At 40.4% G+C, this 55,166-nt stretch carries 72 protein-coding genes and 1 pseudogene (2 of these 73 cut by a window edge); 8 read left to right on the forward strand and 65 right to left on the reverse strand.

What is annotated here, in order from left to right; genetic code table 11:
- From FC36_RS09605 to FC36_RS09615, 3 genes are all read right to left on the reverse strand, one after another.
- Positions 1-780: the 5' portion of an SAM-dependent methyltransferase gene (locus FC36_RS09605; protein ID WP_025020290.1), read on the reverse strand. 396 nt of this gene lie to the left of the window's left edge; 780 of the gene's 1,176 nt are visible here — the first part of the coding sequence; its start codon is at positions 778-780; its stop codon lies beyond the left edge, outside the window.
- Between the two features lie 82 nt (positions 781-862).
- Entirely contained in the window at positions 863-2,110 is a 1,248-nt protein-coding gene (locus FC36_RS09610; protein WP_023859601.1) for a TIGR00341 family protein, read from the reverse strand.
- 18 nt (positions 2,111-2,128) lie between these two features.
- Entirely contained in the window at positions 2,129-4,306 is a 2,178-nt protein-coding gene (locus tag FC36_RS09615; RefSeq protein WP_025020291.1) for an AAA family ATPase, read from the reverse strand.
- A 111-nt stretch (positions 4,307-4,417) separates the two neighbouring features.
- Here FC36_RS09615 and FC36_RS09620 point away from each other — a divergent pair, with 111 nt between their 5' ends.
- Entirely contained in the window at positions 4,418-4,741 is a 324-nt protein-coding gene (locus FC36_RS09620) for a DUF454 family protein (RefSeq protein ID WP_025020292.1), read from the forward strand.
- A gap of 34 nt (positions 4,742-4,775) precedes the next feature.
- On the opposite strand, the gene FC36_RS09625 is transcribed toward FC36_RS09620, so the two are convergent.
- Positions 4,776-6,854 carry a DNA topoisomerase III gene (locus tag FC36_RS09625; RefSeq protein ID WP_025020293.1) on the reverse strand — a complete coding sequence of 693 codons (2,079 nt, stop codon included), beginning with the start codon at positions 6,852-6,854 and terminating at the stop codon, positions 4,776-4,778.
- 48 nt (positions 6,855-6,902) lie between these two features.
- Here FC36_RS09625 and FC36_RS09630 point away from each other — a divergent pair, with 48 nt between their 5' ends.
- The 3 genes from FC36_RS09630 to FC36_RS09640 all read left to right on the forward strand — a co-directional run bounded on the left by FC36_RS09630 (position 6,903) and on the right by FC36_RS09640 (position 8,933).
- On the forward strand, positions 6,903-7,466 hold the full coding sequence (locus FC36_RS09630; RefSeq protein WP_023859598.1) for a sugar O-acetyltransferase: 564 nt from the start codon (positions 6,903-6,905) through the stop codon (positions 7,464-7,466).
- 75 nt (positions 7,467-7,541) lie between these two features.
- A complete protein-coding gene (locus tag FC36_RS09635; protein ID WP_056986880.1) occupies positions 7,542-8,222 on the forward strand; it encodes a VIT1/CCC1 transporter family protein in 681 nt (226 codons plus the stop codon).
- Positions 8,223-8,225: 3 nt separating this feature from the next.
- On the forward strand, positions 8,226-8,933 hold the full coding sequence (locus FC36_RS09640) for a VIT1/CCC1 transporter family protein (RefSeq protein ID WP_056986882.1): 708 nt from the start codon (positions 8,226-8,228) through the stop codon (positions 8,931-8,933).
- A 70-nt stretch (positions 8,934-9,003) separates the two neighbouring features.
- Here FC36_RS09640 and truA read toward each other — a convergent pair whose 3' ends face one another.
- From truA to infA, 10 genes are all read right to left on the reverse strand, one after another.
- Positions 9,004-9,762: a tRNA pseudouridine(38-40) synthase TruA gene (gene truA / locus FC36_RS09645; RefSeq protein WP_023859595.1), complete on the reverse strand. Its 759-nt coding sequence runs from the start codon at positions 9,760-9,762 to the stop codon at positions 9,004-9,006.
- 5 nt (positions 9,763-9,767) lie between these two features.
- Positions 9,768-10,565, reverse strand: coding sequence for an energy-coupling factor transporter transmembrane component T family protein (locus FC36_RS09650; RefSeq protein WP_025020294.1), 798 nt, complete (start codon positions 10,563-10,565; stop codon positions 9,768-9,770).
- Positions 10,558-11,430, reverse strand: a complete 873-nt coding sequence (locus tag FC36_RS09655) for an energy-coupling factor ABC transporter ATP-binding protein (RefSeq protein WP_056986884.1) — start codon at positions 11,428-11,430, stop codon at positions 10,558-10,560. The genes FC36_RS09650 and FC36_RS09655 overlap by 8 nt, the downstream gene beginning before the upstream one ends.
- The gene (locus FC36_RS09660) at positions 11,406-12,245 is read right to left on the reverse strand and encodes an energy-coupling factor ABC transporter ATP-binding protein (RefSeq protein ID WP_025020295.1); all 840 of its coding nucleotides are present in this window, start codon (positions 12,243-12,245) and stop codon (positions 11,406-11,408) included. Before FC36_RS09660 ends, FC36_RS09655 begins: the two co-directional genes overlap by 25 nt.
- A 268-nt stretch (positions 12,246-12,513) precedes the next feature.
- The gene (rplQ, locus tag FC36_RS09665) at positions 12,514-12,894 is read right to left on the reverse strand and encodes a 50S ribosomal protein L17 (protein WP_023859591.1); all 381 of its coding nucleotides are present in this window, start codon (positions 12,892-12,894) and stop codon (positions 12,514-12,516) included.
- A 23-nt stretch (positions 12,895-12,917) separates the two neighbouring features.
- Positions 12,918-13,862: a DNA-directed RNA polymerase subunit alpha gene (locus FC36_RS09670; RefSeq protein WP_023859590.1), complete on the reverse strand. Its 945-nt coding sequence runs from the start codon at positions 13,860-13,862 to the stop codon at positions 12,918-12,920.
- An 83-nt stretch (positions 13,863-13,945) separates the two neighbouring features.
- The gene (gene rpsK / locus FC36_RS09675; RefSeq protein ID WP_023859589.1) at positions 13,946-14,332 is read right to left on the reverse strand and encodes a 30S ribosomal protein S11; all 387 of its coding nucleotides are present in this window, start codon (positions 14,330-14,332) and stop codon (positions 13,946-13,948) included.
- A 30-nt stretch (positions 14,333-14,362) separates the two neighbouring features.
- Complete coding sequence (gene rpsM / locus FC36_RS09680; protein WP_023859588.1) at positions 14,363-14,728, reverse strand: 30S ribosomal protein S13; 366 nt, start codon at positions 14,726-14,728, stop codon at positions 14,363-14,365.
- Between the two features lie 25 nt (positions 14,729-14,753).
- Positions 14,754-14,867, reverse strand: coding sequence for a 50S ribosomal protein L36 (rpmJ, locus tag FC36_RS09685; RefSeq protein ID WP_025020296.1), 114 nt, complete (start codon positions 14,865-14,867; stop codon positions 14,754-14,756).
- 35 nt (positions 14,868-14,902) lie between these two features.
- Positions 14,903-15,121, reverse strand: a complete 219-nt coding sequence (infA, locus tag FC36_RS09690) for a translation initiation factor IF-1 (RefSeq protein WP_003689399.1) — start codon at positions 15,119-15,121, stop codon at positions 14,903-14,905.
- Positions 15,122-15,472: 351 nt separating this feature from the next.
- On the opposite strand from infA, the gene FC36_RS09695 reads away from it, so the two are divergent.
- Positions 15,473-16,357: a LysR family transcriptional regulator gene (locus FC36_RS09695; RefSeq protein WP_023859586.1), complete on the forward strand. Its 885-nt coding sequence runs from the start codon at positions 15,473-15,475 to the stop codon at positions 16,355-16,357.
- Positions 16,358-16,430: 73 nt separating this feature from the next.
- Here the strand turns inward: FC36_RS09695 and FC36_RS09700 are convergent, their stop codons facing one another.
- The 28 genes and pseudogenes from FC36_RS09700 to FC36_RS09840 all read right to left on the reverse strand — a co-directional run bounded on the left by FC36_RS09700 (position 16,431) and on the right by FC36_RS09840 (position 33,929).
- On the reverse strand, positions 16,431-17,702 hold the full coding sequence (locus tag FC36_RS09700; protein WP_023859585.1) for a 2-hydroxycarboxylate transporter family protein: 1,272 nt from the start codon (positions 17,700-17,702) through the stop codon (positions 16,431-16,433).
- A gap of 27 nt (positions 17,703-17,729) precedes the next feature.
- Positions 17,730-19,355 (reverse strand): malolactic enzyme, encoded by a 1,626-nt coding sequence (locus FC36_RS09705; protein WP_023859584.1) that lies wholly within the window; start codon positions 19,353-19,355, stop codon positions 17,730-17,732.
- Between the two features lie 165 nt (positions 19,356-19,520).
- Positions 19,521-20,177: an adenylate kinase gene (locus tag FC36_RS09710; protein ID WP_023859583.1), complete on the reverse strand. Its 657-nt coding sequence runs from the start codon at positions 20,175-20,177 to the stop codon at positions 19,521-19,523.
- A gap of 84 nt (positions 20,178-20,261) precedes the next feature.
- Entirely contained in the window at positions 20,262-21,590 is a 1,329-nt protein-coding gene (gene secY, locus FC36_RS09715) for a preprotein translocase subunit SecY (protein ID WP_023859582.1), read from the reverse strand.
- Positions 21,590-22,024, reverse strand: a complete 435-nt coding sequence (rplO, locus tag FC36_RS09720) for a 50S ribosomal protein L15 (RefSeq protein WP_023859581.1) — start codon at positions 22,022-22,024, stop codon at positions 21,590-21,592. The genes secY and rplO overlap by 1 nt, the downstream gene beginning before the upstream one ends.
- A 35-nt stretch (positions 22,025-22,059) precedes the next feature.
- Entirely contained in the window at positions 22,060-22,242 is a 183-nt protein-coding gene (gene rpmD / locus FC36_RS09725) for a 50S ribosomal protein L30 (RefSeq protein WP_023859580.1), read from the reverse strand.
- A 13-nt stretch (positions 22,243-22,255) separates the two neighbouring features.
- Positions 22,256-22,756, reverse strand: a complete 501-nt coding sequence (gene rpsE / locus FC36_RS09730) for a 30S ribosomal protein S5 (protein ID WP_023859579.1) — start codon at positions 22,754-22,756, stop codon at positions 22,256-22,258.
- Positions 22,757-22,777: 21 nt separating this feature from the next.
- Positions 22,778-23,143 (reverse strand): 50S ribosomal protein L18, encoded by a 366-nt coding sequence (gene rplR, locus FC36_RS09735; RefSeq protein ID WP_023859578.1) that lies wholly within the window; start codon positions 23,141-23,143, stop codon positions 22,778-22,780.
- A 33-nt stretch (positions 23,144-23,176) separates the two neighbouring features.
- Positions 23,177-23,713, reverse strand: a complete 537-nt coding sequence (gene rplF, locus FC36_RS09740; protein ID WP_025020298.1) for a 50S ribosomal protein L6 — start codon at positions 23,711-23,713, stop codon at positions 23,177-23,179.
- 31 nt (positions 23,714-23,744) lie between these two features.
- Complete coding sequence (gene rpsH, locus FC36_RS09745; protein ID WP_025020299.1) at positions 23,745-24,143, reverse strand: 30S ribosomal protein S8; 399 nt, start codon at positions 24,141-24,143, stop codon at positions 23,745-23,747.
- Positions 24,144-24,178: 35 nt separating this feature from the next.
- Positions 24,179-24,364 (reverse strand): type Z 30S ribosomal protein S14, encoded by a 186-nt coding sequence (locus FC36_RS09750; RefSeq protein ID WP_035190578.1) that lies wholly within the window; start codon positions 24,362-24,364, stop codon positions 24,179-24,181.
- A 14-nt stretch (positions 24,365-24,378) separates the two neighbouring features.
- The gene (rplE, locus tag FC36_RS09755; protein WP_023859575.1) at positions 24,379-24,921 is read right to left on the reverse strand and encodes a 50S ribosomal protein L5; all 543 of its coding nucleotides are present in this window, start codon (positions 24,919-24,921) and stop codon (positions 24,379-24,381) included.
- 29 nt (positions 24,922-24,950) lie between these two features.
- Positions 24,951-25,256, reverse strand: coding sequence for a 50S ribosomal protein L24 (gene rplX / locus FC36_RS09760; protein ID WP_023859574.1), 306 nt, complete (start codon positions 25,254-25,256; stop codon positions 24,951-24,953).
- A gap of 36 nt (positions 25,257-25,292) precedes the next feature.
- The gene (gene rplN / locus FC36_RS09765) at positions 25,293-25,661 is read right to left on the reverse strand and encodes a 50S ribosomal protein L14 (protein ID WP_023859573.1); all 369 of its coding nucleotides are present in this window, start codon (positions 25,659-25,661) and stop codon (positions 25,293-25,295) included.
- A 72-nt stretch (positions 25,662-25,733) separates the two neighbouring features.
- On the reverse strand, positions 25,734-26,000 hold the full coding sequence (gene rpsQ / locus FC36_RS09770) for a 30S ribosomal protein S17 (protein ID WP_023859572.1): 267 nt from the start codon (positions 25,998-26,000) through the stop codon (positions 25,734-25,736).
- 26 nt (positions 26,001-26,026) lie between these two features.
- Positions 26,027-26,221: a 50S ribosomal protein L29 gene (gene rpmC / locus FC36_RS09775; RefSeq protein WP_023859571.1), complete on the reverse strand. Its 195-nt coding sequence runs from the start codon at positions 26,219-26,221 to the stop codon at positions 26,027-26,029.
- Complete coding sequence (gene rplP / locus FC36_RS09780; RefSeq protein ID WP_023859570.1) at positions 26,211-26,645, reverse strand: 50S ribosomal protein L16; 435 nt, start codon at positions 26,643-26,645, stop codon at positions 26,211-26,213. Before rplP ends, rpmC begins: the two co-directional genes overlap by 11 nt.
- Positions 26,611-27,308: pseudogene (gene rpsC, locus FC36_RS09785) on the reverse strand (30S ribosomal protein S3). The gene rplP and the pseudogene rpsC overlap by 35 nt, the downstream one beginning before the upstream one ends.
- A 13-nt stretch (positions 27,309-27,321) precedes the next feature.
- Positions 27,322-27,669: a 50S ribosomal protein L22 gene (gene rplV, locus FC36_RS09790; RefSeq protein WP_023859568.1), complete on the reverse strand. Its 348-nt coding sequence runs from the start codon at positions 27,667-27,669 to the stop codon at positions 27,322-27,324.
- A gap of 18 nt (positions 27,670-27,687) precedes the next feature.
- A complete protein-coding gene (gene rpsS / locus FC36_RS09795; protein ID WP_025020301.1) occupies positions 27,688-27,972 on the reverse strand; it encodes a 30S ribosomal protein S19 in 285 nt (94 codons plus the stop codon).
- 51 nt (positions 27,973-28,023) lie between these two features.
- On the reverse strand, positions 28,024-28,857 hold the full coding sequence (rplB, locus tag FC36_RS09800; RefSeq protein ID WP_025020302.1) for a 50S ribosomal protein L2: 834 nt from the start codon (positions 28,855-28,857) through the stop codon (positions 28,024-28,026).
- 27 nt (positions 28,858-28,884) lie between these two features.
- A complete protein-coding gene (gene rplW, locus FC36_RS09805; protein WP_023859565.1) occupies positions 28,885-29,169 on the reverse strand; it encodes a 50S ribosomal protein L23 in 285 nt (94 codons plus the stop codon).
- Positions 29,169-29,792, reverse strand: a complete 624-nt coding sequence (gene rplD, locus FC36_RS09810) for a 50S ribosomal protein L4 (protein ID WP_023859564.1) — start codon at positions 29,790-29,792, stop codon at positions 29,169-29,171. Before rplD ends, rplW begins: the two co-directional genes overlap by 1 nt.
- A 25-nt stretch (positions 29,793-29,817) precedes the next feature.
- The gene (gene rplC, locus FC36_RS09815) at positions 29,818-30,441 is read right to left on the reverse strand and encodes a 50S ribosomal protein L3 (RefSeq protein ID WP_023859563.1); all 624 of its coding nucleotides are present in this window, start codon (positions 30,439-30,441) and stop codon (positions 29,818-29,820) included.
- 58 nt (positions 30,442-30,499) lie between these two features.
- Entirely contained in the window at positions 30,500-30,808 is a 309-nt protein-coding gene (rpsJ, locus tag FC36_RS09820) for a 30S ribosomal protein S10 (RefSeq protein ID WP_023859562.1), read from the reverse strand.
- Positions 30,809-31,374: 566 nt separating this feature from the next.
- Positions 31,375-32,028 (reverse strand): aggregation-promoting factor, encoded by a 654-nt coding sequence (gene apf, locus FC36_RS09830; RefSeq protein ID WP_023859561.1) that lies wholly within the window; start codon positions 32,026-32,028, stop codon positions 31,375-31,377.
- A gap of 477 nt (positions 32,029-32,505) precedes the next feature.
- Positions 32,506-33,186: a TVP38/TMEM64 family protein gene (locus FC36_RS09835; RefSeq protein WP_025020304.1), complete on the reverse strand. Its 681-nt coding sequence runs from the start codon at positions 33,184-33,186 to the stop codon at positions 32,506-32,508.
- 5 nt (positions 33,187-33,191) lie between these two features.
- Positions 33,192-33,929, reverse strand: coding sequence for a hypothetical protein (locus FC36_RS09840; RefSeq protein ID WP_025020305.1), 738 nt, complete (start codon positions 33,927-33,929; stop codon positions 33,192-33,194).
- A gap of 100 nt (positions 33,930-34,029) precedes the next feature.
- On the opposite strand from FC36_RS09840, the gene FC36_RS09845 reads away from it, so the two are divergent.
- Positions 34,030-35,118 (forward strand): DHHA1 domain-containing protein, encoded by a 1,089-nt coding sequence (locus tag FC36_RS09845; protein WP_025020306.1) that lies wholly within the window; start codon positions 34,030-34,032, stop codon positions 35,116-35,118.
- A gap of 107 nt (positions 35,119-35,225) precedes the next feature.
- Here FC36_RS09845 and FC36_RS09850 read toward each other — a convergent pair whose 3' ends face one another.
- Together FC36_RS09850 and FC36_RS09855 are read right to left on the reverse strand one after the other, a co-directional pair.
- On the reverse strand, positions 35,226-35,960 hold the full coding sequence (locus FC36_RS09850) for an amino acid ABC transporter ATP-binding protein (protein ID WP_025020307.1): 735 nt from the start codon (positions 35,958-35,960) through the stop codon (positions 35,226-35,228).
- Complete coding sequence (locus tag FC36_RS09855) at positions 35,953-37,458, reverse strand: ABC transporter substrate-binding protein/permease (protein WP_025020308.1); 1,506 nt, start codon at positions 37,456-37,458, stop codon at positions 35,953-35,955. Before FC36_RS09855 ends, FC36_RS09850 begins: the two co-directional genes overlap by 8 nt.
- A gap of 227 nt (positions 37,459-37,685) precedes the next feature.
- Here FC36_RS09855 and FC36_RS12270 point away from each other — a divergent pair, with 227 nt between their 5' ends.
- Positions 37,686-37,826 carry an SPJ_0845 family protein gene (locus tag FC36_RS12270; protein ID WP_164478245.1) on the forward strand — a complete coding sequence of 47 codons (141 nt, stop codon included), beginning with the start codon at positions 37,686-37,688 and terminating at the stop codon, positions 37,824-37,826.
- Between the two features lie 29 nt (positions 37,827-37,855).
- Here FC36_RS12270 and FC36_RS09860 read toward each other — a convergent pair whose 3' ends face one another.
- The 21 genes from FC36_RS09860 to hrcA form a co-directional block, all read right to left on the reverse strand.
- Positions 37,856-38,155: a nucleoside triphosphate pyrophosphohydrolase family protein gene (locus tag FC36_RS09860; RefSeq protein WP_023859555.1), complete on the reverse strand. Its 300-nt coding sequence runs from the start codon at positions 38,153-38,155 to the stop codon at positions 37,856-37,858.
- Between the two features lie 5 nt (positions 38,156-38,160).
- Positions 38,161-38,760 (reverse strand): ribosome biogenesis GTP-binding protein YihA/YsxC, encoded by a 600-nt coding sequence (yihA, locus tag FC36_RS09865; protein WP_025020310.1) that lies wholly within the window; start codon positions 38,758-38,760, stop codon positions 38,161-38,163.
- A 167-nt stretch (positions 38,761-38,927) separates the two neighbouring features.
- Positions 38,928-39,104 (reverse strand): 50S ribosomal protein L32, encoded by a 177-nt coding sequence (gene rpmF / locus FC36_RS11705; protein WP_081708776.1) that lies wholly within the window; start codon positions 39,102-39,104, stop codon positions 38,928-38,930.
- 79 nt (positions 39,105-39,183) lie between these two features.
- Positions 39,184-39,729: a YceD family protein gene (locus FC36_RS09870; RefSeq protein WP_025020311.1), complete on the reverse strand. Its 546-nt coding sequence runs from the start codon at positions 39,727-39,729 to the stop codon at positions 39,184-39,186.
- Between the two features lie 76 nt (positions 39,730-39,805).
- The gene (locus tag FC36_RS09875) at positions 39,806-40,966 is read right to left on the reverse strand and encodes a nucleotidyltransferase (protein WP_056986885.1); all 1,161 of its coding nucleotides are present in this window, start codon (positions 40,964-40,966) and stop codon (positions 39,806-39,808) included.
- The gene (locus FC36_RS09880; RefSeq protein WP_023859551.1) at positions 40,954-41,688 is read right to left on the reverse strand and encodes a class I SAM-dependent DNA methyltransferase; all 735 of its coding nucleotides are present in this window, start codon (positions 41,686-41,688) and stop codon (positions 40,954-40,956) included. Before FC36_RS09880 ends, FC36_RS09875 begins: the two co-directional genes overlap by 13 nt.
- A 5-nt stretch (positions 41,689-41,693) precedes the next feature.
- Entirely contained in the window at positions 41,694-42,050 is a 357-nt protein-coding gene (rsfS, locus tag FC36_RS09885; RefSeq protein ID WP_025020312.1) for a ribosome silencing factor, read from the reverse strand.
- An 11-nt stretch (positions 42,051-42,061) separates the two neighbouring features.
- The gene (gene yqeK, locus FC36_RS09890) at positions 42,062-42,655 is read right to left on the reverse strand and encodes a bis(5'-nucleosyl)-tetraphosphatase (symmetrical) YqeK (protein ID WP_023859549.1); all 594 of its coding nucleotides are present in this window, start codon (positions 42,653-42,655) and stop codon (positions 42,062-42,064) included.
- Positions 42,636-43,286, reverse strand: a complete 651-nt coding sequence (locus FC36_RS09895; RefSeq protein WP_025020313.1) for a nicotinate-nucleotide adenylyltransferase — start codon at positions 43,284-43,286, stop codon at positions 42,636-42,638. The genes yqeK and FC36_RS09895 overlap by 20 nt, the downstream gene beginning before the upstream one ends.
- Before the next feature lie 9 nt (positions 43,287-43,295).
- Positions 43,296-43,616: a ribosome assembly RNA-binding protein YhbY gene (gene yhbY, locus FC36_RS09900; protein ID WP_025020314.1), complete on the reverse strand. Its 321-nt coding sequence runs from the start codon at positions 43,614-43,616 to the stop codon at positions 43,296-43,298.
- 10 nt (positions 43,617-43,626) lie between these two features.
- A complete protein-coding gene (yqeH, locus tag FC36_RS09905; RefSeq protein ID WP_023859546.1) occupies positions 43,627-44,745 on the reverse strand; it encodes a ribosome biogenesis GTPase YqeH in 1,119 nt (372 codons plus the stop codon).
- Positions 44,732-45,271 (reverse strand): YqeG family HAD IIIA-type phosphatase, encoded by a 540-nt coding sequence (locus FC36_RS09910; protein WP_023859545.1) that lies wholly within the window; start codon positions 45,269-45,271, stop codon positions 44,732-44,734. Before FC36_RS09910 ends, yqeH begins: the two co-directional genes overlap by 14 nt.
- 142 nt (positions 45,272-45,413) lie before the next feature.
- A complete protein-coding gene (gene rplT / locus FC36_RS09915) occupies positions 45,414-45,770 on the reverse strand; it encodes a 50S ribosomal protein L20 (protein WP_023859544.1) in 357 nt (118 codons plus the stop codon).
- 108 nt (positions 45,771-45,878) lie between these two features.
- The gene (gene rpmI / locus FC36_RS09920; RefSeq protein ID WP_025020315.1) at positions 45,879-46,079 is read right to left on the reverse strand and encodes a 50S ribosomal protein L35; all 201 of its coding nucleotides are present in this window, start codon (positions 46,077-46,079) and stop codon (positions 45,879-45,881) included.
- A gap of 35 nt (positions 46,080-46,114) precedes the next feature.
- Complete coding sequence (gene infC, locus FC36_RS09925) at positions 46,115-46,615, reverse strand: translation initiation factor IF-3 (protein WP_025020316.1); 501 nt, start codon at positions 46,613-46,615, stop codon at positions 46,115-46,117.
- Between the two features lie 225 nt (positions 46,616-46,840).
- A complete protein-coding gene (locus FC36_RS09930) occupies positions 46,841-47,962 on the reverse strand; it encodes a YdeJ family lipoprotein (protein WP_025020317.1) in 1,122 nt (373 codons plus the stop codon).
- A 264-nt stretch (positions 47,963-48,226) separates the two neighbouring features.
- Positions 48,227-50,065 (reverse strand): translation elongation factor 4, encoded by a 1,839-nt coding sequence (lepA, locus tag FC36_RS09935; RefSeq protein WP_023859917.1) that lies wholly within the window; start codon positions 50,063-50,065, stop codon positions 48,227-48,229.
- Between the two features lie 109 nt (positions 50,066-50,174).
- Positions 50,175-51,335, reverse strand: coding sequence for a molecular chaperone DnaJ (gene dnaJ, locus FC36_RS09940; protein WP_025020318.1), 1,161 nt, complete (start codon positions 51,333-51,335; stop codon positions 50,175-50,177).
- Between the two features lie 105 nt (positions 51,336-51,440).
- On the reverse strand, positions 51,441-53,285 hold the full coding sequence (gene dnaK, locus FC36_RS09945; protein ID WP_023859915.1) for a molecular chaperone DnaK: 1,845 nt from the start codon (positions 53,283-53,285) through the stop codon (positions 51,441-51,443).
- A gap of 25 nt (positions 53,286-53,310) precedes the next feature.
- Positions 53,311-53,901 carry a nucleotide exchange factor GrpE gene (gene grpE, locus FC36_RS09950; protein WP_025020319.1) on the reverse strand — a complete coding sequence of 197 codons (591 nt, stop codon included), beginning with the start codon at positions 53,899-53,901 and terminating at the stop codon, positions 53,311-53,313.
- A gap of 16 nt (positions 53,902-53,917) precedes the next feature.
- On the reverse strand, positions 53,918-54,952 hold the full coding sequence (gene hrcA, locus FC36_RS09955) for a heat-inducible transcriptional repressor HrcA (RefSeq protein WP_023859913.1): 1,035 nt from the start codon (positions 54,950-54,952) through the stop codon (positions 53,918-53,920).
- Between the two features lie 205 nt (positions 54,953-55,157).
- On the opposite strand from hrcA, the gene FC36_RS09960 reads away from it, so the two are divergent.
- A protein-coding gene (locus FC36_RS09960; protein ID WP_025020320.1) for a histidine phosphatase family protein crosses the window boundary here: on the forward strand, positions 55,158-55,166 show its 5' end (the start). The gene runs 663 nt beyond the window's last position; only the first 9 of its 672 coding nucleotides appear in the window; its start codon is at positions 55,158-55,160; its stop codon lies off the right edge, out of view.

Here is a 55,166-nt window from a genome sequence, read left to right on the forward strand (position 1 = left end):
CAAGTATTTGTAGACTGTTTGAAAGTATTCGGCCAAATTTTCTGGACCGACGTGTTCAAACATCCCCACACTGGTAATATAGTCGAAGGGTTCGTGCTCCAATTGCCGGTAATCTTCCAAAATCACTTGGGCGCGATTCTCTAAACCTTCAGCTTTAATACGGGCTTTGACTTCCTTAGCTTGTTCTTCACTTAAAGTAATACCAACAACTTTTAAGTCATATTCCTTAGCCGCTGTCAACATCAAAGTGCCCCAACCACAACCAATGTCTAGCAGTGTTTGTCCTGGCTTAGGATCTAGTTTCTTTAAGATATGGTGTACCTTAGCTAATTGTGCTTCTTCCAACGTAACTTGAGGATTTTCGAAGTAAGCACAAGAATAGGTCATACTTGGATCCAACCACAAAGCATAGAAGTCATTTCCCAAGTCATAGTGACTTTGCACATCTTCTTTAGACTTAGCCTGGGTATGCTTTTGCTTAGGTAGGAAACGACGAAATTTACTACTTCGTAAAAAGGAATCGGCTGATTGATAAGCAGATAAGATTACTTTTTGAATCGAACCGTCAATTTCAATCTTACCATCCATGTAAGCTTCACCTAAAGTTATCGAGGCATTACTGGTTAAATCCTTAACTGCGATGTTTTCATTCAATTTGATTTTAACCTCAGGTTGCCCCTTTCCTCCGTACTGTTCAGTCTTACCATCTGGATACGTTACAGCCACTGGAATATTAAAAGAATTCTTTAAAACTTTTTTTAAAACCAAGTTATCTAACATCATAATATAATACACTTCCACTAGAAAAATTATTTGTAATTCTAGTGTAACACTTTGAAAAAAATTGGATAAGGATTTTTACTTACTTTACGGTAAATTTAATTTGATCAACTTGCTTTAGAGTTTTCTTAATCTTCTTTATTACTTTTCCTTTTTGACTATCACTAAGCTTATCTTTAACAATAATTTCTACATCATAACTTTGGACTATCTGCTCAGCAGAAACATCATAGTTAGTTTGTAAAGTGACTTTAGTGAACTTTTTCCCCAGCTCAGCTTGAGCAACTTGTCGCACCTTGTCTAGTTTTTTAGTAAAACTCACCTCTTGTTTGGCTTGGTAGTCCTTACGATTATTATTAATTAAATTATTGATATACTTGCTGTATTCACTACTTGTTAGTTGATTTAAGTCTGCCACTTGAATAATTTGTAAGTCATAATCTTGTAAATTGTACTTACTTTTTGCGTGATTGATTTTCTGAATTTCCTGACGATTGAGATTAGCTTGTGCAATAGAGAGTCTAATCTTCTTGCTTTTAACATCGATACTTTGGGAAATGATTGTTCCTTGCTTAAATTCCTCAGCAATCATCGTTTGGATGTTACTTTGGGCAATTGTTTCTTGAACTACATTTTTAGTCGTTACTAAACTTGGAATCCCTCCCAAAGCAATCATTACAATGGTGATGAAACGCATCAATGGGCGACGTTCTACAACTTGATTCTTTTGGCGATAGATAAATTTAATTCCTAACCAAGCTGTTAACATGATAAAAAAGGAATTAATCAAAAAGAGATATAAAGCACCTCCAAAGTAAGTTAGGTTTCCCTGAGCTAAACCATAACCAGCAGTACATAGCGGTGGCATCAAGGCCGTAGCGATTGCCACCCCAGGAACAATGTTATTTGCTTGCTTTTTAGTCGCCCCAATTACCCCTGCGGTGCCCCCAAAAACAGCAATTAAAACATCCCATAAGGTAGGTGCGGTCCGATTTAAGATTTCACTTCCACCTACCGTAATAGGGGTAAGTTTAAAGTATAGTGTCGAGGCCAAAAGACTAATAGTTACTTCAATAATTAAAGCTAAAGCAGCTTTAAAAAATAATTGACGATGTGAAGCTGCTAACCCCACCCCCAGGCCTAAAATCGGTCCCATCAAAGGTGAAATTAACATAGCTCCAATAATCGTGGCCACCGAATTCATATTCAAACCCACACTAGCAATCCCAATCGCGCAAGTTAAAATCACAAAGTCAGAAATCTGAAGCTGACTATCATTTTCAATTTTAGTAATAAATTCGCCGTAACGATATTGTTTTTCTCCTTGCATTCCCAGTCCCCCATTATTTTAATAGATATTTACTTTTTCATGTGGTTGGTAGTTAACCGCCGCTAACAAAGCTTGACGGTCACACCCACAAAAGTATAGTTGATTCTTACTTCGTGAAACGGCTGTATAAGCCAATTTAAAATCGGATAATTCTGTAATATAGACTTGCTCAGCACCACTTCCTTGGGCTTTATGCACAGTTAAACCATAGGCCAAGAGCAAATCTTCTTCCGCGCGTTTGAGTGGTAACTTATACGTTCTTTGAGAAGTTTCAACCTCCACAAAAATCTGATATTTTTCTTGGCTTAACTTTGTAACCTGCCCAAATTCGCTATTAGTATAACCATATTCTTGGCTAGCATCATCATTTTGGTAAAAAACAACCTGTGCCCCCACAAAAAATCCACCTCTTCCATAAGAGCCCCGTATAAAAAAGGGCGTTTTTTCCTGATTGGGAGCAGGTAACTTTTCCCAAAAAATCCGATTAATTTCGGCTACCATCCGGTTAGTATGAGCCAGAATAAGACACGCTTCGTTACTAAGCTTTTGACTTTTAGCGTTAATCATGGCTTGAAAACTTACTTCTTTAAAAGCAGTGTTGTGAGCTAAAGCTTGGATATCTTTTTGCCTTACCTGCTTAATTAAATCCTTTGTAGCGGGATTTTGGCAACGTAAATTAGCTTGAAAATAAAAAGTCGCCGACTTTTGCTTGAGGAAATACATGAGATTGCCACAAACTGTTAGCGCATCTTCGTCTTGACTTACTGGGGGTAATTGTTGATCATCGCCGACTAAAAGATAGCGATAATCCGTCCCTAAAAAATCAACTAGCTTGGCCAACATTTCCGTAGTTACCATAGAGACTTCATCAATCACAATCACTTGGTAAGGTTGCTTAGGCTCAAACTCTTGCTTGTTTTCAGCTTGGTAGAGGAGACTTTGAATCGTTTGATTATGCTTAAAACCATGAGCAGACAAATTAAGACGGGCTTTATGGGTAGGTGCTAAAGCCAAAACCTTGTCACTATCCAGAATCTTTCCCAAAGTAAAAGTCTTACCACTGCCTCCAACCCCCAAAAGCGAAACCACCCTATTTTTCTGAGCATAGAGCCATTTCATGAATGCTAATTGTTCTCGGGTGGGACGGAGGCCTTTTTCTGGGTGCTTAAAGGGTAAAGCCATTTTAGACTGAGCTTTTAGCAAGGCCAATATTTTCCTTTCGTAGTGACATTTATCTGCAAGATGAATAGTATTTTGACAATTTTGAGCACAGATAAAGCCAAAATCTCGCAGTAAATCCAAATCCTCAATTTGGTCAGCTTGACTTAAAGGTAAGCTTTCACCACTTTGCTTAAGTTTGACCAAATCCAAACAAGCTGCTAAGTGATGTTCCTCCATTTCACTAAGTAAATCGGCTTGAAGAAGGTTTTGGTGAATTTCCGTCTGACTAAAGATTCGTGTTAATAGTAAGGCAAAAACTTTAGAACGTGCCCACTTATCGTGAAAGTATTTATCTTCTTCTAAGTAGTCATTGAACCTGGTAATTTGATACCAAGACTTTAACTGAGGTAAATACTTACGATAATAGTCGCGATCATCGAGTACCTGACAGGTCAAATAATTTTTTACCTGACCTTCCTGAGGTTCGTTAAGGTATAACTCTAACCATTGTTTGGAAGCAAGCTGCTCTTTTTGAGCATTGGTCAAATGGGTTAAGATAAGATACTTACCCCTAAAAAACGGTTCTTGGCTACGACAGATCGGTGCTTGACTGCTACTATAACGCTCTAATTTTATCTTTACATAGCGAGGATACTCACCTCTAGCCGGTTGTTTTTTGCGTGGTGGAAGCTTCGCATGTAACTTAGCAATTCTTTGTAGTTGCTTACCATAATTTCGTGCCTGCGCAAGGTCTTGACGAGCTAGTTCATAATGCTTTTGCTTGAAACGAATTTGCGCCCGGAGGAGGAAGGCTGAACCTCGATTAGTTTCTTTGCGACTAGCTAGAAATTCATCTAACAACTGTAGAGCCTGAGTTTTATGTTTTAATAAAAATAAGGTTTTCGCATAAAAGTAACGGACTGATTTATAATCCGGCATGCGCTGGTAAAGCTCGGCATACAGGGCTTGCGCTTGAGAATAATCCTTAGTCTTAAGGAATTTTCGAGCAACTTGATATTGATTTTTAAAATCCATACAGGTCCTTTCTTTTTCTTTAAGATTTAGCTCCCTCTTTTGTAAACGTTTTATTGATGTTATAATTATCTTAGAATTAATTACACATGATTTGGTAAGTGAGGTGTTGCCATGAAGTATTTTAAACGTTCATTATGGCTAGTCTTGGCCATCGTCTTTTTCGTCTTGACGGGAGTAGGCTTGATGTTACCTGTCCTACCACAGATTCCCTTCTTTTTAGCCGGAATCTTCTGTTTAGCACAGTTTTCGGAAAAATTTCATCGCTGGCTACAAAGACAGCGACTTTATCAAAAGTTACACCACAGCTATGCTCCCAAGTTCGATGCCTTTTTTCAGAAAGAAAAAATGAAATTTGAAAAGCGTCGTTTTCAAACTTGGTACCATATTATGTGGTTCAATTTACTTTTATTGGTTTATACGACAATTTTCAAGTAAAAATGCTGAGGTGGATATCCTCAGCATTTTTGCTTTACTTACCCATAGCTGCTTTGAGCGCTTGAGCTAAGGCACTTTCTTGTGGTTCGTTATCTTGATTAATCTTTTGCATTAGGCGACGTTCTTCCCGCTTGGTCATCTTCTTTTTACCTTTCTTGCCACCTTTTTCCATTTTTTCTGTGGTACCATCATACTTACACTTGAAGTAGTCTCCATTCTTACCTGTTACAATTAGCATCTTTTTATGACATTGCGGACAACGGTGATTAGAAACCTTAGCTTCCGCCCGACGCCGGTAAGAACATTCCGTATTGGTACAGATTAAAATCTTACCGTCCCTGGTATTCTTTTCCCGCAATTGAGCGCCGCAGTCTGGACACTTCTTTTGAGTTAAGGAGAAATCTTGGTAGTTAGCTTGACTGGACTTGACTTCATTCACTAATAACTTAGTTTCTGAAGTAATTTCCTTAATAAAGGCCTGGCGACTAAACTTGCCATGAGCAATATCTTCTAATTGTTTTTCCCACTTAGCAGTTAATTCTGGTGTTACTAAACTCGGATTAACTAATTTCAATAACTGCTTACCCTTAGGTGTAACCTTGAGCATATTTCCACTGCGTTCCATCAATTCAGACTTAATCAGTTTTTCAATGATTTCCGCCCGCGTCGCCGGAGTACCAAGACCATGTTTTTCCATCTGTGCTAAAAGTGCACCTTCACTTAAAGCAGCAGGTGGTGTCGTAAGTTTTTCTTCAATCCGGAAATTAGGTGTAATTGTCTGCCCTTTCTTAAAAGGCGTTACCTTAGCACTTGGAGTCTCTTCTTCCTTCCAACCAGCTTCTAAGACACGACTTTGGCTGAAAATAAATTTCTCCTCCCCAAAGCTCACCGTCGTTTTTTCTTGCTTAATCCTGTGAGCCTTAGCGAAGATTCCTAAGAAACGCTTGACAATCAAAGTATAAATTTTGTGTTCATCCCCGGATAGTTTGGCATAATTAGGCGTTTGTTCTGTTGGAATCAAGGCGTAGTGGTCTGTCACCTTGGCATTGTTGAAAATCTTCGCTTGGCGAATTTGCGCACCCTCTTTAAGATAGCTTTCGGCTTCAGGAGCTAAGTTTTTCACTGCCCGTAAGCGATCCTTTAATGTCGCCTTAATATCATTAGAAAGGTACTTACTGTCAGTTCGAGGATAAGACACGACTTTGTGAATTTCATAAAGACTTTGAACCAAAGATAAGGTCTTTTTAGCTGAGTAACCATAACGCCGGTTAGCTTCTTGTTGTAATTCCGTTAAATCGTATAAGAGTGGTGCACCTTGTGACTTTTCTTTCCCCTCAACTTTACTTACTTGACCTTGACCTTGTTTGAGTTGGTTAACTACATCTTGGGCTTCTTGCCGGGTTTTGAAGGCAAATTGATTCTTCATTTGCATCTTCGCTGTTTGTCCTTGGGCTAAAAGCGATATTTGGTAGTACTTTTGTGGTTTAAAACTTTCAATCTTTTCTTCTTGCTTGCGTACCATGGCCAAGGTTGGGGTTTGGACCCGACCAGCTGATAAGTTATCTTGATATTTAACCGTTAAAGCACGGGTCACATTTAAACCAACTAACCAATCAGCTTGACTCCGAGCTAAGGCCGATTGGTAGAGATTATCATAATCCCGACCATTTTTGAGGTGGGCAAACCCTTCCTTTACCGCTTTAGTCGTTTGAGAAGAAATCCAAAGTCGCTTAAGGGGCTTTTGTAATTTCACATATTCAAAAATCCATCGCGCCACTAGTTCCCCCTCACGCCCTGCATCCGTAGCAATCACAGCTTCCGTAATATCCTTGCGTTGGGCCAATTTTTTTATCGTATTTAATTGTCCGCGTGAACGTGGTAAAGGTTTAATTCCAAAATATTTTGGGACCATAGGGAGGCTTTCTAAATCCCATTTTTGCCAATTTTTGTTGAGGTCTTCGGGCATTTTTAAAGTTAACAAGTGACCTAAAGCCCAGGTTACAACGACCTTCTTACCTTCATAGTACGTTTTTTTATTTTCATTAGCGCCTAAAATTTTGGCGATATCGCGGGCCACACTGGGCTTTTCCGCTAAAATTAGTTGTTTTCCCATAAATTTATTTCCTCTTTTTCCATGGTACAATTAGCGTGAGGTGATTTTTTGAAAACAGAACTTATTCGGGCTAAACTCGCCCAAAAATCCATTCCTAGCAAGGACCCCGACCTGTTACAAGCGCAACAGAATGCAGCCCAGATTACACGCCTATTCAATAATCAAGTCTACCATGAAAATCGCTATGATTATAGTCTTTTACATGAACTCTTTGGAAAAATTGGTGCTGAGCCTTATATCGAACCCAATTTTAACTGCAGTTTCGGCTTTAACATTTTCCTGGGAAACAATGTCTTTTTTAATCATGATGTAACCATCCTGGACTATGCGCCAGTCACTTTTGGAAATAATATCAACGTAGCACCTAAAACTACCTTTATCACGGTTAACCAGGCTACTGACCCAGCTTTGCGTAAAACTGGCGCCTGCACCGCTGCCCCGATTACCATTGAAGATGGGGTCTGGATTGGTGCCAATGCTATTATCCTCCCCGGGGTTACCATTGGGGAAAATACTATTATTGGGGCCGGAGCTGTGGTAACCCATGATATTCCTAAAAATTGCGTTGCGGTTGGTAATCCCGCTCGCATCCAGAGAAAAATCAAAAAATGAAACCATTTAAATTGCATCCCACTTATTTTGGCATTATAATATTCACGAAAATAATTTTAATCGAGGGGATTAATTATGAAAAAAAAGCGGACACTTGCCCAAAAAATTAATATCTTGCGGGCAGCAGTTATGGGCGCCAATGATGGTATTCTCTCTGTAGCTGGAATTGTTGTTGGGGTTGCTGGAGCCTCAACCGATAACTTTGCCATCTTTATTTCTGGGATTGCCGGGATGTTAGCCGGTTCTGTCTCGATGGCGATGGGTGAATACGTTTCGGTCCATGCCCAAAAAGATGCTCAAAAAAAAGCTATTATGGAACAAGAAGTGGCTTTGAAAAACAATTACCAACACGAATTTGATTTTATCAAGGAAAAATACTTGGCTCGCGGAATTGCGCCTGAATTAGCTCACAAAGCCACCTACGAAATGATGACCAAAGATCCGGTCCGAACAACTATTCGGGAACGTTTCGGATTTGATGTCCAAAACGTTATCAACCCCTACGATGCCGCCTTTGCTTCCTTAGTCTCTTTCCCAATTGGTTCGATTCTTCCGCTGGCCTCTATCTCACTTTCTAATCCATCTGATCGAGTGCTTATAACCTTTATTGCCGTAATTATCGCTTTAGCTATCACCGGTTACAGCGCCGCCATTTTAAGCAAAGCTAACCGCTGGCGTGGGGTTTTACGAAATGTGATTTCCGGGATTTTAACTATGGTAGTTACTTATACCATTGGGACTTTGATTGGGGGCTAAACAATGTTTAAAAAGAATTTAATTTTAAAGAAACATCCTAAAAAAACTAAGTCCATGGAAGAACGCATGAATACCTTACGTGCCGGCGTTTTAGGCGCTAACGATGGTATTTTAACTGTCGTCGGGGTCCTCTTTTCCGTGGCCGTCGCCACGCCCAACCGCTTTACCATTTTTATTGCCGGCTTGGCTGATTTGATTGCCTGTGCTTTCTCCATGGCTTCTGGCGAGTATGCGTCAGTGTCTACTCAAAGTGATACCGAAAAAGAAGCCGTTGCCTTGGAGCAAAGAAAACTCGACACTAATCCTGAAGAAGAATTAGCCGCCGTTAGTGCCTACTATCAAGAACAAGGGATTAGCCCCGACACCGCCGATGAAATCGCGCGCGACCTCTTAAGTAAAAAGCCCCTGGAAACTGTGGTGGCGGTCAAATATGATTTAACCTTGGGGGAATACATGAACCCTTGGGACGCGGCCTTCTCTTCTCTTATCTCTGCTTCACTAGGTGGTATTTTGCCCCTCCTAGCTATGAGCCTCTTTCCCGCCCACCTTATGTGGCAAGCAACTATCGTGGCCGTTTGTATCTCCGTTTCTATTACTGGATTCTTGAGTGCCAAATTAGGGAACGGTTTAGTTAAAATTGCTGTATTTCGGAATTTAATTGTCGGAATTTTAACGATGATTATCCACTATAGTTTAGGTTTGCTCTTATAACAATTAACAGCCAGGACTTCTTGGCTGTTTTCTTTTACCCAAAAAAGCAACAAGCTTTCAAACTTGTTGCTTAATCTTCTTTGGGATAAACGACTTCTTTTAAGTAAAGCCCAGAAGCTGGGGCAGTTTCTCGTGCTTCAGCTCGGTCTTTGACTTCATAGAGCCGCAAAAAATCATGAATTGGACGACTGCCGTTACCAATTTGTAGGAGCGTCCCCACCATAATCCGCACTTGATTATATAAAAAACCATTGCCGTAGAATTCAAAAATCACTTCATCATTTGCTTGATCTTCACGCACCGTAGCCTCGTAAATCGTCCGTACATGGTCATCAGTTTGACTTCCTGAAGCCACAAAACTGGAATAATCGTGCGTACCTTCTACATCAGGCATAGCTTGCTTAATTCGCTCAATATCCAAAGCATACTTATAATGTCCAGTATAATTGCGTTTGAAAGGATTGGTAAAGCGTCCTCGACTTACTCGGTAGAGGTAACGCTTACCATGGGTTGAGAAACGCGAATGGAAGTTCGCATCAACAATCTCACAGTCAATAATTTCAATTTCTAAAGGTAGGATAGCATTTAGTCCTCGCATCATCCCTTGAGCTGGAATGTCATGAGGAAAATCAAAGTGGGCCACTTGCGCCAAAGCATGTACCCCGGCATCCGTCCGCCCCGAACCGTGAATCGTGATGAAATCATCGAACTTACTCATTTTATTAACAGCATTTTCCAAGGTCCCTTGGATCGTTCTTTGATTAGGTTGTCTTTGAAAACCGGCAAAATTTGTACCATCATAGGCCATCGTAATTTTATAACGTTGCATTTTTTCTACATCTTTCTTAAAAATAATAAAGCAACCGTCACTAACAAGAAGAACACTAGCGCTAAGCTATCAGCACATTGCCACTTATTTTGACGGTATTTTGTCCGACCTTGACCACCACGATAACCTCGCGCTTCCATAGCCGTGGCTAAATCTTCAGCACGATTAAAAGCCGAAACAAAAAGGGGGATTAACAGCGGAATTACCGCTTTAACTTGGTCTTTAATCTTGCCTTGACCAAAATTTACTCCTCGTGAACGTTGGGCGTTCATAATCTTTTGGGTTTCATCCAATAAGGTGGGCACGAAACGTAAAGCAATGGATAACATTAAAGCAATTTCATAAACGGGAACCTTTAGGTAAGCCAGAGGCTTCATCAAAGACTCCAATCCATCGGAAATTTCCAGCGGTGAAGTCGTTACAGTCAATAAGGTTGACATGAAAATAATCAAGACAAACCGACAAAAAACATAGATTCCATTGACCAATCCAAAGCTGGTTAAGGATAAAATCCCCCATTGCCAGTAAACATGACCACCACTGGTGAAGAAGATTTGCAAAACAACGGTAAAAATAATCAACCAGAGTAACGGGCGTAAACCTTTAAGGAAAAAGCCTAATTTTATTTGTGACATCATTACTGATAACATTACCACTAAAAATAAGAGGCCATAAGTCCAGACATTGTTAGCTAAAAAAATAATCAAGATGAAATACATACTTAAAATTAATTTAGCTCGCGCATCTAAGCGGTGTACGAAAGAATCGCCACTTAAATAACGTCCTAACAAGAAATTAGACATCTCGGATACCTCCTTGACGATAAAGTTGTGCTAAATCACGCGCTAATTCTAGCTTAGTCAATGGAATTTGCTCAAACTTCAAGCCTCTTTGCATCAACTTGTAGGCAAAAGCCGTGGTCTGTGGTAAACCTAAGTGGTGGTCTAAAAGCCACTGGGGATCCGCAAAAATTTCACGTGGTTGCCCTTCTTTAATCAGGTGCCCCCCCTCCATAACTAAAACATGGTCCGCATAATTGGCGACATCATTCATATTGTGAGTCACTAAAATCGTCGTTAAGCTCTTTTGATCGTGGAGACGTTTGAATAGTTCCATCATCTCTTGGCGTCCTTGAGGATCAAGGCCGGCCGTTGGTTCATCTAAAACTAAAACTTGTGGCTCCATCGCCAAAATTCCAGCAATCGCCACGCGTCGCATTTGTCCGCCAGAAAGTTCAAATGGTGACTTTCCCCAGAGTTCCTCTGGTAGATTGACATCTTGAGCAACCCGTTTCGCAATTGCCAATGCTTCTGCCTCACTTCTACCAAAGTTTTTGGGAGCAAAAGCAATGTCTTTAAGAACGGTTTCTTCAAAAAGTTGAGCTTCTGGAAATTGAAAAACAAATCCCACCTGGCGTCTTAAACTATTCAATTCCTTATTTTTGGTTTCTGGTGTGATGTGATAACCGTTAACCTCTAAACTTCCCTCGGTAGGCTTTAAAAGCCCGTTGAGGTGTTGAAGTAAGGTTGACTTTCCACTCCCCGTATGACCAATAATTGCGGTATAAGAGTGATCATTAATCGTGGTCGAAACGCCACTCAAGGCTCTTTGTTCCATGGGGGTATTGGCTTGATAGGCATAGCCTAGTTCTTGGAAAGTAATTGCCATAACCAGTCCACCATCCCTTCTTCATCTAGATATTGACTTGGGGTTGCTAGTCCTTCTGCTTTTAAAGCCTGTTTAAGCTGCTCTGAATAGGGTAAACCCAACCCCATGGCTTCTAACTCTTGGGCATGTTGGAAAACTTCCGTAGGCTGACCATCCAATGTAATCACCCCATCATTCAACACGATAATCCGATCCGCTAAAGCCGCTTCATCAATATCATGGGTAATTGAAATTACTGTGAAGCCTTCTTCGTGGTTAAGCTGCTGCATCATTTGAACAATTTCCCGTCGACCTTTAGGATCGAGCATACTAGTAGCTTCATCAAAAATAATAATTTTCGGCCGCAAAGCAAGCACTCCCGCAATAGCTACCCGTTGCTTTTGCCCTCCAGAAAGGTGTTCAGGTTGCTTTTTAGCGAAGGCTGACATATTAACCGCTTCAAGGGCATCAGTTACCCGCTTAACCATTTCGGAATGCTCGGTACCTTGGTTTTCTAAACCAAAAGCCACATCACCTTCAACATCAGCGCCGACAAACTGGTTATCTGGATTTTGGAAGACAATTCCGATATTAGCACGCACGTCCCAAACGGTTTCTTCATTTAAAACTAAATCGGCAACTTCAATTTGGCCTTGGTCAGCCACCAAAAGACCATCTAAGAGTTTAGTCAGGGTGCTTTTCCCACTCCCATTATGACCAATTAAAGCCACCCATTGACCCGCTTCAATCGTTAAATTTAAATTATCTAAGGTTGGTTTACTTTGTTCTTCATCGTAGCGATAAGTAAGATTTTTAATTTTAATAACTTCACTCATTGCTTATCCCTCACTTGATGTTATTTATATTGTTATTGTTAAAAGCAACACTAATTAAATTATAACACACAAAAGCGGTTAAGACGAAAATCTCAACCGCTTATCTATTTAACCCGATAGGGAGCATTTTACTCCAAATAAAAAATCACTTTTCATAATGAAGGTTTCACCTAACGGCTACTTAGGACTAGACTTGGATTTTACCCCATCATCGTAACGCCCAGTTATCATTATGAAAGTGACAAAATAATCTTAAAATTTATTAGTATTAAACTAATTCAAGAACAGCCATCTTAGCTGCGTCACCACGACGTTGTTCCATCTTTAAGATACGAGTGTAACCACCATTGCGTTCAGCGTAACGAGGTGCTACATCGTCAAATAACTTTTGCAAAGCAGTTTGAACAACAACCTTGTCTTCAGTTTCTTTAACGTCAGCAACAACGTCCATTACAAAAGCTGCTGCGCGACGACGAGAAGCTAAATCACCCTTCTTGCCTAAAGTGATCATCTTTTCAGCAAATTTGCGAACTTCTTTAGCGCGTGTTTCAGTTGTAACGATTTTGCCGTTAACAAGTAAGTCAGTAGTCAAGTTCCGTAACATTGCTTTACGGTGTGCACTTGTGCGACCTAATTTACGGTATGCCATGAAATATTTCCCTCCCTTAATTCTTAGTCATCATGACGTAAGGATAATTCTAAATCAGCTAACTTAGCCTTAACTTCTTCTAATGACTTGCGACCCAAGTTACGGACCTTCATCATATCAGCTTCAGACTTGTTAGTTAATTCTTGAACTGTATTGATTCCTGCACGCTTCAAACAGTTGTATGAACGAACAGATAAATCAAGTTCCTCAATTGTCATTTCGAGCATCTTTTCTTTGTGTGATTCTTCTTTTTCCACCATAATTTCAACATTCTTGGCTTCATCAGTTAAATCAACAAATAAAGTTAAGTGCTCTGTTAAAATTTTTGCAGACAAGCTAATTGCTTCACTTGGAGTGATTGAACCGTTAGTCCAAACATCTAACGTTAACTTGTCGTAATCATTTTTTTGACCAACACGTGTTTTTTCTACTTGGTAGTTGACACGTTCGATCGGGGTATAAATAGAGTCAATTGCCAAGACACCGATAGGCATATCGTCGTTCTTAGCTTTGTTTTCATTTGCAGAAACATAGCCACGACCTTTGTCCGCAGTCATCCGCACGTGGAGTGAGTGACCTTCAGCAACCGTTGCAATATATAAATCATCATTTAACACTTCAACGTCGCTAGGTCCTTTAATATCACCGGCTGTTACTTCTAACGGACCGACAACATCAATTTCCAGTGTTTGGCTTTCTTCTGAGTCCATCTTCAATGCCACTTTTTTCAAGTTCAAAATAATTGTGGTTACGTCTTCTAACACACCTTCAACAGTGGAAAATTCGTGTAACACACCATCAATTTGAATATCAGTGATGGCAGCACCTGGTAAAGAAGATAACAAAGTACGACGTAACGAGTTACCTAAAGTTGTACCATAACCACGTTCAAGTGGTTCGATAACGAACTTACCGTAGTTTGTTTCTTCTTTGATTTTGTGAATTTTTGGCTTTTCAAATTCGATCATTCTTATCTTTACCCCTTTCAAAACGTAACGTGTAATCTGGTGCAAACATTATGAGTTGCCCTCAAAATGAAAACTACTCCAAATTAAACACGACGGCGCTTTGGAGGACGGCATCCATTGTGAGGAACTGGTGTAACATCCTTAATAGATGTAACTTCAAGACCAGTTGTTTGAAGCGCACGAATTGCGGCTTCACGACCGGAACCTGGGCCTTTAACGGCAACTTCAACGTTCTTCATACCATGGTCCATTGCAGCTTTGGCAGCAGCTTCTGAAGCCATTTGAGCAGCAAATGGAGTAGACTTACGAGAACCCTTGAAACCTAACGCACCAGCTGATGACCATGCTACGGCGTTACCGTGAACATCAGTAATCATAACTAATGTGTTGTTAAAAGTTGAGTGAATGTGTGCCACGCCGGTTTCAATATTTTTTTTCACACGACGCTTACGTGATTTTTTAACAGCCATGAACTAGCTATACCTCCTTTATAGTATTAATTATTTCTTCTTACCGGCAATTGAAATTGCTGGGCCTTTACGTGTCCGTGCGTTGTTCTTAGTGTTTTGACCGCGAACTGGTAAATGACGACGGTGACGTAGACCGCGGTAAGAACCGATTTCTGAAAGACGCTTGATGTTTAAGGAAACTTCACGACGTAAGTCACCTTCAACCTTAATCTTATCCACAGCAGCACGGATAGCATCTTCTTGATCTGCTGTTAAGTCGCGAACGCGAACATCTTCTGAAACTTCGGCTTCAGCTAAAACCTTCTTAGCTGTTGTGTTACCGATTCCGTAAATATAAGTTAAGCCGATTACGATACGCTTGTTACGTGGTAAATCGACACCTGCGATACGAGCCATTACAATTACACCTCCTGTTTAATTATTATCCTTGACGTTGTTTGTGCTTTGGGTTAGCGCAGATAACCATAACGCGACCTTTACGCTTGATTACTTTGCAGTGTTCGCACATTGGTTTAACTGATGGTCTTACTTTCATGAATTATACCTCCTATATAGTGTCGAAAGTACAATCTATTTAAAGCGATAGGTAATGCGACCCTTAGTCAAATCGTAAGGGGACATTTCAACTGTAACCTTGTCCCCTGGTAAAATCCGAATGTAGTGCATCCGAATCTTACCGGAAACATGGGCTAAGATTTCATGCCCGTTTTCGAGTTCAACCTTGAACATCGCATTGGGTAACGTTTCTTTGATCGTACCCTCAATTTCAATCACATCATCTTTCGCCACGCAAAAGTACCTCCTTAAAATTGGTTTTAAAACTTTACACGAAAATTGTGAGAAGCTTTGTTGGAGTCCCACCTTTTTCCGCAAGCCAGTTTACTCTCTTCTCAAGAGCAAACTGAGCCTATTGAAAAGATAAACCTGATTTATCATATCATAGCCCCCACCATAGTGCAAGAAAAAAATCTAAAATTTCACTAATTTTTTTATGAGAAAATATTTTCACTAATTTCTTAATCTCCTGTTCTCTAATTAGGGATTATTTTATTACCTTTTACTTCCGATTTTTATGGTACAATTCTTTACTAGTAACAGAGTTTTCATCCATTTTGTTAGAAAGATTGAGGACATGTATTAATGAAATTAAAAGACATTGAATATTTTTACCAATTATCACAACTCAACTCCTTCACCCGTGCGGCCAAATATTTTGGCGTCAGTCAGCCCACTATTTCTTATGCTATCAAACGGCTCGAGGATAAACTTGAATGTGATTTAATCGTCAAAGATCCATCCCATCGAAGTGTAGCTCTCACACGCCAAGGAGAAATTTTTGCCGCTCAAGCTGAAGAAATTATCAACTTGGTTTCTAATTCTGTTAATAAGGTCAAAGAGTCCCTACATCCTGATATCACCATTGGCTTTCCCCCAATGATTTCAAACTATATCTTCCAAACTTTATCTGGTCGAGATTACGACCTCGAACAACTTTCGACGTATAAATTTGTCCGAGGAGGTTCTAACGATCTTTTGGTTGGCTTAGAAGAAGGTAAATTTGATTTAAGTGTATTGGGCTCACTTGAGCCAATTCAAAATCCTCACCTCGAAATTACCCCTCTATTTACCAAGGAATTTTATATTGTGGTATCCAAAAAGCATCCCCTTGCCTTGCACCGACAAATTGCTTTTCGCGATGCCTTAAAGGAAAAATTCGTCCTCTTAGATTCACATAATGTCCACTTGACAGCCTTCAACCGCCTAAATCATCTTTACCGCGATCAAGTTAAACCTGCGTTAATGCTCGATGACTTAGCTGCTATCAAACAAATCGTTAAGCAGAATAAAGGTATTTCTTTCTTATCTGGACTAGCCCTTTCTAAAGCCGATGAAAAAGATTTAGTCAAACTCCCCTTAGTTAATAACGAAAAAATGACTTTTTATATCAGCTATGCTTATCCTAAAAACCTTTCTTTGCCCAAAGAACTAGACAGTTTTATCAAACTCATCAAACGTGTTAAATAGCTACGAAAAAGTCGACAAAGCATAACTTTGTCGACTTTTTTTCGTGGTTTTATTATTATTCTTTACTTACTGGTTAGTGGAAGAAAGGAATTAAGATTCCTCCAAGGATTAAGATAATCGCCCCACCTAAACGGTTAGCCATTTGCGCAAAGGCAATCATTTCCATCCGGTCAGCAGCAGATAAGACCGCAATGTTACCAGTTCCACCCATAGAGTTGTTAATCATCCCGGCACCAATCGCAGTTTCTACTGGGTATAACCCTAAAAGTTTCCCAATGATAGCTGCACTCAACCCCATAACTACAACTGAAGTTAAGCTCAGCACAATAAATTGCCAAGTCATCGCACTAGCTAATGATGATAAGTCAATCATAGCCAAACCAATTCCTGCTAAGACAGCGTGAGTTAAATTTGTCATGACAACTTGATTGAACATTACTACTGATTGTTCAAGTTCCTTAGGAACAATGTTAGTCGCTTTTAAAATAAAGACCAAGATAATCATGAACGCGTAGCCGTGAACCTTTGGTACAAAAGCATTCAAAATCGTTCCGATTAAGAACAACATGAAGGCAAACATTAGTCCCACACCAATCCGACTAGCATCTAATTGAACTTTTTCCTTTTTTAATTGTGAAGGATCTACAGGAATTAAAACCCCGTGGCCATTATACTTAGTATTGGCAAAAGCCTTTGAAATAAAGACTGCCCCAATAATTGCTAAAATATTTCCCAAAGTTGTGGCAGGAGCAAGTGTGGAAAGAATTACTCCTTGGTTAGCATGTAAACCAGCCGCATAAATCTTTGATAGTGGCACAATTCCAGCCCCCATCCCACCAGCCATTTGCGCAAATGAGATATACATAATTGAGTGGCTAAAACCTTGGCCTAATAAGGCTCCAACACCACCTACTGCTAGTGCACCAATCACCATGGAAATTAATGCCACCGGAATGAACTTTGCTGAGGCTTTCACTAACAAGTCACGGTTCATACCTAAAATTGCTCCACAGATTAGAGCAGCGATATAAAAATCAAGAAAACCCCAATCACTCATGAAAGTATTGGTAGCACTAATTAAATCCTTAGGAATCCATCCTAAAGCCGAAACTACAGCCCCCGCCAACAAGGTAAAGACTGAGCCACCACCTAAATAGGATTTAAAAATCGGCAAAATTTCACCAAGATAATAAAATAAGTGCCCTAATACAATTAACATAAAAGTAATTCCCAACATGTTTGCTGGTAATTTTCCCATTGCAATTGTAATTGCCAAAATAATTACCAAACCAGCATAAAGTGGCAAACTTACACCGGAAATTTTAATTTCATTTAACTTCTTCATTCTCTAATATGCCTCCGAACTCAAAAATTATTTATATTCTGGAGTCCATGTAAGGTCGCGTACGGCCTTAGTCATATCAGTTTCTTTTGTTTGTGCTAAACCTTGCTTTTGTGCTTCCTTAGCCACAGCTTCGGCAACCTTAAAGGAAACTTCGTTAATGGCACTAAATGGAGGTAAGACAGGTGCTCCCGGTTGGGTTACATCAACAAAACCACCCAATGAGCGCGCTGCTTGCCCCATCATTTCATCAGTTAATAACTTAGCTTCAGAAGCTAACATTCCCAAACCTAAACCTGGGTAAACTAAAGCGTTGTTAGCTTGACCAATGTAGTAAGTTGTTCCTTCATATTCAACTGGAGCTGATGGAACACCCGTTGCAACAAAGGCTTTACCCTTAGACCATTCGATTACTTGTGCAGCAGTTGCTTCAAGTTTACGCGTTGGGTTAGAAATAGGGAAAATCACTGGACGTTCTGTGTTAGCACACATTGCTTCGACAACTTCCTGAGTGAAGGCACCGGCATTAGTTGAAGTCCCAACTAAGATAGTTGCCTTAGTAGCTTTAATAATGTCAGCTAAGTTTGTCATATCACCAGCATTAGCAAAGTCCGCGCGCTTCTTAGCAAATGGTTTTTGGGCTGGAGTTAAATCATCCATGTCATCAAATAAGAGACCTTGCTTATCAACCATGAAGAAACGACTGTAGGCTTCTTCTTCAGTTAAACCGTTAATAACCATCTCTTGGTGAACACGACCAGCAATCCCAGCACCAGCCGAACCACCACCATAGCAGAGGTAAATTTGGTCAGTTAACTTTTCTTTCTTAATATCTAAAGCACCAAAAACTCCACCTAAAACAATCATTCCAGTACCTTGGATATCGTCGTTGAAAGTTGCAATATCATTCTTGTAACGATTTAAAATATCAGCAGCAGTTTCACGGCCGAAGTCTTCCCAGTGTAAGTACAATTTAGGGAAGAGATTTTCGGCAATGTTAACAAACTTGTCAATGAATTCAAAGTATTTTTCATCGTTTACACGAGCATGACGGTTACCTAAATAGTTAGGGTTGTCTAATAATTCTTGACGATTAGTACCGTTATCGATAACCAATGGTAAGACATTTTCTGGGTTAATACCGGCAGCACCAGTATAAATCATTAACTTACCTACTGCGATGTCAACCCCTTGAACACCCCAGTCACCGATTCCTAAAATACCTTCGGCGTCAGTAACAACAATCAAACGAATTTCACGGTCACCCGCTGCATTCTTCAAAGTTTCTTCGATATTTTCAGGGTGGTTAACATCTAAGTAAGCAGCGTATTGTGGATCAACAAATAAGTCACTATATTGTTCAATGGTTTCAGCAATCACTGGATCATAGACAATAGGATTGAATTCTTCCAAGTGTTGGCTAAATAAGTAGTAGAACAGAGTACGATTTGTATTGAAAATTTCCATTAAGAAGTGACGCTTTTCAAGGTCAGATGGCTTCTTAGAAAAGTGTTCGTAAGCTTGCTTAGCTTGTTCCTGAATTGTTTGGATGTAAGGAGGTAAAATCCCAACTAATCCTAATTCTTGACGTTCTTCCATTGTAAAGGCAGTACCTTTATTCTTGAATGGATCGTTTAAAACTTCATGTGCACGCATTGTTGCACCTCCATTATTTTTTTTAAATCTAACACCGCAAAATTGCTTGTTGACAATCGCTATTATAGTAAGCACTTTTCGTTATAGTCAAATTCTACCTTTAGCATAAATCGTGTTTATAACAATACGCAAAAAAAATCTGCCCAAAAGCAGATTTTAAATATCTTATAAATTATCCAAGACATCCTTTACGTCAGCAAAAACTTTGTCGATATCTTGATTACCGTCAACTTGGTGTAAGAGATTCTTTGCTTCGTAGAAGTCAAGTAACGGAGTATTCATCTTGATGTTAACTTCTAAGCGGTTCTTAACTGTTTCTGGCTTATCATCTTCACGTTGGTAGAATTCATGTTCACCACAACGGTCACAGGTGCCTTCAACCTTAGTTGGATTGAAAACCTTGTGGTAAGTAGCACCGCAGTTCCGGCAGATGTAACGCCCCGTTAAACGTTCCATCAAAGATTCTGGATCAACGTGAATGTTGATTACCCCGTTTAACTCGCGGCCTAATTCCTTACCAATTTCTTCCAAAGCTTCAGCTTGAGCCATGTTTCGTGGAAAACCATCCAACAAGAAACCTTCCTTAGTGTCTTCTTGGGCTAAACGTTCCTTAACGATACCATTCGTAACTTCGTCAGGTACTAATTCACCCTTATCAATGTACTTCTTGGCTTCCAATCCCATTGGTGTTTCATTCTTCATTGCTGCGCGGAAAATATCCCCCGTTGAGATGTGAGGAATCTTGTAAGCATCAACAATTCTTTCGGCTTGAGTACCTTTACCAGCCCCAGGAAGTCCCATTAACATTAAATTCATTGCCATTATAAAATCTCCTTTGATTAAATCATCATACGTTTTATTATACCATAAAAAATGGCAAACAAAAAGCAGGCCTAAGCCTGCTTCTTATTTGTTGCTATCTAAATCAGCCGGACGATTGCCCCGAATAAATCCAACATATTCTTGTTTCATGGTCATACCTTCTAATTGGCGCATTGATTCAAGGGTTACCCCAATCACAATTAAAAGACTTGTCCCACCTAAACCGATAGATTCGTCTAAACCAAAGTAAGCAGAGGCAATTAATGGAATCAATGAAACTAACCCCAAGAAAAGTGCCCCCACGGTTGACAACCGCATTAATAAGCGGGAAACGTAACGTTGTGTTTCCAATCCAGGCCATACAGATGGAATGTATGAGCCTTGCTTTTGTAAGTTTTCTGCCATTTTTTCAGGGTTTACTTGAACAAAAGCATAGAAGAAAGTAAACAAGACAATCAATACTGTGTATAAGGTCATACCTGCTCCTGTGGTGGTGGAGAAGATATTCGTCATCACCTTATACCAAGTATCGGTTGAATGATTTTCTGCAAAAGCCACCAAAATCGTTTGTGGTAATGCAATGAATGAACTGGCAAAGATAACCGGAATAACCCCCGCTACGTTGACACGTAATGGTAAATAAGAGTTATCAGTGGCCCCTGCCATACGTCGCGTGTAACGAATTGGCACCCTGTAAGTAGCTTGTTGGACATAAGTCACAAAAGTAACGATAATTAAAATCGCCACCACTAATAACACTACAAACAAAATTGGTTGCCATAAATCAGCTTTTTCAACTCCGCTAAACTGATCTAAATAAACCTGTTGAATTCCAGTTGGGACGCGGGCAATGATACCGGCCATGATAATCATAGAAATCCCGTTACCAAACCCACGATCAGTAATCATATCCCCCAACCAAGTGGTGAACATGGTTCCACCTGTCAGGATAATTCCGATAGTAACATATGTTTTTACACCAGGATCAGTCACCAGGTTCAAACTCGAAAGATAGTTGAACCCAGCCGTAATCCCAATTGATTGTATAAACGCAAGCACAATCGTCAAGTATCTTGTCACTTGATTTAGCTTCCGTCGACCTACTTCCCCCTGTTTACTCCATTCAACAAAGCGAGGAACTATATCCATTTGTAATAATTGCACAATAATTTGCGCAGTAATGTATGGGGAAACCCCCATAGCCAAGATGGAATAGTTCGTCAAGCCGCCCCCACTAAAAGTGTTCAAGATACTAATTAACCCTGAAGATGCAACGCTGGACAGAGCCTTTGCGTTGATCCCAGGGACAGTGATATATGTGCCTAAGCGAAATACAATCAAGACGCCTAAGGTAAATAAGATCTTTTTACGAATCTCTTTTACAGCTAAAGCGTTCTTCATTGTCTTAAGCATTAGATCACCTCAGCTTGACCGCCTTTAGCTTCGATAGCAGCTTTAGCAGATGCACTAAACTTGTTAGCCTTAACAACTAACTTCTTGCTTAATTCACCATTGCCTAAAACTTTGATACCATCTTTTTGGTCCTTAACGATACCAGCTTCAAATAACAATTCTGGTGTTACTTCTGCACCGTCTTCGAACTTGTTTAAAGTTTCTAAGTTAACAATTGCGTAGTCCTTACGGTTAATGTTCTTGAAACCACGTTTAGGCATACGACGGAACAATGGCATTTGTCCCCCTTCAAAACCTACACGTACTTTAGAACGAGCTTTTTGACCTTTTTGACCACGACCTGCTGTCTTACCGTTACCGGATGAAGTACCACGACCAACACGGTTGCGTACTTGACGTGAGCCTTCTGCAGGTTGTAATTCATGTAATTTCATTAGGGTTGGCACCTCCTTATTAACTAAATGCTTGACTATTTAGCCAATTCAACGTCCACTAAGTGATTGATTTTGCGAATTGCACCGCGCATAGCTGCATTGTCAGGAACAACAACAGAGCTGTTAATACGGCCAAGGCCTAAACCTTTAACAATTTCGCGTTGGTTTTGAGGACGTCCAATGACAGAACGAACTAAAGTAACTTTTAAGTTAGCCATGTATTTGTCCTCCTTAATCTGCTAAGTGTTGAACAGAAACGCCACGTAAAGCAGCAACTTCTTCAACACTCTTCATGTTTACTAAACCATCAATTGTAGCACGAACAACGTTGATTGGTGTGTTAGAACCTAATGATTTACTTGTAACATCACTAACACCGGCAAGTTCCATAACGGCACGAACCGCACCACCAGCAGCAACCCCAGAACCGGCGATGGCTGGCTTCAACATAATACGACTACCACTGTATTGACCGACAACTTCGTGAGGAAGTGTAGTTCCAACCATAGGAACTTCGATTAAATTCTTACGAGCAGCTTCAACAGCCTTACGGATAGCTTCTGGAACTTCTTGAGCTTTACCAGTACCGAAACCTACGTGGCCATTGTGGTCACCGACGATAACTAAAGCAGCAAAGCGAAGACGACGTCCACCTTTAACAACTTTAGTAACACGGTTAATCGCAACAACGCGATCTTCTAATTCTAATTGAGCTGGATCAATAAAAGTCATTATCGTTATTTCCTCCTTTTCCTAAAAGTTTAAGCCATTTTCGCGTGCAGCTTCAGCTAAAGCTTTCACACGACCATGGTATAGGTATCCGCCACGGTCAAATACAACATCTGTGATACCTTTTTCAGCAGCACGTTTAGCAACAACACTACCTACTGAAGCAGCTTGTTCAGTCTTAGTATTACCACTAACTTCGCTGTCTAAAGTAGAGGCACTAACTAGCGTCACACCCGCTACGTCATCAATAACTTGAGCGTAGATGTTTTTGTTTGAACGGTAAACATTTAAGCGTGGGCACTCAGAAGTACCAGAGATTTTACCACGAACACGTGCGTGACGACGTTGACGTGTCTTGTTTTTGTCTGGTTTTGAAATCACTATTTTCACCTCTTAGATTTGATTAACAGTTAAAACTGTTTATTACTTACCAGTCTTACCTTCCTTACGACGTACATATTCACCAACGTAGCGAATACCTTTACCCTTGTAAGGTTCTGGTGCACGAGTAGCACGAATGCGGGCTGCCACATCACCAACTACTTCTTTGTTAATCCCAGATACGATTACGGAAGTTGCAGATGGAGCTTCAAAAGTAACTCCTTCTTCCTTTTCGAATTCAACTGGGTGAGAGTAACCAACATTAAGAACTAATGTTGTACCCTTCATTTGAGCACGGTAACCAACCCCACGCAATTCAAGTTCCTTCTTGAAACCTTCAGAAACACCTTCAACCATGTTGGCGAAGTTTGCACGAGTAGTTCCGTGTAAAGCTTTTGTCTTGCTATCATCTGATGAACGTGTGAATGTTACCACGTTACCTTCGATGTTGATAGCAATTTCTTTTGCAAATTCACGAGTTAATTCACCCTTAGGACCTTTAACAGTCACCACGTTGCCGTCTTGCTTAACTTCAACGTTTGCTGGTAAATCAACTTCTTTAAAACCGATACGACTCACTAGTAGGCACCTCCTTACTTGTCTTTATTTATTACCAAACGTAAGCGATAACTTCGCCACCGATTTTCTTGGCGCGAGCTTCTTTGTCTGTGATAACACCTTCAGATGTTGATAAGATAGCGATACCTAAGCCGTTTAAAACCTTAGGAACAGCATCTGCTTTAACGTATTTACGTAAACCAGGCTTTGAGATACGACGAAGACCTGTGATTACACGTTCTTTATCTGTACTGTATTTCAAGAATACACGGATAACGCCTTGTTTGTCATCTTCGATGTATTCCACATCGCGAACGAAACCTTCACGTTTGAGGATTTCGGCGATGTCACGCTTGATTTTTGAAGCAGGAATTTCAACAGATTCGTGCTTAACCATGTTAGCATTCCGAATACGAGTTAAAAAGTCTGCGATTGGATCAGTCATGACCATGTTTTGTTTGCCTCCTTTATCTTGTTGTTACTGGTTTACCAGCTAGCCTTCTTCATACCAGGGATTTGACCCTTGTGTGCAAGATCGCGCAGGCAAACACGGCATAACTTGAATTTACGATATACAGAGTGTGGACGGCCGCAACGTTCGCAACGAGTGTATTCTTGAGTTGAGAACTTAGCCGGACGCTTGTTTTTAGCGATCATTGATTTTTTAGCCAATGTTTTAAGCCTCCTTATTTAGCGAATGGCATACCAAGTTGAGTTAATAATTCGCGAGATTCTTCGTCAGTGTTAGCTGTTGTAACGATAACGATGTCCAAACCACGAACCTTGTTAACGTCATCAAAGTCGATTTCTGGGAAGATTAATTGTTCACGTACACCTAATGTGTAGTTCCCACGACCATCAAAAGCACGCTTACTTACACCGTGGAAGTCACGGACACGTGGCAATGAAACAGAAACTAACTTGTCTAAGAAGTCGTACATACGTTGGCCACGTAAAGTAACTTTGGCACCAATTGCCATACCTTCACGTAAACGGAAACCAGCGATAGATTTCTTAGCACGTGTGATAACTGGCTTTTGACCAGAAATCAAAGTTAATTCTGCAACTGCTTCGTCTAAGTTTTTAGCATTGCTTACAGCATCACCAACACCCATGTTAAGCACGATCTTTTCAACCTTAGGTGCTTGCATGATTGATGAGTAGTTGAATTTTTCCATCATTGATGGAACGATTTCGTTAGTGTATTTTTCCTTTAAACGGTTAACCATGAAGAAAGTATCCTCCTTTCTGCTCGATATTAAAGAGTTTCACCAGTCTTTTTAGAAACTCGAACTTTCTTACCATCTTCTACCTTGAAGCCAACACGTGTTGCTTCGTTGTTAGAAGGATCGATGAGCATAACGTTAGAAACGTGGATTGGTGCTTCAACTTCAACAATCCCACCATTTGGGTTTGCGTTAGTTGGCTTTTGGTGTTTCTTAACGATGTTAACGCCCTTAACAATCACGCGGTCCTTAGCAGGGAAAACCTTTTCGATAACGCCTTCCTTACCCTTATCTTTACCGGCAATTACTTTAACTTTGTCATTTTTCTTGACGAACATTTTTCTTGTGCACCTCCTTGTTAGATAGATGGAATATTATAACACTTCAGGTGCCAAGGAAACGATCTTCATGAAGTTTCCGTCACGTAATTCACGTGCAACTGGCCCGAAGATACGAGTACCCTTAGGTGATTTGTCTTCACCAATGATAACTGCCGCATTTTCATCAAACTTGATGTATGAGCCATCTGCACGGTGTGCACCAGTCTTAGTACGAACAACAACGGCCTTAACGACGTCACCTTTTTTGACAACGCCACCTGGTGTTGCTTGTTTAACAGTAGCAACGATGATGTCACCGATATTAGCTGTCTTGACACGGGAACCACCCAAAATCTTAATAACTAAGATTTCGCGGGCACCAGAGTTATCAGCGACTTTCAAACGACTTTCTTGTTGGATCACTTTGTGTGTCCTCCTTTCGTTATTAGATTAGAATACGAATCAACTGCGATATATCTTATTTATCAAAGAAAATTAGATAATAACTGCTTCTTCAACGATTTCTAATAAACGGAAACGTTTTGTAGCTGATAATGGACGAGTTTCCATAATTTTCACGATGTCACCAGTCTTAGCTTGGTTGTTTTCATCATGAGCTTTGAACTTCTTTGAGTACTTAACACGCTTGCCGTAAACTTTGTGGTTTACATAAGTTTCAACAACAACTGTGATAGTTTTATCCATTTTGTCAGAAACGACACGTCCTTGGTAGACTTTGCGTTGGTTACGACCTTCACTCATCAGTGGTTAGCCTCCTTTTCGTATTCTTATTTGTTTAATTCTGCTTGGCGCAACGCTGTTTTGATGCGTGCGATATTCTTACGTACTTTGTTTAAGCGTGCGGTATTTTCTAATTGACCGGTAGCTAATTGGAAGCGTAAGTTGAATAATTCTTCTTTGTATTGCTTTTCTTTTTCAAGCATTTCAGCAGTGGTTAATTCATTAATTTCTTTAGCCTTCATTTGATTCGCCACCTACTTCCTCACGTATTACAAACTTAGTCTTAACTGGGAGCTTGTGAGAAGCAAGACGTAAAGCTTCACGTGCGACTTCTTCGGATACACCGTCGATTTCGAACATAACTTTACCACGCTTAACTGGAGCTACCCAACCTTCAGGAGCACCTTTACCGGAACCCATCCGAACACCAATAGCCTTAGCAGTGTAAGACTTGTGAGGGAAAATCTTAATCCAAACTTTCCCACCACGCTTCATGTAACGAGTCATAGCAATACGGGCTGCTTCGATTTGACGGTTTGTAATCCAGTGTGAATCTAACGCTTGGATACCGTATTTACCGAAAGTGACTTCCTTGCCACCCTTAGCTTCACCACGCATCTTACCGCGGAATTCACGACGGTGCTTTGTACGTTTTGGTACTAACATAGGTACATTTCCCTCCTTTTACTTTTCTTTCTTTGTAGGTAAAACTTCACCACGGTAAATCCAGACTTTAACACCTAACTTACCGTATGTGGTTGCAGCTTCAACCCATGCGTAATCGATATCTGCGCGTAATGTGTGCAATGGCACAGTACCTTCTGAGAAACGTTCAACACGTGACATATCTGCCCCATTCAAACGACCAGCAACTTGTACCTTGATACCTTTTGCACCGGCACGCATTGTCCGTTGGATAGCTTGCTTCATGGCACGACGGAAAGCGATACGATTTTCCAATTGTTGAGCAATGCTTTCACCAACTAATTTTGCTTCTAAATCAGGTTTCTTGATTTCCACAATGTTAATGTGAACTCGCTTACCTGTTAAGTTATTTAATTCTTTACGAAGTTTTTCTACTTCAGAACCGCCTTTACCGATAACCATACCAGGTTTTGCAGTATGGATAGAAATGTTAACACGCTTTGCAGCACGTTCAATTTCTACGGTAGAGACAGAAGCGTCGGCTAATTTTGTTTCAATGTAACTACGAATGCTTAAGTCTTCGTGTAAGTTACCGGCAAATTCTTGGTTGTTTGCAAACCATTTTGAATCCCAGTCACGAATAACTCCGACACGTAATCCAGTTGGATTTACTTTTTGACCCACGCGTTATCCCTCCTTATTTTACAGATACGACTACAGTGATGTGACTTGTACGCTTGTTAATTGGGGAAGCAGAACCCTTTGCACGAGGACGGAAACGTTTCATAGTTGGTCCTTCGTTAACAAAAGCTTCGCTAACGTATAAGTCTTCAACATCTAAGTCAAAATTGTTTTCTGCGTTAGCAACGGCAGACTTTAATACTTTTTCGATGAGACGAGCACCTGAACGTGGTGTAAACTTCAAAATGCCCATTGCATCGGCAACTTTCTTACCACGAATAAGATCGATCACAAGACGTGCTTTACGTGCAGGGATTCGAACTGTCTTAGCAGTTGCCTTTGCTGATGTAACTTGTTCAGCCATTTAAATATCCTCCCTATCTTATTTTCTTACGCCTGTCTTCTTATCGTCAGCTGCGTGACCGTGGAAAGTACGAGTTGGTGCGAATTCACCTAACTTGTGACCTACCATGTCTTCTTGAATGTAAACTGGGACATGCTTGCGACCATCGTAAACAGCAATTGTGTAGCCAATAAAGCTAGGGAAAATTGTGGAACGACGTGACCATGTTTTGATTACAGACTTCTTTTCTTGATCAGCTTGTGCTTCGACCTTTTTCATCAAGTGTGCGTCGACAAAAGGTCCTTTTTTCAAACTACGACTCAAGTGTGTATCCTCCTTCCAGATAACAGGTTAATCGCCTAAGCGACTAAGCGATTATTTTTTCTTCCGTCTACGGATGATGAATTTGTTTGATTTTGCCTTCTTAGAGCGAGTCTTAAGACCAGTAGTCTTCTTACCCCATGGTGACATTGGAGATGGACGACCAACAGGTGCCTTACCTTCCCCACCACCGTGTGGGTGATCGTTAGGGTTCATTACAGAACCACGTGATTGAGGACGCTTGCCCATCCAACGTGAACGACCGGCTTTACCAATGTTAATTAATCCGTGTTGTTCGTTACCAACAGCACCGATTGTTGCACGACATGTAACTAAAATCATGCGAGTTTCACCAGAAGCCAAACGTACGATTGCGTACTTGCCTTCCTTACCAAGTAATTGAGCTGAAGTACCAGCTGAACGAACTAATTGTCCACCCTTACCTGGCTTTAATTCGATGTTGTGGATAACTGTACCATCAGGAATATCAGCTAAGGCCATTGCGTTACCAACTTTGATGTCGGCACCTTTACCTGATTGGATTTGTTGACCTACTTCAAGGCCTTTTGGTGCAAGGATGTATGACTTAACACCATCAGCGTAAACAACTAAAGCGATGTTAGCTGAACGGTTTGGATCATATTCGATTGCTTTAACAGTTGCAGGAACGTCATCTTTAATACGCTTGAAGTCAATCAAACGGTATTGACGCTTGTGTCCACCACCACGGTGGCGAACAGTCTTGCGACCGTAAGAGTTACGACCGGCAGTCTTACTTTGTGATTCAAGTAAGGACTTTTCTGGCTTTGTCTTAGTGATTTCAGCGAAATCAGAACCAGTCATGTTCCGCCGACCGTTTGTGGTTGGTTTGAATTTCTTGATTCCCACGGTTTTGCCTCCTATTAGAGTTATTTATTAGTCTTCAAATAATTTGATTTCTTTTGAATCGGCAGTCAAAGTAACAATAGCCTTACGACGCTTCTTAGTGTAGCCTGAGTAACGACCCATTGTCTTCTTCTTACCTTTAACATTCATGATGTTAACTTTAGCAACTTGTACGCCGAAGATTTCTTCAACAGCGGCACGAACTTGTGTCTTAGTTGCGTTGACGTTAACGTCGAATGTGTAACGCTTGTTGTCCAATTCTGCCATTGATTGTTCAGTAATAACTGGACGTAAAATTACATCGCGTGCTTCCATTATGCAAGAACCTCCTCTACTTGAGAAAGAGCTCCTTGAGTGATGACCATCTTGTCGTTGTTCACAACATCTAAGACGTTCAAGCCCTTAGCAGGAATAACTGTAACGTTTGCTAAGTTACGAGCAGCTAATGCAGCTGTCTTGTTGTCATCTTCAAGAACTACTAAAACTTTTTCGTTTACATTTAAGTTGTTCAATACTTCAGCAAATGCCTTTGTCTTAGGTGCGTCGAAGCTTAATGCATCAACAACAACTAATTTTTCGTCAACAACCTTTTGAGAAAGGACAGACTTGATAGCCAAGCGACGAACCTTACGAGGCAATTTGTAGGCGTATGAACGTGGTGTAGGACCGAATACGGTACCCCCACCTACCCATTGTGGTGAACGGATTGAACCTTGGCGAGCACGACCAGTACCCTTTTGACGCCATGGCTTCTTACCACCACCGCGAACTGCGGAACGGTTCTTAACAGCGTGTGTACCTTGACGTAATGAAGCACGTTGCATAAGCACTGCGTCAAAAACTACGTTGTTGTTTGGTTCGATACCAAAAACTGCGTCGTTTAAAGTAACGTCACCGTTTTGTGTACCATCTTGTTTAAATAATGCAACTGTAGGCATGTTTGTTTTTCCTCCCTTCCTCTAATTATTTAACTGCGCTTTTGATAACAACTAAGGACTTGTTTGCACCAGGTACATTACCCTTAATCATTAATACGCCATTTTCAACATCTGATTTAACGACTTCCAAGTTTTGGATAGTAACACGGTTGTTACCCATGCGACCAGGTAATAATTTACCCTTCATAACACGGTTAATAATAACACCCATTGAACCAGGACGACGGTGGTAACGAGAACCGTGAGCCATAGGACCGCGGTGTTGGCCGTTACGCTTAATTGAACCTTGGAAACCATGACCCTTGGATGTACCAGTTACGTCCACGATTTCGCCTGCTTCGAATAAGTCTGCCTTAACTTCGTCACCGACGTTGTATTCTCCAAGCTCAACATCGCGGATTTCACGAACGAAGCGCTTAGGAGTAGTATTTGCTTTTGCTGCATGACCTTTAGCAGGTTTGTTTGTTAAAACTTCACGCAAGTCATCGAAACCTAATTGAATAGCTTCGTAACCGTCATTTTCCATGGTCTTAACTTGTAAAACAACGTTAGTACCAACTTCAACAACTGTTACAGGAACTAATTCACCATTTTCAGTAAAGACTTGTGTCATACCTACTTTTTTACCTAAGATTCCTTTAGTGGTCATGAGTACACCTCCAATAATAATGAATTTATTTTTTAATTTAGTAAGTTTTAATTATGAATTATAACTTGATTTCAATATCAACACCAGATGGTAAGTCTAACTTCATAAGTGAGTCAACTGTCTTTGGTGTTGGGTTAACGATGTCGATTAAACGCTTGTGTGTGCGCATTTCGAATTGTTCACGAGAATCCTTGTATTTGTGTGGTGAACGGATAACCGTGTATAATGTGCGTTCCGTTGGCAATGGAATAGGACCTGAAATTTGGGCACCTGTTCTCTTTGCTGTTTCAACAATTTTGTCAGCGGATTGATCTAAAATGCGGTGTTCGTAAGCCTTTAAACGAATACGAATTTTTTGTTTTGCCAATTGTATTCCCTCCTTCGTCTATTTTAAAAATAAGACTAGCTCCGTAGAAATTACCGTCGCACTCGTGGCAAAGCGGCCGGGTGTGTCGCAACCTTCTACATCTTAGCTTATTTAAAATTAAACAACTAAATCCTTGTACTTGCCCTTACACAAGTACCTTTTTATAGTATTACATCTAAAAAGGAATTGCAAGGATTTTTTTCAATTTCTTTTAAATATTTCTTTGATTGCTTAGTACAAAGAACTTCCAGCGAAACGCTACAATCTTTACCTATAGAAAGTAAGCATAATATAAGATCCCCCCACTAATCAACATACTTCCAAATCCTAGTACAAATAAGATTAACTTTGTCGCCCAAGAATCTCTCGCTTTAATTGTAAAACCATTCCACACCATCAGAAGACCAATCACAAATAACAACATAATGATTAAAGTTTTTGACAGGCGCACATATATCACCTCACATTAATTATCAGTAATTATCATTATAACGGATAGCAAAAAAAATGTCCCTACATAAATAGGAACATTTTTGATAATTCGCTGTTTTTTTACATACTAAATCTTAGTACCAGCCATTAGCATCCCAGTGAGCCTTAGCAGCTGTCCAGGAACCGTAACGAGAAGCTACATATTGATCAGCCACACGTTCTTGATTAGCAGCTGAGTAGTCACCGTTTAAGTAAGAAGCTGTTAATTGGTACTTACCGATATATTGACCGTTACGGGCATTGTAGTTATTACCTGATTCACGGTTGGCAATCCAAGCCTTAGCTGCTTCATCTGATGACGAAGCTACGTTACTTGTGTATGAGCTAGCTGTATTAGCTGATTGGCTGTATGAACTTTGTGGTTGGTTGTATGAGTAATTAGCTGAGTAGTAGTTTGAAGTTTGGTAAGAGCTTTGTGGTTGGCTATATGTGTAAGTCTGAGCTGGCGCAGAAGCTTGAGTATCAACAGCTGTGTCAGTAGTAGTTTGTGCATCAGCTGTTTGTTGACCTGGGGTAACCTCTAAAACTTCCCCAACGTAAATCAAGTTTACGTCAGCCATATTGTTAGCTGCTTCAATGGCTTCAACTGTTGTATTATATTCGTTAGCAATCTTAGAAACCGTGTCACCAGCTTGGACTGTTACTTGGTCAGCGTTAGCAGCAGCTTGTGTTGCAAATAAGAAACCAGCTGCAGCAGTTGTTGATAATAATACTTTACTTAAATTCATGTGTAATCTCCTAATATATTTGTTCTAAATACTTTTTTCTACTTAATTTGATTTCTACACGACTTGCTGTCGCGCTAACAAAATCTAGTATAGGTGGTTTACATGACAGAAAAACACTATTTAAATTACCAGAAACCACCTTTTTGTAACAAACTCCCTTAGCTTGTAACAATCTGTAAAAAACAAAATACCTTTATTTTTTTACTTACCACAAGCAAAAGCTAATTAGATGGGCTTTCAGTACTTTGACGGTAACCTATATAAACAAGAACAAATGTTCACTAAAAAAACGGATTTTTCCAGAAAAAAAGACTTTTCCTCCTTAAAAATTTTTTTCCACTGGTCTTTTTGCTATGTTTTTATCTTTTTCTCCCCACCTTTGTAACTTAATTGTCACTTCGTAATGACCTTTGGACAGCTTTTATCTTAACAATCACAAAAGAGCCTTAGTCATTACTAAAACTCTTTTCTACTATATTAAGCTATTTTTTGCTGGTACTTTTTGCGGATGACATAATATAAACCAACCAAGGCGAGTAAACAAACTAGTGCCAAGATAATCTTTTTGTCACTATCATTAAAGATAGCATCCCCACCAAATGCGTAAAGAAAAGATGAAGGAAAAATCCCAATCACAATACATATTAGTTGAATTTGTGGTTTCATCTTAAGTTTAAGCGCCGTAAAGTTAACCAAGAAAGACGGAATTACCGGTACCATATATCCAATAATCATCCCGACCATCTTATTTTTAAATTTACTAATACCCTCAATCACATGTCCCAATTTCTTGCTTTCGTGACGTAAGCCTACCTTTTGCAAAACAAACGTAACTACTATATTTCCTAGAGTATTCCCTCCAACATTTAAGAGTAAACCTATCCAAGGACCAAAAAGAATCCCATTAAAGATACAAACCACCGAACTGGATAGGGCTGGAATTGCTGAAGTCGTTGCGGTCAAAAGTAACAATAAAAACATATCTTTAGGACCGTGATTACGGAACATATGTTTTAACATTCGCGTTTCCCTTGCTGGATCTAAAAGTAATTTAATTTGAGGATAGTAATCTCGAATTAAAAAAGCTATGATTACAAGCGCCAAAAGCGCATCTAAAGTGATTATCAAGCGTAACCAAAACTTACGCCGTTGTACCATTTCTTTCACAAGCATTTCCTTTCTATATTAACTCGGTAAACATAATCCTTAATAAAATCAAAAGGTTGATGATGAAGATTCAAAGCTGGAAGTAACTCCAGTTGCGCTTCTTGCCAAAAGCGGGACGAATTCGTCGCCCCATTTTTTTCACCAATTACATAAAATTCGCCAGACCACCCAACTTGTTGTAGCCACTGTAAAATCTCCCAATCTTTTTGGCCTTGATCGGGGGCCCATGCCATCCAAATAACCTGACTTTCCGATGCATACTTCTGCACCGCCTCCAAAGCATCCAATTTTTCTAAGGGATACCAAGGATGCGGGTGCGTTACATCTTGCCCCCGCCACTTGAGATTGTCTGTCAAGCGGGTGTGTCCCAAACTTCCACCTAAACTGCCATTACCAGCCATTAACTCTAAGCCAACTTTTGGACCTAGATAGTTTTTTACATCTGCCACCCAGACTTGATTACAGACATGCCAAATACCAAAATTTTCAATCAACACCTGACGCAGGTTCAGTAAATCACTAGCTAAAGTCATAATATCAGCATATTGATCTAATAAGCGATAAATCATTCCTTGACTCAAAGTTAACTTAGGCAACGGCTTTTGAGGTAAACGCTGGGCTTGATAGGCGCACACCGTCTCACACACCGCTTGAATTTTTTTGACAATTAATGTTTGATTTTGATAACGAGCTTGATAAGCTTCCATTTTACGTAAGTAGGTTTCCCATTGCAAAATTATCACCTCAATTTCTTATTTTATCACGAAGCAAGGCTAGTCTAGAAGCTTATTGTGTGGTACAGTAAAATTAATTAGATTGAAACGAGGAACTCCCGTGAAAAAGACACAATATATCAAACTCTTTTCGCACAATGACTTAGATGGCTTTGGCGCACCGAGTCTCTTTTATACTTTAAAAAACGAAATTTTCCCAACTGTCGAGTTTGATTTAACTACCTGCTCGGCTGGTAATTTAGACCGTGAACTAGCTTATTGGTTCCGACAACCAGAAGCTAGTCGCTTTACAGACGTTTACATTATGGATATGACCCCGGACAGCGACTACTCCTTCCAATTATTGGAACAAAAATTTGCTAATCATTGGTTGATTTTTGACCACCACGAAAGTGAAGCCGACCTCAGACAAAAATATCGGGCTAACTGTCCTGGCCCTCGTGATGAATCCGTCAATCCTAGTGCAACTAGCCTTGTTTGGGATTGGTTGACTGAGCAACCTCACTACAACAAACTCTCCGCCTCACGCCAAACAGAACTGGCCTACTTGGTGGAGTTAATTCGGGCTTACGATACTTGGGATTGGCAAAACGATCCCTTGTTACCTGAAGAAGAAAAAAAAGATGCTGATGAACTAAACCAACTCTTTTGGTTCTATCCTTTAAGTAAGTCAGAGGAATTCATACATAATGTTTTCCAAGCAGGTTGGGAAGACTACCGCGATCAAAACGACCTCTTAATTGATACACTCAACAGTCGGCGGGCAAATTATCTTAAACGTCACTTACGAACCATCAAGACTTTTGAGCTTGACGGCTACAGTTTCGGCGTTGTTTATGCCAGCGACTACAAGTCAGAAATCGCCCATGAATTACTTTTGAAAAACGACGTGGATGCGGCTTTAGTTATTGACCAACACAGCGTTTCTCTGCGTAGCAATGGTCGCTTAGATGTAGCTCGGTTTTCAGAAAAATACTTCCGTGGTGGTGGACACGAAGACTCTGCCGGTGGCACCCTCGAATGTAATCCCATTGAAAAAGCTGAAGAAGCTGTAATTGATGAAGTTTTACAACAAGCCCAAGTCAACGCTAGTGTCGAAGCTGAAGAAAAAAATGAAAGTAGCGGTGGCCTAGGTGACCAACTAGATCCTGAAATGGCCGCAAAGTTAGCTGCCCTCTTCGAAAATTAATTAGAAAAAATCACAATAACAAAAGCCCTAAGAAATTATGTCTCAAAAACATTAATTTCTTAAGGCTTTTTTTATTAAAAGTTACCCAAATTAGATAAAATACTACCTTATAATACTTTAGCTAAGAAGTCTTTAGCCCGGTCACTTTGTGGATTTTCAAATACTTCTTGTGGTGTCCCTTTTTCTTGGAGATATCCATCCGCCATAAACCAAATTTCATCAGCTACTTCCTTAGCAAAACCCATTTCGTGAGTTACCACCACCATGGTCATCCCGTCTTGGGCCAAGTCTTGCATAATCTTCAAAACTTCACCGACCATTTCTGGGTCCAAAGCTGATGTTGGTTCATCAAACAACATTACTTCAGGATCCATGGCCAAAGCCCGCGCAATAGCCACCCGCTGTTGTTGCCCTCCGGATAAGCTAGTTGGAAATTGTTGAGCCTTGTCAGCTAAACCAACCTTGGCTAACAATTCCAACGCCGTCTTTTCCGCTTCGGCTTCCGCTACACCTTTAACCTTCATCGGTGCTAACTTAATGTTTTCTAAGACATTCATATTAGGAAAGAGATTAAATCCTTGAAAAACCATTCCCATCTTTTCCCGTAAAGCATTTAACTGCTTATCGTCAATGTGCGCTAAATTGACCCCGTCAAAGACTACCTTACCGGCACTTGGCTTTTCTAAGAGATTCAAACACCGAATAAAGGTTGATTTTCCAGAACCAGAAGGACCAATGACACATATTACCTGGCCTTTTTCCACAGTGGCATTAATATCTTTTAAAACTTCATTTTGATCATAAATTTTTTTTAGATTTTGAATTTCAATCATTTTATCCATTGTGCTTCATCTTCCCTTCAAAGTAACCCAAAAACTTAGAAACAGTAAACGTCATCACAAAGTAAAGTAACATTGTAATAAATAATGGTAAAACCCCTTTGTACGTTGTCGTTTGGACTAATTGAGTTTGGTACATTAATTCAGTAACCCCAATAATCGAAACCATGGAGCTATCCTTCAAAAGTGTGATAAATTCATTCCCTAAAGCTGGCCAAATGTTCTTCAAAGCTTGCGGAATAATAACATAACGGTAAGTCTTTCCTTGGCTCAACCCTAAGGAACGCGCTGCTTCAGTTTGACCAGCAGGAATTGATTCAATCCCGGACCGAATAACTTCAGCCACGTAAGCTCCTGAGTTTAAAGAAATCGCAATAATCCCCGCTAATAAAGCTGGTAAGGAGCCGATTAAAGCCCCAATCCCGAAGTAAACGAACATAATTTGCACCATTAGCGGTGTCCCACGAATAAATTCAATATAACATACCGCAATAGCGTGCAAGAACTTACTCTTAGCTAACCGCATCAAAGCTAATAATGTCCCTAAGACAAAACCAGCAGTCACAGAAATTACAGTAATTAAGATGGTGTAACCCACCCCTTTAGCGAAGTAGTTCCAGTAATTTAACATACCATTTGATTGCTTAACAGTTTCCATATACTTCGCAGCTTGTGGGACGTACTTCTTATCGATTAAATTATCTTTTTTAATTTGACCTAAAGTTTTGTTAATCGCTGCCTTTAAAGCTGGCTGATTTTTAGGTAGCGCTACAGCCACCCCGGACTGATCTTCAGATACCTCAATCCCAGAATCAATAGCCAAAAATTGCTTGTTATTAGCAGCGTAAGCTTTAGCAATTAAGGAATCCATCAAAACCCCGTCAATCTTGCGTGATTGTAAGTCTAAAACTAAGTTACTTAACTTGCTTAAACCTTCTGGAGTTGCACCCTTAACATCACTTTTAATCAACTTATATTCAGTAGTTCCGTTTTGTGCCCCTACTTTTTTACCAGCAAAACTATCCTTATCCTTGTACTTGTTTTTGTCTCCCTTCATGATTAAGAAGGATTTTCCTCCAGAATAGTAGGTGTCTGAAAAGTCAACACTTTGCTTTCTTTCAGCCGTTGGATTCATCCCGGAAATAATCACGTCAATTTTGCCAGTTTCCATCGCTACCAATAAGGAATCGAAACTTAGATTCTTGATTTCTAGCTTAACACCTAAGTCCTTCGCAATTTGCTTAGCAATCTCAATATCGACCCCAACATATTCGGTCTTGCCATTAATCTTCTTTGTAAATTCCAATGGGGGGTAATCAGCAGACAATCCCACGACTAATTTTCCGTTAGCTTTAATCTTGGCGAGTTCATCACCACTAACTGCACTACTGCTAGTACTATTACTTGATGAACTTGCCCCTGCTGCCAGCGCTGGTGTAATGCAAGTAATAAAACCTAAGAACAAGGCTAGCAGCACCACAACTTTCTTAATTTTTTTCATATTCTCTCTCCTCCGATAAAACTATGATTTATTCATCATTCAACTTATGTGCATAATCATAACATTCAATGATTATTTATGCAATAAAATTGGATAAAATTAATATTAATTGTATATATTCATTTATAAAACAATAACTTTGCATGTATTATTCATAAGAATGGATATTTGACTATTAAAGAAGCAATTATTATAATCGAGGTAAGATTTACTATGGAGGCATTATTATGAGTTTAAAAATTAACCGTCAATCCGATCTCGATGAACTATTCACCAAATTTGCTATCGACCCAGTCGACCCCCCTAAGAAAAAGGAAAAAGAAAATGATGTAAAAAAAGAAGAATCCAAAACAGATTCTTCTAAATAATTTCACAAGATTGTCTACTGGCAATCTTTTTATTTATCCATAGAAAAGCCATCGGGATAACGTCTATTTAAAGTTTCGATATTCTTTTCAGCCACTTCGTTAAAATCAATATCCGCCCACTCTGCAATTTGTGAAAGGTACCATAACACATCACCCATTTCGTGGATTATTTGTTCCCGATCAAATTTTTTTCCCTTAAAGGTGTAATCTTTAATTAAATATACTAATTGACCGGTTTCACCCGATAAACCTAAAGCACAATTTGTCAAAACTTGCTCTGTCCCATATAAAGTTCGGTTCGCTTTTTCTTGATATTCGTTAAAATCCATCCTATTTACTTCCTTTCAGGAAATGTCTTTACCTGGTCAATCCAGTTCCAAATTTCTTCCCTACCAGTTTTATCCACTGCTGAGAACAAAATTACTTTGTCTTCTTTGTTTAAATTCAAGGTTTTGCGAATGATACTTTCAGCCCGATTGCGCTTATTCTTCGCGATTTTGTCTACCTTAGTTCCAACCACCAAAATTGGTAAGTTATAGTAGTGTAAAAATTCTATCATTTGCTGATCAAGCACCGTCGGCTCATGACGTGCATCAACGAGAGAAACCACCCCACGCAAGGCAGCTCTTTGTTCAAAGTAGGTTTCCAACATCCGAGCCCACTTTTCTCTTTCTTTTTGAGAAACCTTGGCATAACCATAACCTGGTACGTCCACAAAGTATAATTCGTCCTCTAAATTATAGAAGTTTAAAGTCTGGGTTTTTCCCGGTTGACTGGAAGTTCGCGCATAATTGCGGCGATTAATTAGAGTATTAATCAATGAGGATTTACCGACATTTGAACGCCCTGACAAAGCTATTTCAGGGTAGCCTTGCTCAGGATATTGTTCCGGCCGGACCGCACTAATTGTTAAATCAACATTATTGACCTTCATAAAATCCCCCGTCTATTTTTAGTTTACTCCTATCATTTTAACATACCTCAAGGAAAAATATGTATTTCATTTTTTACGATAAAAGAAAATCCCCTCCAAGTCTCCTTGAGGGGATTAGAAAAGCTAACAAAGGGCCATGGTCCCTATCTTAGCTTTTAAAAAGTTAATTACTTAACCTTTACAACTTCTTTGTCACCGTAAAAACCACAGCTTGAGCATACGTGGTGTGACTTACGGAATTCACCACAGTTAGGGCATGCACTCATGCCTGGGGCAGTGATCTTGTAGTGTGTACGACGAAGACGCTTGCGAGTCTTTGATGTTCTACGTGCTGGTACAGCCATTCTTGGCACCTCCTTAAATTAATTAAAAATACAATCAAGAAAATTTTACTTGTTTCTAAGTAACTTTGCAAGAGTTATTCTAATCTTCTTTGAAAAAATCGCCTAACTTTGCTAAGCGTGGATCAACCACAGGCTTTTCCTCTTTCTTGATTTCTTCTAAACGGGCTTCACTTACCACTTGCCAATCATCACCTTCTAAGAAAGTTTGGTCCGCAGTACGCTCTGCTTCCGTTAGAATCTGCATTGGAATATGCAACAAAATATTATCAACCACGACTTCATTTAAGTCTAAAATATCTTCATCTAAGACAATTACCACATCATCGTCATCAAATCGTGATAAATCATGCTCGTGATGACTGACATAGTGTTCTGTCAAATCAAAAGATAAGGTTAATTGCGCTGGTTCCAAGGACCGAGTCGATGGTAAAGTCAAGGAAACCTCAACTTTAGCATAGCCGAGAACCCCTAAGGAATCTACGGAAAAGAGTCCGGAAACCTTTGCTTTTGTCATGTCTATCAATTCTGGTAAACGTGACTTTAATAATGAAGTTACATCTAACTGCTCTTCAAAAGCAATCGGTTGTGAACCTGCCTGACGCAGTTCATTTAAAGACCATTTCATGCTTTTATCCTCCTAATGCAACAAATTTTATTATACTTACAATATTAGCCTTTGTCAATGTTTTTTCCTTGACAGCTTAAAACCTTATCACTTGGCGTTTTATATCCTGTTGTCGCCCATTTAAAAGCTGATAAATCCGTCCTACTTTATAATCGGTAGCAAGAAATGTTTGCTTATCTTTTTGAGTCACCCGTGTTACCAAAGGATAAGGGGTGTTTTTCTTAACTTTATTAAGTAAGGTTTGCCCCGCCTGGCTAAAGCCAAGTAAACGTAAGAAAGGTGCCTTTTGGTAGACTTGAACTTCTTCAGTCCGTAAATCAAGTAATACAGCCGTTGCTAAGCGACTCAAGCGCGTATAAGTGAAACGTTTATTCTTAACCGCCTTGAGCCACTCTTCAAACGTCGCCTGCGGACCTAGCTGTTCTAATTGTTGAACCAAACGGTACTCAATACCTTCTGCCATACCATAAATTTGCCCTAAATCCTCAATCCTCGCCATAGTTAAACGATAGCGTAATAATGGCCAAAAGTCCGCCCATGATAACATTTTTTGAGACTCTAAATCCACAAAGGTAGACTTGGGTACATATGCTTGCAAATCCGTAAGTTTCCCAGCCAGATAAGCTTGGCGGATAGCCGTCGCACTAGCAATAACTTGGTCCTTGTACAAATCTTCTTCGTGATAAGCTGCCTTTATTCTTCGAATCGGGTACAAACTTAAAGGCTCACCTAAAGCTAAATTGGCCTTGGCATAAGCTAAACCCAATAAATCATTGGGGGATGAGACTTCATGCCCTATTTTTTGGGCAATCGCTTCTTGCCAGGAAGCTGCATAAGCTTGGTCATATTTTTTGAAATTTCCAGTTAAATTTTGCGTAAGTCGGGCATAAGCCATAAAGTCATAAGTGGCATGCTCAGCCCCGAAAGCGAGCACTTCAGCCCCAAAAGCAGCTAACGCCCGTACGCCCCCAAAGGCAAAGCGGTCCGCCGGCTGCAAAGCATCCGCCACGGGCAATTCAAGGACCACATCCGCACCATTAGCCAGAGCTTGCGTAGCCCGAGTCCACTTATCAAAAGTGGCTGGTTCCCCTCTTTGCAAGAAGTTGCCACTCATGGCCACCACAATTTTAGCCCCCGGGAAGCGTTCCTTGACTTGTTGTAGCTGGTAAAGATGACCATTGTGAAATGGATTATATTCGGCAATAATACCGACGATTTCTGGTTTTACTTTTGACATGCGAAAAACCACCGCGTTGTTTCGGCATTAATTTCAGCTTGGCCAAAGTCAGCCGTCACCGTTACTTTCTGGAAACCAGCCTGAGATAAAAGTTTTTGATAAACTTCCAAATCATAAGTCCGCTCGTGGTGGTCTTCAGCTAGTCGGTCGTACCCTCCCAGGTTTTCATTCCAATTAAAGAAAGTTAGGTCATGGACCACGCTGTGTGGCGCTTTATCGGCATATGATGCCCATAAAAAGGCCCGACTCTCATCATTATAATTGTACATGTAACCTGGATAAACTACATCGGTTTGATAAGGAGTAATGACATCAAAGATGAATTTTCCGCCCTCATTTAAGTGCTGGTAGACTTCCTTAAAAGCTTGGCCCACTTGCGCTTCATCTTTTAAATAACAAAATGAATCCGCAAAGCATGTGACTTGGTCATATTGATCTAATGCACTTAAATCCAACATGTTACCTTCAATTAAAGGAATTTCAACTCCTGCTTCGTGGGCATGCATGTCAGCTAGCGCCAACATTTCAGTAGAAAAATCTAAACCAGAAACATCAAAACCCGCCTGAGCCAACATCACCGCTAAGCGCCCTGCACCACACGCCAAATCAAGCAGGGGGCCTTTATTCTTGTCGAGCTCTTTTTGCACAAAAGCCAACCATTGCTCATACATGGTTGGCTCCATTAATTCATCATACAACTGGGAAAAAGTTGTATAAATCATCCCAATTATTCCTTAATCCAGCCAGCTACATCGACAAGCGGTGCATCTGCCCAAAGTTTTTCTAAGTTGTAGAATTGGCGTGTTTCTTCCTTGAAGACGTGAGCAACAACATCACCCATATCAATCAAAATCCAATTGGCAGTACTTTTACCCTCAACTTCACGAATGGTACCACCCTTTTCTTCTACTTGTTCTTGAATTTCTTCGGCAATGGCCTTTACTTGACGATCAGAAGTGGCTTGCATAATCACAAAGTAATCAGCCAATAAACTGACCCCTTGTACATCTAAAGCCACGATTTCTTCAGCCCGCTTGCTATCAGCAGCAGTTACGACAGTTTGTAATAATTCTTTACTATCCAAATTTTTTCCTCCTAACGGCCACAAACCCAAGCATTATAGGTTGAAATTGCAGCCGGATATATTGTTTTTTCGTTTGCGATTAAGTGCGCTAAGGTGTGGGAAGTTTCAAAAGCCACCGCTTCTTTTAAATCGTTTTTGGCAATCGCTCGCGCGGTTTTTACACCCGGAAAATCACGATTTTCTTCAATGTAGTCTGCAACATATACAATTTGATCGAGCCTTGTCATGTTAACGGCCCCCACTGTATGCCGGCGCACTGCATTCAAGATAGCTTCATCTTCAATTCCCAATTCTTGCCGAATAATTTCGGCTCCCACAACTCCATGCCAGATAAAGTTAGACCAATTTTTAAGGTCCGGATCAAGCTGACAAGCATCAATCATAGCCAAAAATTCCTGGTCACTTTTTTCTTTCGCGTAATCATGCACTAAGGCCGCCACTGAAGCCAACTCTAAATCAACACCGTTATTTTGAGCTAATTCAAGAGCAGCTTTTTCCACACCGAGGACATGGCGAAAACGAAAATCACTAAGTTCCGCGGCAATTTTGGCCACCAATTCTTGGCGACTACCTGCGTAATAATGTTTATTGTAAGCTACTTCCATCTTGATATAATCCTTCTTCCTTAATAAAATCCGCCACTTCGTCTCTCACTAGATAACGAATGGAACATCCACTCGCCACTTTTTGACGAATCAAAGACGAAGATACTTCAAAACCTGGCACATCAACCCATAAAACGGGATAAGGACTCGTGAGCTGATAGCCTGGTCGCTTAACTCCTACAAAATTAACAATCTTAACTAATTCATCAATTTTATACCAAGTTGATAAGTACTCGACCATATCGCCCCCGATAATGAAGTAGTATTCATTTTCAGGATGTTCACGCCGTAATTGTTGGACGGTGTCATAAGTATAACTTACTCCGCCTCGTTTTAATTCGATATCACTAACTGAAAAATGCGGGTTCCCTTGGATACTGAGTTTCGTCATTTCCAAGCGTGTTTGCGCACTAATTGTCTTTTTTTCATCGATATGAGGCGGTTTATTATCAGGAATAAAGATAACTTCATCTAACCCTAATTGGCTTAAAACCTGTTCGGCTACCAGCAAATGACCTAGATGCGGCGGATTAAACGTCCCCCCCATAAGCCCGACTTTACGTCTAGGTTGGTCATGTACTAAATCAACTTGGATCTGTACTTCTGGAATTTTTACAGTTTTTAATGCCATTTTGTCACCTTATTTCGCTAAATCTCTAACTTTCCAAGAAATGTCACGGTTGTCCTTATTATCAGCTTGCTTGTAAAGCACCAAAACGTGACCAATCTTTTGGACCACCGTTACGCGGCTATTATTTTCAATAAATTCAATTACTTCATCTTCATCAACCATGGTGTTTTGTAAAAGGTTAATCTTGAACAATTCGCGTTTTTCAATCGCTTCGTTAATTTGATCTAACCATGCTTGACTCAAGCCATCCTTCCCGACTTGGAATAAAGGACGCATATTGTGCGCTTGGGAGCGCAAAAATCTCTTTTGTTTACCTGTTAATTTAACCACAAAATTCTCCTTAAATCATTGCTTTTCTAAGTAAGACAGCTACCCCTTCTGGAGCATACCCAGCGACGATACTACCAGCTTTAACAGTTACCCAGCCAAGGCCCGCAAAGACTAAATCGCTCTTTTCTTCAACTTTAAATTCAAAACGTGCCAATTTAGGAAAATCCGCCATTTGTTTTTCACCCGGAGGAGTCAAGAGCTTGCCGGCATGCTTATCATAAAAAGCATCCGCTTTTTCAGTCTTAGTCCGGTGAACCATCAAGTTATTTTCCATATAGACCACGACTCCCTGTTTAGGACCAGCAATAAAATCAAAGCGCGCTAAAGCCCCAAAGAAAAGGGTTTGCCCTGGATTTAATTGGTAAACCTTCGGCTTAATTTCCTTTTGTGGGGAAGCTAAGCGTAAGGACTTAGGATCCAAGTAGTGAGCCATTTGTTCTTGGTGAATAATCCCCGGTGTGTCAACTAACATGTGGCCATCATCCAAAGGAATTTCAATGCGATCCAAAGTCGTCCCAGGGAAACGTGACGTTGTGATAATATCTTGCATTCCCGTGGTATGCTTGATGATTTGGTTAATCAACGTCGACTTTCCAACATTAGTAACCCCCACTACATAAACATCGCGACCTTCACGGTACTTATTGATTAATTCTAATAGATTGTCTACTTCATGGTTCTTCTTAGCAGACGTTAAAACCACATCAATCGGCCGTAAACCTTGGGCATTGGCGGATTGTCGAACCCAATCCCGTAAACGACTGCGTTTTAAGGATTTAGGTAACAGATCTTCTTTATTTCCCACCATTAAAATTGGATTTTTACCGACAAAACGGTGGAGGCCCGGGATAATAGAACCAGAGAAGTCAAAAATATCAATCACATTAACAATCAAGGCATCGGCAGAACCAATTTCGTTTAGTAAAGCTAAAAAATCATCATCACTTAAAGACACATCAGCTACTTCGTTATAGTGACGTAATCTAAAACAACGTTGGCAATAAACTTCTTGATTTTCAATTCCTTTTTCTAAGGCAGATTGGGGGGTATAACCTAATTCATCTTTGTTTTCAGTTTGAATCTTAGCCCCGCAACCAATACAGTATAATTCTTCTCTAAGCTCTGTCATCCAGTGAATTCCTCCAATTCTTACTTAAAAGTTTTTGTTTGTAAAGACTACCCTTCACCAGGTTTTCAATTCCCCGGTTGATTTTCGTGTTCCACGCATCGGATTCGACAATTGGCTTGACTAAGACCGAGCGAATCTGAGCGTTATTAGCCGCCCAAACATCCGTTAACAATTGGTCCCCCACCAAAATAACCTCGTCATTGGCCACTTGATAACGTTTCTGTGCTTGTCTAATCCCTCGCGTCAAAGGTTTTAAAGCCCGGGAAACAAAAGGTAAGTTTAAAGGACCCACGGCACGCTTCACCCGTTGATGGTTGTTATTAGAAACTACTACTACGGTAATTTTTTCTTCTTCCATTAACCTTAACCAAGCTCTTAGCTCTGGTGTCCCATCAGGATTATTCCAGGCAATCAAGGTGTTATCTAAATCTGTCAAAACAACCTTAATATTATTCTTGTGTAAATCGGCAGCAGTTAAATTATAAATTGATTCAATTTGCCAGGTAGGTGCTAATCTCTTAAACATCTTCTTTGCCCTGTTAAACTGGGCTCCTCCTTCTATCAGTCTCACTTTTTATTATAAACCAGACTCCATATAACTTGCAAAATTTTGACGATAAAGAATAAAGGCCGAGACAAACTCCTTCGTCCCAGCCTTTACAAAATTATTAAGCTAAAGCCTTCTTAGCTTCTTCAACGAGTGCTGTAAATGCAGCTGCATCGTTAACGGCTAAATCAGCTAACATCTTACGGTTAACATCGATTTCAGCCAACTTTAAACCGTGCATTAACTTGCTGTAGCTGATACCGTTCATCCGAGCGGCAGCGTTGATACGAGCAATCCATAACTTACGGAAGTTTGACTTAGTCTTACGACGGTCACGGAAAGCGTATTGGTATGACTTCATTACTTGTTGCTTAGCAACTTTGAATTGAATGTGCTTTGCACCGCGGTAACCCTTAGCTAATTTTAAAATGCGTTTGCGACGACGACGCGTCACAGTTCCACCTTTAACACGTGGCATGTGAATTCCTCCTTATTATCGACAGCAATACTGTCTCCCATTCTGGGATTTGATTCATATGGGCATCTTGCCCCAAGATTTAAGCTTTAGTCGTAAACGAAATACTAATTATTTCATTTGTGAAAGCATTTGTTTGATACGCTTCATGTCTGAAGCAGATACCATTGATGCCTTGCGCAAGTGACGACGTTGCTTCTTTGTCTTACCGTGGAAACGGTGTGATGTGTAGGCGTTTGAACGCTTTAAACCACCATTTCCTGTACGCTTGAAGCGTTTTGCTGATGCGCGGTGTGTTTTTTGTTTTGGCATGATACAATCCTCCTAGAAATATTAACCAACAATTATTACTTGTCAGCTTTTGGTGCAAGCATTAAGAACATGCTCCGACCATCCATTTTTGGTTTTGATTCGACTGTCGCAACTTCTTTAGTTTCGTCAGCAAATCGATTTAAAACGTCACGCCCAATGTCCTTGTGTGTGATAGCCCGGCCTCGGAAACGAATCGAAACCTTAACTTTATCACCTTTAGCCAAGAATTTTTGTGCGTTTTTCATTTTTGTGTTGAAGTCATTCGTGTCAATCGTTGGGCTCAAGCGGATTTCCTTAACGTTAACCACTTTTTGCTTCTTACGAGCTTCACGTTGTTTCTTCTGTAACTCAAAACGGTACTTCCCATAATCCATGATCTTGGCAACCGGTGGCTTAGCCTTTGGCGCAACCAAAACCAGATCTAAGTTTGCTTGTTCAGCTAAAGCTAACGCTTCATGTTTAGTTTTAACTCCAAGTTGATCACCATTATCAGCAATCAAACGAACTTCACGGGCACGAATACCATCGTTTACCATCTTATCAACAGCTATGGCAATTCACCTCCAAAAAATTTCAGAGAAAACACAGAATCCACAAAAAATACGGTACTTAAGAAAAGCACCGTATCCACGCCTTTAACGGCATTAAATTCGATTCATCAGCCCGGAAACCTCATTTCCTAGGCGAGAAGTTATCACTTCTGCTTTTCTCAACTTTCTCATCTTAACAAAACTTAACTTCCCTGTCAAGAGTTTACCCAATCATTTTAAATCACTATTTTCCGACAGATTGGCCTTCATTAGATTCAGCATATCGCTATCAATTGGTTTTAATTTAATAATATGTGGATTATCCATATATTCGTTAGCCTGTTCATTCGCCCAGACACTATCATTGTCCCAACGAGGATCTTGGAAATGTGATGGCACATCATAAACACGAATCTCATCATCACTAATTCTTTGGAAGGTTAAAGTTCCTGCTGCAGTAGGTGTCGCTGAGACTACATAAGTATTAGTTGGGAAAGTCCGTTTAACCACCGGACTAAGATCAAAAGTAACAGATTCTCCACTTCTATTACTTACTCCAATAGATGAAATATCATGATTTTGAAGCGCTTCGTATAGGCTATCACGATTATTATACTCCATTAAAAATGTATAGTAGGCTTGCAATGCTTGCTCTGTAGAAACAGGAAGTCCTGCTTGGTCCTTACTAGAACTTTGACTCTTACTTGAGTTAGAACTTGAACTACCACCTGCATAAGCACTTGGCACACCTTGACCGTGGAAAATTTGTTCAAAACCACCTTTTAAGTCGGTGTTTTGTGTTTGCGAAAAGACAAAACTATTTTTTTCGTTACCTTGATTTTGCATGGAAACTAAAGTGTATGGTTGACCATTGTAAATGGTAAACAGGTACACATGCTTTTCCGCGTAACGTTGCGTTGCATAGTCAGAATAGCAAGCCACAATTAGGTAAGTATCCTTGGGACCCTCACCCGAGGGAGCCCACTTGACCTTAACTTGGTTATCCACACTATCAATCGCCAGTGGCATTTTCCCATTCCAAACCGAGTTAGGAATTTCAGCACCGTAAAAATTTCCCGGCTTATCAGGGGTGTATTCTTCATACTGTTGCTGCATCGTGGTTCCCCAATTTTTCATCAAAGTGGCTAATTGACTGGCTTGATTCTTGGACCAAACTGTCTGCTTATCCCCTTGATTGGCAGTTGATTTGTTTTTTGAATGGCTACTTTCTTGTTCAGGAATCACACTAACTTGAGTCTTAGAACTAGTGTTTGAAGCTTTATCAGCTTGACTACAAGCCGCTAATACCAGTGCTGACAACAAACTGACGGATAAAACACTGAATTTTTTCATAATAAACCCCTTTATTTATGTAATAATATCTTTATTTTAACATAATAATTTTTATAGAAAAGAAGAATCAAGTTTGAAAGTTTCTCACCATATCGCCATTCAAACTTGATTCTTCAGTATTTTTATTTTAATTACGTCTTTTGACACTATTGACCATCACATCACATGACTAAGACGACAATCAATACGTCTTAAAACTACACTAGAATTATCACTGATACCTAGAAATAATCTTCCTAGCAGTTTTTTATCACACTATTACGCCTATTTATTTTTATTGTAGTCTTCATCCGTCTTTAGGACAGCCATGAAGGCATCTTGTGGCACATCGACGGTTCCGACTGACTTCATCCGTTTCTTACCACGCTTTTGCTTGTCTAAAAGCTTAGCCCGCCGGTCAGGGTCACCAGTGTGAATTCGCGCGGTAACGTCCTTCCGGTAAGCTTTAATATTAGTTCGGGCAATAATCTTCGCCCCAATGGCAGCTTGAATAGGAATTTCAAAGTTTTGCCGTGGAATAACATCCTTTAGACGTACCACAATGGTTCGAGCTCGTTCTTGAGCAAAGTCGCGGTGCGCAATAAAACTCAAGGCATCGACCTTATCCCCATTTAAGAGAATATCAATCTTAACCAAGTCACTTGGACGCGTACCATCCAATTCATAATCTAGAGAAGCATATCCTTTAGTTCCAGACTTTAATTTATCAAAGAAATCAAAAATAATTTCAGACAATGGCATATCGTAAATAACATTCACGCGGTAATCATCGAGGTATTCCATCGTAATAAACGTTCCCCGCTTACGTTGGCACAAATCCATGACAGCTCCCACATAGTCATTTGGCACCATAATCGTCGCTTTGACATAAGGCTCATTAATTTCTTTAATCGTGGAAACTTCTGGCATTTGAGAAGGGTTAGATACATCTACCATCTGACCATCAGTCAGTTCAACATTATAGGTAACCGACGGAGCCGTCGTAATCAAGTCCATGTTAAATTCTCGTTCTAACCGTTCTTGCACAACATCCATGTGCAACATTCCTAGAAAACCACAACGGAAACCAAACCCTAAGGCTTGGGAGGTTTCAGGTTCAAATTCTAAAGCTGCATCATTTAATTGTAATTTTTCCAGAGCTTCCCGCAAATCGTTATATTTAGCGTTATCCGTAGGGTAAAGTCCAGAAAAGACCATGGGGTGCATTTCTCGATAACCAGCTAAAGGTTTTTCAGCAGGATTGTCAGCGTGAGTTACGGTATCCCCGACCCGCGTGTCTTGGATGTCTTTGATAGAGGCCGTTAAGTAACCCACGTCACCAGCCATTAAGTAATCACGCTTAATTGGTTTAGGTGAGTTGACCCCCACTTCAACCACTTCGTATTCGGCCCCAGAGTTCATCAAACGAATCTTATCACCTGGTTTAACCACCCCTTCAACAACTCGCATACTCAAGACTACTCCACGATAATCATCGTAAACAGAATCAAAAATTAGGGCTTTTAATGGTGCCGTCAAATCCCCATCAGGAGCAGGAATATTGTGTACAATTTGCTCCAACATTTCTTCAATCCCAATTCCGGTCTTGGCCGAAGCTAACACAGCTTCAGAAGCATCTAAACCTATCACATCCTCAATTTCTTGGCGAACTACTTCCGGTTGTGCCGAAGGTAAGTCAATTTTATTGATAACGGGCACAATTTCCAAATCATCATCTAAAGCTAAGTAAACATTAGCTAAAGTTTGGGCTTCGACCCCTTGAGAAGCATCCACAACTAAGATAGCCCCTTCACAAGCCGCTAAAGAACGGGACACTTCGTAGGAAAAGTCGACGTGACCGGGGGTATCTATTAAGTGGAAAATGTAAGTTTCTCCATCTTTAGCAGTATAATGCAGCTCAACGGCATTTAACTTAATCGTAATCCCTCTTTCCCGTTCCAAATCCATGGAATCAAGGAGTTGCGCTTGCATTTCCCGCTTGGAAACTGTCTCTGTTAATTCTAAAATCCGATCGGCAATCGTTGATTTACCGTGGTCAATGTGCGCCACAATCGAAAAGTTACGAATTTTCGCTTGGCGTGCTTGCATTTCTTGTAAGTCCATTATTTCTCGCTTTCTTTCCTAATCTCTTAATTAATTATATGGTAGTCTCACTGAAAAGGTCAATCAAAAAAAGCCGGCCTAAAACCGACTTAAACTGCCATTAGTAAATTTAGCGTTTCTTCTTTTTCTTGTTAAAGAATTTTTCCACCCGTTCACGGACGGAATCATCCCCACTTGGGTCTTCACCAGAAGCATCCGCAAAGGCCTGCAAAGCATCACGTTGAGCTTTATTTAAATTCTTAGGCGTTTGTACAACGACCGTTACTCTTTGATCTCCAGTACCAGAGCCCCGTAGGTAAGGTGCTCCTTTACCGCGTAAACGGAAGACCGTCCCAGTTTGGGTCCCAGCAGGAATCTTTAAGCTGACTTCACCGTGCACCGTTGGCACCTTCACTTCGTCACCCAAAGCAACTTGCGCAAAAGAAAGTGGCAAAGTAAAGTAAATTTCTGAACCTTCACGTTCAAATTTATCGCTTGGTGCCACGCGGAAGACAATGTATAAGTCTCCGTAAGGTCCACCATTTTCACCTGCGCCACCTTGACCTTGGAGGCGTAATTGGTTACCATCTTCCACCCCAGCAGGCACTGTTACTTCAATGGCGTGTTGCTTAACTTCGTGACCACTACCATGACAAGTTGGGCACTTGTCGGTAATTTCTTGACCACTACCATGGCAGACGTCACATTCTTGTTGGCTCATCATACGGCCCAGTGGCGTTTGCCGTTCAACTTGGACAAAACCACGGCCCCCACATTTCCGACAAGTTTGAGGACTCGTACCCGGCTTAGCTCCATTCCCACCACAGGTATGACATTCTTGTTCTCGGCTGTATTGAATTTCAGATTTCTTCCCAAAAATTGCTTCTTCAAACTTCAAGTTCATGGTATATTGCATATCACGTCCTTGCCGCGGTGCATTCGCACTACGCGCAGAACTGCCACCACCTCCGAAAAATGAAGAGAATATATCTTCAAAACCTCCGAAGTCTTGGCCACCGCCGAAGCCACTAAAGCCACCATAACCTTGACCACCGCCAAAGCCACCTTGACTTCCCGCAAAACCATATTGGTCATATTGAGCTTTCTTTTGTTCATCACCTAAAATTTCATAGGCATCGTTTACTTCTTTAAATTTTTCTTCTGCCCCTGGTTCTTGGTTCAAGTCAGGGTGGTATTTCTTTGATAAGCGTCGGTAAGCTCGCTTGATGTCTGCTTGCGAAGCATCCTTACTAACGCCCAGAACTTCATAGGGATCTCTTTGTTCTGCCATTAATCGATCCATCCTTCCATTGTTATACTTTAACTATATCATCAATGACCCTGGAAAAAAAGACCGCCAAACACCATCAGGCATCCCACGGTCTTTTTTTAGTGATTATTTCTTGTCAGGGTCAACTTCCTTAAAGTCACCGTCAACAGTGTTGTCATCACCACTTTGGTTAGCACTTGCGTCACCAGCTTGGTCGCCTTGAGCTTGTTGTGCTTCTTGGGCTTGTTGGTATAACTTAACTGACATGTCTTGAACAACCTTGGTCAAGTCATCCTTCTTAGCCTTCATTTCTTCAATATCGTTGGCTTCTTGGGCCTTTTGTAAGGCTTCCTTAGCGTCCTTAACTTGCTTGATTTCTTCTTCAGAAACCTTGCCGTCTAATTCTTCTAAAGTCTTGTCTGTTTGGAAAATCAATTGGTCAACTTCGTTACGTAAATCAACTTCTTCCTTACGCTTCTTGTCAGCCGCTTCGTTTTCCTTAGCTTCGTTAACCATACGTTCGATTTCTTCGTCAGATAAACCGGATGAAGACTTGATAGTAATCTTTTGTTCCTTGTTAGTCCCTAAGTCCTTAGCAGAAACATTTACAATCCCGTTACGGTCAATATCAAACTTAACTTCGATTTGAGGTACACCACGAGGAGCAGCTGGGATGTCTGTTAATTGGAAACGACCTAAAGTCTTGTTATCAGCAGCCATTGGACGTTCACCTTGTAAGACGTGGATATCTACGGCTGGTTGGTTATCAGCAGCAGTTGAGAAGACTTGAGACTTAGAAACAGGAATTGTTGTGTTACGGTCAATCAACTTGGTGAAGACTCCACCCATAGTTTCAATCCCTAAGGATAATGGCGTAACATCAAGTAAGACAACATCCTTCACATCACCAGTAATAACCCCACCTTGGATAGCAGCACCTAAAGCTACGGCTTCGTCAGGGTTAACTGATTGGTTAGGCTTGTGACCAGTTTCAGCTTCAACAGCTTCTTGAACAGCTGGAATCCGTGTAGAACCACCAACTAAGATAACTTCATCAATGTCAGCGTTAGTTAAACCTGCATCCTTCAAAGCGTTGCGGACAGGAATCTTTGTACGTTCCACTAAGTCAGCAGTTAATTGGTTGAACTTCGCACGCGTTAAAGTTGTTTCCAAGTGTAATGGGCCAGCAGCACCGGCAGTAATGAATGGGAGGGAGATTTGTGCTTGCGTAGCAGAAGAAACATCCTTCTTTGCCTTTTCAGCAGCATCCTTCAAACGTTGCATGGCCATCTTATCTTGAGATAAATCAATTCCGTTGGCAGACTTAAAGTCTTCCACTAACCAGTTCATGATGGCGTTATCGAAGTCATCCCCACCAAGGTGTGTGTCACCGTTTGTGGATAATACTTCAAAGACCCCGTCACCTAATTCAAGGATGGAAACATCAAAAGTACCACCACCAAGGTCGTAAACTAAGATACGTTCGTCACGGTCAATCTTATCCAAACCGTAAGCTAAAGCAGCAGCAGTTGGTTCGTTAACAATCCGTTCAACCGTTAAACCAGCAATCTTACCTGCATCCTTAGTTGCTTGACGTTGAGCGTCATTGAAGTAAGCAGGAACAGTAATAACTGCTTGCGTAACTTCTTCACCCAAGTAACTTTCTGCGTAGTCTTTGATGTATTGAAGCACCATCGCAGAAATTTCTTGTGGTGTGTAGGACTTGCCTGCTACTTCTACCTTGTAACCTGCTTCCCCCATGTGACGCTTGATAGATGCGATTGTATCTGGGTTAGTGATTGCTTGACGCTTAGCTACTTCCCCAACTTGAGTTTCACCATCTTTAAAAGAAACAACAGATGGAGTGGTACGGTTACCTTCTGGGTTTGTAATAATTTTTGCTTCTTTACCTTCAAGAACAGCTACAGCTGAGTTAGTTGTCCCTAAGTCAATACCAATAATTTTAGCCATTATTTTCTACCTCTTTTATTTTTTCTTATTGTGCCACGACAACCATTGCTGGGCGTAACACACGGTCTTTTAACATGTAACCATCTTGGAAGACCTGCACAATCGTGTCGGCTTCTTGACCGTCTTCCACTGGCACACTTTGAACCGCTTGATGCTTGGTTGGGTCAAACTTTTCACCCAAGGAAGCAATCTTTTCAACATGGTGGTTTTTAAGCGCATTTTCCACGCCCGAAGCCACCATTTCCACGCCCTTTTTCAACTGAACGGAAGCTTCATCATCCACTTCAATTTCTAGAGCACGGTTTAAATTGTCAAGTGATGGCAAGATTTCCTTGATTAAGTCCTGACCTTGGTACTTCAAGATTTGTTCTTGTTCTTTTTTCATCCGCTTGGTCATGTTGGCCATTTCGGCTTCCGCACGGTAGTACTTGTCAGTCATTTCTTCCAAGGCTTGCTTCAAATCTGCAATTTCTTGCTCTTTAGGGTCAATTTCAGCTTCTGTTTGTGTTTCAGTTGCTTCACTTTCCTGAGCTTCCACCTCAGTTGCTTGCTCATCTTGCGCTGGTGTTTCTTCTTGTTTTACATCTGCTTGTAAATCTTCTTTGTTTTCAGCCACTTTAACACCCCTTTTCTTATTCTTCAAAATTCTTATAATAGTTCAGTAACCTAGCAGTTAATTCCTGCTGAAAGGCTCCCAAAATTCCAATCATCTTCGAGTAAGGCATGTTAGTCGGACCTAAAATTGCAATAATCCCTTGCCCCGCATGAGGATCTCCATAAGTTGCTGATACAATACTATAATCAGACAAACTCTTAGCGAAGTCATCCCCGAAGCGTACCGACACATCTTGATTAGCATCCGTGGCGGTTAACTTACCTAACAAAGGTCGCTCTTCTAATAAACTGTACAGGGCTTTGATTTGTTGTACGTCATTGCTTTTAGTGAAGTCTAACAAATTAAGCTTCCCATCGACAAAGACTTGATCTTCGACCGCTTTACTCAAAATGTTACCAAAAACATCTAAGAAATTGCCTGGGTCCTGAAGATATTTGGTTAAAAACGGCGTCAATGCCTGAAGTTGAGCCGGAACTTGACTCAAAGGTAAACCAATTACACGGTCGTTAATTGCTCGAATAACAGGTTCCAATTCTTCCCCGCTCAGCCGAGCTGGGATGGTGAAGATTTGGCTTTGAACAGAACCATCGCTCGTTACCATGATGGCCATCACCTGCTGACGTCCTAAAGGTACTAGGCGAAAACCTTCTAAGCGTAAAGTCGCCGTCTCTGGTTTAAGCGTGATAGCCGTGTAGTTAGTCAAATCAGACAAGAGTTTAGCTGAAGTTTGTACCAAATCATCGACCTTTAAAAGCTCATTGCCAAAAGCCTGGCGGATATCTGTCCTTACCTTTTTATCAAGCTTCATTGGCTCAACTAGATTATCGATGTAATAACGGTAACCTTTCAAAGAGGGGATTCGCCCAGAAGAGGAGTGTTCCTTTTTCAGGTAGCCCATCTTTTCTAAGGCTAACATTTCATTTCTAATCGTCGCTGAACTCACATGTATTGGTAATTGCTGTTGCAAAACCTTGGAGCCAATCGGCTGTCCAATATTTGTATAGTCCCGGATAATTGCTTCTAAAATCAAAAGCTGTCTTTCCGTCAACATTACAATCACCTCATTTCTTCTTAGCACTCAAAGTAATTAAGTGCTAAGAACAATTATTAATATACACGACATTTCTACTAAGGTCAAGGATTTCGCCCAAATTTTTAGCAGAAAACTCTTCCGAGTGCTAAAAAATATTTTTGGACAAACTTTCCCTTTCCATGTTAAGCTTTGAGAAGAAAAAATACAGAAACGGAAAAAAGCAATGACTATT

Origin of the sequence: Ligilactobacillus equi DSM 15833 = JCM 10991, assembly GCF_001435735.1 — a bacterium.
In the GTDB taxonomy this organism is placed as follows: Bacteria; Bacillota; Bacilli; order Lactobacillales; family Lactobacillaceae; genus Ligilactobacillus; species Ligilactobacillus equi.

What these genes read in the sequence shown, in the direction of transcription:
- FC36_RS09610 (WP_023859601.1), bottom strand. Translation starts at nt 2,110, where the DNA reads ATGCAAGGAGAAAAACAATATCGTTACGGCGAATTTATTACTAAAATT.
- FC36_RS09615 (WP_025020291.1), bottom strand. Translation starts at nt 4,306, where the DNA reads ATGGATTTTAAAAATCAATATCAAGTTGCTCGAAAATTCCTTAAGACT.
- FC36_RS09620 (WP_025020292.1), top strand. Translation starts at nt 4,418, where the DNA reads ATGAAGTATTTTAAACGTTCATTATGGCTAGTCTTGGCCATCGTCTTT.
- FC36_RS09625 (WP_025020293.1), bottom strand. Translation starts at nt 6,854, where the DNA reads ATGGGAAAACAACTAATTTTAGCGGAAAAGCCCAGTGTGGCCCGCGAT.
- FC36_RS09635 (WP_056986880.1), top strand. Translation starts at nt 7,542, where the DNA reads ATGAAAAAAAAGCGGACACTTGCCCAAAAAATTAATATCTTGCGGGCA.
- FC36_RS09640 (WP_056986882.1), top strand. Translation starts at nt 8,226, where the DNA reads ATGTTTAAAAAGAATTTAATTTTAAAGAAACATCCTAAAAAAACTAAG.
- truA (WP_023859595.1), bottom strand. Translation starts at nt 9,762, where the DNA reads ATGCAACGTTATAAAATTACGATGGCCTATGATGGTACAAATTTTGCC.
- FC36_RS09650 (WP_025020294.1), bottom strand. Translation starts at nt 10,565, where the DNA reads ATGTCTAATTTCTTGTTAGGACGTTATTTAAGTGGCGATTCTTTCGTA.
- FC36_RS09655 (WP_056986884.1), bottom strand. Translation starts at nt 11,430, where the DNA reads ATGGCAATTACTTTCCAAGAACTAGGCTATGCCTATCAAGCCAATACC.
- FC36_RS09660 (WP_025020295.1), bottom strand. Translation starts at nt 12,245, where the DNA reads ATGAGTGAAGTTATTAAAATTAAAAATCTTACTTATCGCTACGATGAA.
- rplQ (WP_023859591.1), bottom strand. Translation starts at nt 12,894, where the DNA reads ATGGCATACCGTAAATTAGGTCGCACAAGTGCACACCGTAAAGCAATG.
- FC36_RS09670 (WP_023859590.1), bottom strand. Translation starts at nt 13,862, where the DNA reads ATGATCGAATTTGAAAAGCCAAAAATTCACAAAATCAAAGAAGAAACA.
- rpsK (WP_023859589.1), bottom strand. Translation starts at nt 14,332, where the DNA reads ATGGCTGTTAAAAAATCACGTAAGCGTCGTGTGAAAAAAAATATTGAA.
- rpsM (WP_023859588.1), bottom strand. Translation starts at nt 14,728, where the DNA reads ATGGCTCGTATCGCAGGTGTCGATTTACCACGTAACAAGCGTATCGTA.
- rpmJ (WP_025020296.1), bottom strand. Translation starts at nt 14,867, where the DNA reads ATGAAAGTAAGACCATCAGTTAAACCAATGTGCGAACACTGCAAAGTA.
- FC36_RS09695 (WP_023859586.1), top strand. Translation starts at nt 15,473, where the DNA reads ATGAAATTAAAAGACATTGAATATTTTTACCAATTATCACAACTCAAC.
- FC36_RS09700 (WP_023859585.1), bottom strand. Translation starts at nt 17,702, where the DNA reads ATGAAGAAGTTAAATGAAATTAAAATTTCCGGTGTAAGTTTGCCACTT.
- FC36_RS09705 (WP_023859584.1), bottom strand. Translation starts at nt 19,355, where the DNA reads ATGCGTGCACATGAAGTTTTAAACGATCCATTCAAGAATAAAGGTACT.
- FC36_RS09710 (WP_023859583.1), bottom strand. Translation starts at nt 20,177, where the DNA reads ATGGCAATGAATTTAATGTTAATGGGACTTCCTGGGGCTGGTAAAGGT.
- secY (WP_023859582.1), bottom strand. Translation starts at nt 21,590, where the DNA reads ATGCTTAAGACAATGAAGAACGCTTTAGCTGTAAAAGAGATTCGTAAA.
- rplO (WP_023859581.1), bottom strand. Translation starts at nt 22,024, where the DNA reads ATGAAATTACATGAATTACAACCTGCAGAAGGCTCACGTCAAGTACGC.
- rpmD (WP_023859580.1), bottom strand. Translation starts at nt 22,242, where the DNA reads ATGGCTAACTTAAAAGTTACTTTAGTTCGTTCTGTCATTGGACGTCCT.
- rpsE (WP_023859579.1), bottom strand. Translation starts at nt 22,756, where the DNA reads ATGACTTTTATTGATCCAGCTCAATTAGAATTAGAAGATCGCGTTGTT.
- rpsH (WP_025020299.1), bottom strand. Translation starts at nt 24,143, where the DNA reads ATGGTCATGACTGATCCAATCGCAGACTTTTTAACTCGTATTCGGAAT.
- rplE (WP_023859575.1), bottom strand. Translation starts at nt 24,921, where the DNA reads ATGGTTAACCGTTTAAAGGAAAAATACACTAACGAAATCGTTCCATCA.
- rplX (WP_023859574.1), bottom strand. Translation starts at nt 25,256, where the DNA reads ATGTTCGTCAAGAAAAATGACAAAGTTAAAGTAATTGCCGGTAAAGAT.
- rpsQ (WP_023859572.1), bottom strand. Translation starts at nt 26,000, where the DNA reads ATGAGTGAAGGTCGTAACCAACGCAAAGTCTACCAAGGACGTGTCGTT.
- rpmC (WP_023859571.1), bottom strand. Translation starts at nt 26,221, where the DNA reads ATGAAGGCTAAAGAAATTAATGAATTAACCACTGCTGAAATGCTTGAA.
- rplP (WP_023859570.1), bottom strand. Translation starts at nt 26,645, where the DNA reads ATGTTAGTACCAAAACGTACAAAGCACCGTCGTGAATTCCGCGGTAAG.
- rplV (WP_023859568.1), bottom strand. Translation starts at nt 27,669, where the DNA reads ATGGCTGAACAAGTTACATCAGCAAAGGCAACTGCTAAGACAGTTCGA.
- rplW (WP_023859565.1), bottom strand. Translation starts at nt 29,169, where the DNA reads ATGGAAGCACGCGATGTAATTTTACGTCCAGTTATTACTGAACAATCA.
- rplD (WP_023859564.1), bottom strand. Translation starts at nt 29,792, where the DNA reads ATGCCTACAGTTGCATTATTTAAACAAGATGGTACACAAAACGGTGAC.
- rplC (WP_023859563.1), bottom strand. Translation starts at nt 30,441, where the DNA reads ATGACCACTAAAGGAATCTTAGGTAAAAAAGTAGGTATGACACAAGTC.
- apf (WP_023859561.1), bottom strand. Translation starts at nt 32,028, where the DNA reads ATGAATTTAAGTAAAGTATTATTATCAACAACTGCTGCAGCTGGTTTC.
- FC36_RS09835 (WP_025020304.1), bottom strand. Translation starts at nt 33,186, where the DNA reads ATGGTACAACGGCGTAAGTTTTGGTTACGCTTGATAATCACTTTAGAT.
- FC36_RS09850 (WP_025020307.1), bottom strand. Translation starts at nt 35,960, where the DNA reads ATGGATAAAATGATTGAAATTCAAAATCTAAAAAAAATTTATGATCAA.
- FC36_RS09855 (WP_025020308.1), bottom strand. Translation starts at nt 37,458, where the DNA reads ATGAAAAAAATTAAGAAAGTTGTGGTGCTGCTAGCCTTGTTCTTAGGT.
- FC36_RS12270 (WP_164478245.1), top strand. Translation starts at nt 37,686, where the DNA reads ATGAGTTTAAAAATTAACCGTCAATCCGATCTCGATGAACTATTCACC.
- FC36_RS09860 (WP_023859555.1), bottom strand. Translation starts at nt 38,155, where the DNA reads ATGGATTTTAACGAATATCAAGAAAAAGCGAACCGAACTTTATATGGG.
- yihA (WP_025020310.1), bottom strand. Translation starts at nt 38,760, where the DNA reads ATGAAGGTCAATAATGTTGATTTAACAATTAGTGCGGTCCGGCCGGAA.
- rpmF (WP_081708776.1), bottom strand. Translation starts at nt 39,104, where the DNA reads ATGGCTGTACCAGCACGTAGAACATCAAAGACTCGCAAGCGTCTTCGT.
- FC36_RS09870 (WP_025020311.1), bottom strand. Translation starts at nt 39,729, where the DNA reads ATGAAATGGTCTTTAAATGAACTGCGTCAGGCAGGTTCACAACCGATT.
- FC36_RS09875 (WP_056986885.1), bottom strand. Translation starts at nt 40,966, where the DNA reads ATGTCAAAAGTAAAACCAGAAATCGTCGGTATTATTGCCGAATATAAT.
- FC36_RS09880 (WP_023859551.1), bottom strand. Translation starts at nt 41,688, where the DNA reads ATGATTTATACAACTTTTTCCCAGTTGTATGATGAATTAATGGAGCCA.
- yqeK (WP_023859549.1), bottom strand. Translation starts at nt 42,655, where the DNA reads ATGGAAGTAGCTTACAATAAACATTATTACGCAGGTAGTCGCCAAGAA.
- FC36_RS09895 (WP_025020313.1), bottom strand. Translation starts at nt 43,286, where the DNA reads ATGGCATTAAAAACTGTAAAAATTCCAGAAGTACAGATCCAAGTTGAT.
- yqeH (WP_023859546.1), bottom strand. Translation starts at nt 44,745, where the DNA reads ATGACAGAGCTTAGAGAAGAATTATACTGTATTGGTTGCGGGGCTAAG.
- FC36_RS09910 (WP_023859545.1), bottom strand. Translation starts at nt 45,271, where the DNA reads ATGTTTAAGAGATTAGCACCTACCTGGCAAATTGAATCAATTTATAAT.
- rplT (WP_023859544.1), bottom strand. Translation starts at nt 45,770, where the DNA reads ATGCCACGTGTTAAAGGTGGAACTGTGACGCGTCGTCGTCGCAAACGC.
- rpmI (WP_025020315.1), bottom strand. Translation starts at nt 46,079, where the DNA reads ATGCCAAAACAAAAAACACACCGCGCATCAGCAAAACGCTTCAAGCGT.
- infC (WP_025020316.1), bottom strand. Translation starts at nt 46,615, where the DNA reads ATGGTAAACGATGGTATTCGTGCCCGTGAAGTTCGTTTGATTGCTGAT.
- FC36_RS09930 (WP_025020317.1), bottom strand. Translation starts at nt 47,962, where the DNA reads ATGAAAAAATTCAGTGTTTTATCCGTCAGTTTGTTGTCAGCACTGGTA.
- lepA (WP_023859917.1), bottom strand. Translation starts at nt 50,065, where the DNA reads ATGGACTTACAAGAAATGCAAGCACGCCAAGCGAAAATTCGTAACTTT.
- dnaJ (WP_025020318.1), bottom strand. Translation starts at nt 51,335, where the DNA reads ATGGCAGAACAAAGAGATCCCTATGAAGTTCTGGGCGTTAGTAAGGAT.
- dnaK (WP_023859915.1), bottom strand. Translation starts at nt 53,285, where the DNA reads ATGGCTAAAATTATTGGTATTGACTTAGGGACAACTAACTCAGCTGTA.
- hrcA (WP_023859913.1), bottom strand. Translation starts at nt 54,952, where the DNA reads ATGTTGACGGAAAGACAGCTTTTGATTTTAGAAGCAATTATCCGGGAC.